Source organism: uncultured Pedobacter sp. (genome assembly GCF_913776295.1).
Lineage (GTDB): Bacteria > Bacteroidota > Bacteroidia > Sphingobacteriales > Sphingobacteriaceae > Pedobacter.
Window position 1 is genome coordinate 115,343 of sequence record NZ_CAJYOJ010000039.1, and the last position, 57,671, is coordinate 173,013.

Below are 57,671 nucleotides of genomic sequence, written 5' to 3' on the forward strand. Positions count from 1 at the left end.
AACTTCATGACGGATAATTCGGTTATTGCCTGTAAAAGCAACACTTTCATCTACAGGATCTAAAACATTGACATTTGACTCTGTACTTAAGTTATTGTGGTTACCAAAGGCAAAGGCCTTAGTTTTATTAATGAAGGAGATAAGGTTCGTAGACAGTAGCCTCCTATCGTTTGTACCTAAACCGCCGTCGATACTCCCTATTATCTTTTTAGCCTGCTTATTCTTTACTTTGAGGTTTAAAACAATATCATCGCTATTAATAATACCCTTAAGCAGATTATCTTCAACATAATGTTCCAGGGCCTGAACTTCTTCAACAAACTCGGGTTTTAAGTTCTTGGTAATAGCCTTATAACCCTCACCCGTTAAATCTTCTCCCTCTAATAACACCTTACTTATTTTTTTACCTTTAAAAAAGATGGTACCCTCTTTATTTACCTCCATTCCGGGCATTTTTCTTAAAACGCTTTCCAGGTTTCGATCCTCTGGGCTGGTAAAACGCTGGACATTATAGGTTGTAGTATCGCTATTTACCTGAATGGCATTAGGCGCTTTGATATAAATTTCATCAAGCTGTTTTTTATCTTCCTTTAAATTGAAATTATGCAGAAAAGTACCTCGTTTTAAAAGAACTTCTCGCCCTACAACTACTGTATCTCTTTTATAACCGATATAGGCCGCAATTAAAAGGAATTTATCGGATTCATCTATTTGGCCGCTAAGCTTATAATTCCCTTCTTCGTCAGAAAAACCATAAATTAAAACATCTTCGTTTCCAAAAGTTTTGAGTTGAATCGAAGCAGAGGGAAGTTTATCAGTTCCAGAGATTACTGAACCGGTTAATCGTACAGATTGTGCTAAAGAGAGATGGTATGTAAAAACAACAAACAAAAAGATGAAATATTTGCACATTAAAATTTCTCTTGTTTTTCGGGCATATGTAAGTCTATCGTCCCAGTAATGCCTTCGGGTGTTGTTTGTTCAACTCTAGAGAGTTTAATGTAATCTTCAATTTTTTTCTTATATAATGTACTAAATTCCTTATAAGTAATAGCTTTATCTCTTTCATAGGATACAGGAACGCCAATTGTATTATTGTCAAATCTCGCCTTCAAATCAACGCCTGCTAATTCGTACACAAAATCAGACGCTGTGTCTTTAATCATAACGATCAGCCCGGGCAAACCACAAAATTTCCATGGTCCATTTTGAATAGGAACATCTTCTGTATACCAGGCTTCATATAATCTTCCTCTAAATGCGGTCTCTGCTTTTCTACAATTAAAATTTCCTATTTTCTTCTTTTCCTTTAAAATCCTCCATCTAAAATTATTCAAAGTATCCATTAGTATTACTTTTTTTGTGCCGATATAATCAGATAATAATAATTTTTTTCTAGAGAAATCTTTGAACACAAAGGTTGGTTTTCCTGATTTAAATACCCTAACTTGATTTAAATCATCGCCTTGATTGTTACCACTTTGATTTTTTTGTTTAATCCTTAGTTCTACGGAATTTAACTTATCAAAATAGATAATTAAATTCTGTTGCATCTCTCTGCCAAGATTTTTCTCATTAACGGTCAGTTTATAACTAATGGTACCTCTTTGCGCTTTTGCACAAAATGAATGAAAAACAAAAATTAAAAGCAAAAAATTTAATAAATATTTTTTAATCACAATATATCATTTAAGATTTGACAAACAATTTAGTTCGTTTACATCACAATTAATAACATCCTAGTTAACGATAAACCGTCTTATTGAATCGAAATGTAAACGAACTACTTACTTTTGACTAAGTTTCACCAGTAAAAATGAGCTACCGTTAAGTAACTTTGAAGTAAAATACCTCGCAGTACTGATGCATATTCAGATGTATTGGCTAACACCCAAATAACACTTACTATTTTCAGTTACGTCGGAAAAACTGAACTATCACCGGTAGCCATATGGTAAAATGACCTGGCAAGCCCTAATGCATGTTCACATGTATCCGCTGATACGTTAGCTGGCCCCCAGATAACTGCCCCATCTTCGTCTACAACGGTATAATGTACAGTACATTGCCTTAGGTTTGAAAAATTCATTTTAGCAAATGTTGCCAAACTCGTCAAACAAATCATTCCAATAAATAATAGTTTTTTCATTTTTTTAAGATTAAAGGTTAATTTATTTTAATTATCCCTCAAACCTCAATTATAAAAATCTAAAATAAAATTTTCTGCATCAATTGCTATTTAACCAACATGAACAGCCAACTAAGCAACATGAATGACCTTTTTGATCTTTTAGTAATATTATAGATTTGGATAACTGTAACATAACTATTACTTTAGTCTCAATCATTTTTAAATTAAAAATAATTAACCTCTCAATTACTCATGAAATATGTATACCTGCCTCGCTATTGATGATGAATTTTCTGCCCTGGAGGTTATAACTGAATACATTGCTTTACAACCAGAGCTTAAATTACTTAAGTCTTATGGTAGTGCTTCAACTGCACTAAAAGAAATTGAAAATCTTAAAAAGCCTGTTGACGTGATCTTTCTCGATATTGAAATGCCAACCATGAACGGTCTCGAACTTGCAAGATTAATTAAACACAAAACCAATAAGTTGGTATTTACTACTGCCCATGCTAATTATGCCATTCACTCCTATGAAATGGAGGCAGATGCTTTTCTCTTGAAACCAATTTCACAGGCAAAATTTGATCAAGTTATTCGGAAATTGCTTCAAAATCCGCCAAACGTTCAAACGGAAAAAGCTACCGATTATGTTATTTTTAAAAGTGATGAACAAAGAAACAGATTTATTAAAATCAAATTAGATAAAATTTATGCGATAGAGGCCCAAGAAAGATTAACTAAAATATACCTTGAGAATGAGATAATTTTTTCGAAGTCAAGCTTTTCTGAGGCATTAGCACTTCTGACCACAAATAAAGGTTTTTCCCAGATACATCGATCATTTATTATTGCAGAAAGTCAAATTAAAACATTAGAAAGGTCACATGTCATTTTAAATAATAACATCAGGATTTCTATCGGCAGAAAACATTTGGCGTTTTATCATAAGATGATGAATAACATCGATTAGCGTACTTAATTCCGTACTTTTGTACCATGCTTACTCAACGTCAGTTGTTTTTACAACACAATGCACAAACCTCTCCGGAGCCATTGATGCTCGAATTTGTAAGAGCAAAAGGAATCTACATTTACGATGCACAGGATAAAAAACACATTGATCTTATTGCCGGTATAGGTGTGAGCAATGTTGGTCACTGCCATCCTGCAGTAGTTAAGGCCATTCAAGATCAGGCAGCAACCTATATGCACCTGATGGTTTATGGCGAATATATTCAAACACCGCAGGTTAATTTCGCGAAGGCTCTTGCTGAAATATTACCGACTAACTTAAGCTGCACCTACTTTTTAAACTCCGGAACCGAGGCCGTAGAAGGCGCTATGAAACTCGCCAAACGTTATACCGGCCGAAAAGGATTTATAGCCTGTAAAAACGCTTATCATGGCAGTACGCAAGGTGCAGAAAGTTTAATGGAAAGTGATTTTTATTCCGCCGGCTACGGTCCTTTCCTACCTCATGTCAGTTTTATTGAGCATAACAACCTCGCTGATCTGGAAAAAATCACTTCAGATATCGCAGCCGTTTTTATCGAGCCCATACAAGGCGAAGCAGGGATCCGTGTAGCAGATTTGCATTATATGCGCGCTTTACGTGCCAAATGCACAGAAACAGGCACCTTATTAATTTTCGACGAAATACAATCAGGTTTTGGTCGCAGTGGCAAAATGTTTGCCTTTGAGCATTACAATGTGGTGCCAGATGTGCTGCTATTGGCAAAGGGGATTGGCGGTGGAATGCCAATCGGTGCTTTTATCAGTTCCTTAGAAATCATGTCGGTTTTATCCCATAAGCCCATTTTAGGGCATATGACTACCTTTGGAGGTCATCCGGTTTGCTGTGCTGCCGGATTAGCTACCTTGCGTACCTTGATAGATGATCATATTGTTGAGGAAGTTGAAGAAAAAGGCCGGTTATTTAAACAGCTTCTAAAACATCCTGCCATTAAAGAAATAAGAGGCGAAGGTTTAATGCTTGCCGTTGAGTTTGAAAATTTTGAAATCAACAAAAAGATTATCGATGCCTGTATTTTAGATGGCGTACTGTCAGACTGGTTTTTACATTGCAGCAATTCTATGCGGATAGCTCCCCCCCTAATTATCACCAAGGAAGAAATTAAAGAAGCTTGCAAGACCATCCTAAAAAATATTAACTTAGTTGCAGGGTAAACGCATGGTCGCTGAGCGCAAAGCGCATGGCGGTAAAAAAACAAAATAAAGTTAGCTGAAATGAATGTATTAATCGTTGAAGACGAAAAAAGCCTGGCGCTTGAAATGGATGAATTCTTGAGCAAAGAAGGATTTATTGTTGAGCATGCCTGGAAAAAATCGTCTGCTGAAGAAAAGATTTTTGTAAATAATTACGATTTCATTTTATTAGACCTGGGCTTGCCCGATGGTGATGGTTTTGATATTCTAAAACAGCTGAAAGCCACAAAAGACCGCGATGATGCGGTAATCATTTTAACTGCCCGCAGTGCTGTTGACGACCGGATCAAAGGTTTGGATGAGGGTGCAGATGATTACCTGCCAAAGCCCTTTTCGCTAAACGAACTTTTAGCACGGATGCATGCCATTACGCGCAGAAAACATAAATTAGAAAAAAACGAGGTTAACATTCACAATTTCCTGCTAAATATTCAAAACAGAACAGTTTCTTATGGAGATGAAAGATTAAACCTAACCAAAAAAGAATTCGAAATATTTAACTATTTAGTGTTGAATAAAAACCGTGTGGTATCTAGAATGAGTTTAACAGAACATGTTTGGGGTGATATTTTAGAGGTTAACTCTGACTCAAATTTTGTAGATGTACATGTTAAAAATCTCCGGAAAAAACTCGCCGGGGTGACCCCAATAGATTGGTTTGAAACGGTAAGAAGTATAGGTTATAGAATTAATTGTTGAGCGTCGGGAAGTTAGAGGTCATTCATCTAAATGAAGTTACAGGTTAAGTTTTCTTTATACAATGCAGTAACCAAAGTTGCCATTATACTGCTATTGGGTGCGATTATTCTATTTTCATTAGATCGACTGGCCTACAACCAGCTTGATAACCGCCTGATCAAAAAGAAGAACAAAATCATCAAACATTTAAATGATAATGAGATTGACAGCCTTTTAAATAAAGAACAATCTTTTACCGACTATAACATTCTGAAGGAAGAATTTATTGTATTAACGGTACTTCCTGACAATCAGAAGGATTCAACTGCGAAGGTATTTACCGAAAAAAGAGAGATTGAGGGCGATATTGAAGTATACCGCATTTTAAACTATAAATTCTCATACCATAAAAACTGGTACAACCTGGAGATCGGCGAAACCATGACAGCGCTTCAGTCAATTAAAAATTCGATCCGTTTTTATATGTTGATTGTACTCGTTGCGGCATTGTTGATTACGTTGATAGCCGATTATACCTTTTCTAACTTTTTACTTAAACCGTTTTATCGCATTATTGATAAAAAGATCAACCTGGTTAATGATCCCAGTCATTATAATTACCAGAACATTCCCACCAGCACCAGCGATTTTAAAATCCTTGATAATAGCATAAACTCGTTAATGCGCAAAATAAATACCCTTTTCGCTTTAGAAAAGCAGTTTATTGCTAACGTTTCACATGAGTTGCTCACGCCAATTTCGATTTTGAGTACACGGTTTGAAAATATGCTCAGCACGCCGGATATTCCGGAAGAGCATGAAAATAAAATTTACGCTTCGTTAAAAACCCTGAACCGCTTAAAGCTCATCATCAATAGCTTGTTACTCATTTCTAAAGTTGAAAACAATCAGTACCTAAAAACCGAAGAAATTAGCCTCAAACAAGAAATTGATGATATATATGAGGATCTGGAAGATCGGATAGCGGACAAAAACATCAGTTATAGCGCCCACCTCTCTAAAGACTTTCATTTTACAGGGAATAAAGCCCTGATACACACACTTTTAATCAATATCATTAATAATGCGATTAAATACAACGTTGATCACGGAACGATTACCATAACCGATAAAACTGAAAGCGAAAAATACATCCTCACCATTAGCGATACCGGAACAGGTATGAGCAAAGAACTGGTAGAAAATGCTTTTGACCGTTTTAAAAGGGGAAATTCAGAAGAAAATGGATTTGGTTTGGGGCTCGCCATTGTACAAAGTATTGCCAGGTTCCATAAAATAGATGTTAATATCAAATCTGAAGAACAAAAAGGAACCAGCATTTCCTTATCTTTTTTAATATAAGGTTTGCTTATAATAACCAGCTGTACAAGTCCTGAATTTTATTTGAAGATCGAATCAGCGTAATAATTTTGGCAGGGGCTTTGCTTAGTATTAAACCAATCTGATCAGTAGAAAACATATTTTCATGAAAAACATTATCCCCATACTAGGAGCCGCCGCTTTATTGATGTCATCTTGCCAGGGCGGAACGGCCAAAAAAACGCAGGCCAAAATAGATTCCACTATTGTAGCCAATGCAGCTGTCACAACCGATTCGGTTCAGTGTTACCAATACATTAAAAACCGCGATACCGCTACCCTATCGTTAAAAACAGCGGATCAAAAATTTACAGGTACACTAGGCTACAATTTATACGAAAAAGATAAAAATGCAGGTACGATAGCCGGTGTTATTAAAGGCGATACCATTATTGCGAATTACACCTTTCAATCTGAAGGCAAAACCTCGGTACGGGAAGTGGCCTTTTTGAAAAAGGGTGATCAGCTTGCAGAAGGATTTGGTGATGTACAGGAAGTAAACGGACAAACTAAGTTTAAAGACTTAAGCAAACTGAAGTTTGATGGATCAATGACTTTCGAAAAAATTGATTGTAAATAATATCTCATCATCTCAAGATATCATTCGTCGTTTGAACCGTAGTGCCCGCCTGTGCGGACAGGCCTGCCCCTACCGGCGGGGAGAAATCTATTGTCTATTGATATAGATTTCTCGACTTCGTTACACTTCGCCCAAAATGAAGGTAACTCCAAAAAAAAATGATCACATGAATATCTCAGGAGGTGATGAATTTTACTTATCCCAAGTATTCGTCTATAAATCCTCAAATCTTTCCCAAAAACCATCAACCGGTAATTTGGCGAATATATTTACTGGTTCTTTTTTTACAGGGTGTATAAACTGTAACCTACGGGCATGCAGGCAAATGCTTCCTTTTCTGCTTCCGCGTGGATAACCATATTTATTATCGCCCATAATTGGACAGCCCATTGAGGAGAGCTGAACCCTGATCTGGTGCGACCGACCCGTTAATGGATCAACTTCCAAAAGATAGTAATCGCCTACTTTGGCTTTTACTTTATAAGAAAGTTCTGCCCGCTGACTACCGGTAACTTCCGTATGATAATAAGAAACTACATTTTTCTGTGGATTTTTAACCAGCCAATGTACCAAAGTAGCGGACTCCTTCTCCGGTTTGTTTTTTACCACTGCCCAATAAGTTTTCTTAACCTCTCTGTTTTTAAAAACGGCATTCATACGCTCTAAAGCCTTACTGGTTTTAGCAAATAAAATAACACCACTTACGGGTCTGTCCAAACGATGTACCACACCTAAAAAAGCACCATTGGGTTTGTTGTACTTTTTGGCGATATACTTTTTTACCTGTTCGTCTAATGGCTCATCGCCGGTTTCATCAACCTGCACAATATCACCCGCTCTCTTATTAATAGCAATTAAATGGTTGTCTTCAAAAAGGATGTCGTTATCGGTAATGGGCATCGGTTAGTTCATTGGTTCATCCGTCATTAGTTTATTTGTTAAAGCAAATCGTCTAATGCAAAAGTTTATTGTTAATCGGTTAGCTGTTTAATGGTTTAAAGTTGGATGATTATTTGGGCTTGAAACAACTTCAAACGCAAAATGCCAACTCCAAACTTAATACTGTTCTTTATCGTTCGGAAAATCATTTCCTTTTACGTCGCGGATGTAAGATTGTGCTGCGCCTAAAATTTCGTCATAAAGATTGATATACTGGCGTAGAAAACGAGGTTTAAATCCTTTGGTTAAGCCAATCATATCATTCACCACCAAAACCTGTCCATCACAGTGTGGGCCGGCACCGATGCCGATCGTGGGGATATGCAAACTTTCTGTAACTTCCTTGCCTAGTGCGGCAGGTATTTTTTCTAATACGATGCCAAAACAACCGGCAGCCTGTAAAGCCAAAACATCAGTTTTTAATTTATTTGCTTCTTCCTCTTCCTTCGCCCGAACGGTATATGTTCCAAATTTATAAATAGATTGAGGGGTTAAACCCAAATGTCCCATTACAGGAATTCCTGCTGTAATAATTCGCTGAACAGATTCGATAATTTCTTCTCCGCCTTCCAGTTTAACACCGTGAGCACCTGATTCTTTCATAATCCTGATCGCTGAATTCAAAGCTTCTTTCGAATTTCCCTGATAGGAGCCAAAAGGTAAATCAACCACAACAAATGCACGTTTAACGGCTCTGATTACAGATGCAGCATGATAGATCATTTGATCTAATGTGATGGGCAAAGTTGTTTCATGACCAGCCATTACATTAGAAGCAGAATCGCCAACCAATAAAACATCTAAACCTGCATCATCCAAAATGGTTGCCATCGAATAATCGTAAGCCGTTAGCATCGATATTTTCTCACCACGTTCTTTCATTTCCTGTAAAATATGCGTGGTAACGCGTTTGATTTCTTTATGTACCGACATAGGATTTGTTTTGTGTTGCCAAAAGTATTGTTTTTTCTTCAATTAAGCTGAAAGACCGAAGGTAAAAGACCACGGCAACCTCAAACTAAAATCATTTTTATACAAATGGATTTCACTGCTTTCTGATTTGGTCTTTCAACTTTCCGCTTAACCTTATTTCATTTTTCTCTTTACATTCCCAATCTAAAAATCTATCTTTGTACCCCGAAATGGAAGGGATATATTCATCTTTTTTTGTACCCTGCAAATACGGCTTTACGGCCGAAAGCCATTCTTTTTTCAACTCTTTTTTAAATCAAAATCCATATTGTAATTACCATGACTAACTACACCAAGTTACCTGCGATTTTATTACTGGCCGACGGCACGGTTTTTTACGGCAAAGCGGCCGGAAAAATTGGGACTACCACTGGCGAAATTTGTTTTAATACCGGGATGACAGGTTACCAGGAAATTTTCACAGATCCAAGTTATTTTGGGCAGATAATGGTTACCACCAATGCACATATCGGTAACTATGGTATCCACAAAGATGAAATCGAGTCAGGCTCGATCAAAATTGCTGGTTTAGTGTGCAAAAATTACAATATCGTTTATAGCCGTAAAGAAGCTACAGAATCTATTCAGGATTATTTCCAAAATGATAACCTGGTTGCCATTGCAGATATTGATACACGTGCATTGGTACGCCACATCAGAGACAAAGGTGCTATGAATGCAATTATCTCTTCTGAAATTACCGATCTGGAGGAATTAAAGCAAAAACTGGCCGAGGTTCCATCCATGGAAGGATTAGAGCTGTCTTCTAAAGTAAGTACCACCGAACCATATTTTTACGGCAACCCTGAAGCAAGTTTAAAAGTGGCAGCCCTTGATCTGGGTATCAAGAAAAATATTTTGCGCAGCTTTGAAAACCGCGATATCTACGTTCAGGTTTTCCCAGCTAAAACTACTTTTGCCGAAATGGAAAAATTTAGTCCTGACGGCTACTTTATTTCGAACGGCCCTGGAGATCCTTCAGTGATGCCTTACGCAGTAGAAACGATCAAAGAGATATTAGCTGAAGATAAGCCATTATTTGGTATTTGCCTGGGTCACCAGCTATTAGCAGAAGCTAATGGTATCGGCACCATGAAAATGTTTAATGGTCACCGTGGATTAAACCACCCGGTAAAAAATATCATCAAAGATCATTGCGAGGTTACCTCACAGAACCATGGTTTTGGTGTAATTCCCGATGAGGTTAGAAACTCCGATAAAGTAGAAGTTACACATGTTAACTTAAATGATAAATCTATAGAAGGTATCCGTGTTAAAGGTAAAAAGGCATTCTCGGTTCAATATCACCCAGAATCTTCACCAGGTCCACACGATTCGCGTTACTTATTTGATGATTTTGTTGAAGTAATGAAAGGTGAATTAGCCTGGTAAAGTTTAGTTTTTCTATTAAAGCATTAAAACACTGCTCATTTTTATTGGCAGTGTTTTTTTATTTAAATTAGAATATGTTTAAAAAGCGCTTCCTAATATTATTTGCTGTTTCGATAACTCTGTTTAGCTCCTGCATCTCCAGGTTATCAAGACCGGCCATATCAGGCACAATATTAGATTATGATAGCAAACCTATTGCAGGCTGCAAAGTTGGCGAAACCATTACCGATGCTAATGGAAAATTTTTCCTCAAAGAAATCAGGTATAATAAATTTTTACTAACCGAACTTTTTACGATGGAGGCTCCTCCGCTTCATTTTTCTGAGAATATAAAAAAAGAAGGGTATCTAAGCTATAATATAGAGGGCTTTAACCGTTTTGGTGGCGGACAAAGCAAAGGCGCATCTATCACGATAGACACCGTATACCTCAAAAGGATAAATGAGGTAATAAAACCGGAGGATTACATCTATACAAAATGGAAATTTTCAGCAAATAAAAACCTGGATACTTTATACGGCATCAATGAAAACTTCAGGCTTCAAAACCAAATAACAAACAATATGGATTTTGTAGAAAAGATCCAATATGGATTAATCTATAAATTTAATTCAGCCAAGAAACCAGATAGCGCCTGGAGTACCGAATCATACAATCTGAAAACCACCTATTTCGTATCGCTTAAGCCTGATGGTACCTATTCTGGAAAAAAGGTACTGGAGTATCAAAATCCCTGGAAACACAGAATGGAATATGAACGTATCTACAGGGAATCTTATGTTATTCCGAGCGACAGTATCCGCACCAGCGGAGCATTCATTCTTTCGAAAGACAAAATCGTTTTTGATCAGACATTTAATCAAGCAAAAAACAGTTATATAATAGATTCGATAGACCGGGACATCATCATTTTAATCAGAAAAAAAATTAAATGATGGCTTTACCTACCCCAAACATCATTTTACCGACATTTTCGCCTATGTATTCAAAAATTCATTTCCTATTCATTTAAAGCTCCTTACATTCGCAACATGGAAACAAAAAAAGCCATTATCAGTATTAAAGATCTGGTTAAAAAATATGATGATTTCGTGGCCGTTCATGGGCTAAGCTTTGAGGTGTTTGAAAATGAAATTTTTGGTCTGCTTGGCCCTAATGGTGCTGGCAAAACCACTACGCTCGAGATTATCGAAACGTTACGCGCTAAAACATCAGGCGAAATTATCGTTGACGGTTTTTCTGTTGATCAGCACCCCCAAAACATTAAACAGATTATTGGCGTGCAGCTACAGGCTGCCGGTTATTATCCAAATCTAAACCTGATCGAACTGATTGAACTTTTCGCAGGTTTATATGGCGCCAATATCAAACCGATGGAGATGTTGGAGAAAGTAAACCTTCAGGATAAGGCCAAAGCTAAATATAAAGCCCTTTCAGGCGGACAAAAACAGCGCTTCTCTATCGCTACAACGCTCATCAATCAACCAAAGATTATTTTTTTGGACGAGCCTACAACAGGCCTCGATCCCCAGGCCCGCAGGAATCTTTGGGACCTGATTACCGAAATCCGCGATGCAGGAACAACAGTGGTAATTACTACACATTACATGGACGAGGCCGAACAGCTTTGCGACCGTGTTGCATTTGTGGAACGCGGACAAATTATCGCTTTGGATACGCCTGACAACTTAATAGACAAATTAGTAAACAGCGGTTTTGAGCGTAAAAAAGAGGTTAAAAAGGCCAATCTGGAAGATGTATTCATAAATCTTACCGGGCAAGAATGGCGTGAATAAGCCCCCTAGCCCTCATAAGGGGGAAACTTGAAACCTAGTATGCTTCATACATTTTTTTAAATAAAATCCAGCAGAATCAATATGCAAAAAGATATACACGAAAAAAATTCAAACTCCTTTTCAGGGGCTGGGGGTTATAATAACCTTACAGCAACCCTAGCCCTTGCAAAAGCAAGTTTCCGTTCTATCATGCGGAGTCCTTCGGCGGTGGTTTTTACCCTAGCTTTCCCCTTGATATTTATTCTTGTATTTGGCTTTTTAGGTGGTGGCGGAACCCATATCGATGTTGGGGTAACACCAGGTTCGGATGTAAATAACCCGGTAATGGGCATGCTGGAAAAAACAGGGATGATCCGTTTAGTAAAAGATAAATCCAAAACCGAATTTGCTAAATTACTGGAAAAGGGCAACGTTGATGCCATGATTGATGTGCACAGAAAAGTCAATTCTGCAGCCTATTCGGTTAATGTGGTTTACACTTCGGCATCAAGAGATAAAGGAGGAATTTTAAAATCGGTTCTAAATAACATCTTTTACGATAAAACCTTAAAGCCCAACGTTGCAGAAATTAAAGAAAGCACCATTACAGGTCGCGAGTATAAAACGATTGATTTTATCCTTCCCGGACAGTTGGGCTTTTCGCTATTGAGCACCGGTGTTTTCGGAACAGCATTCGTTTTCTTAAGTTTGCGCCAAACTTTAGTGATCAAACGCTTTTTTGCTACTCCGGTAAGGCGCTCGAGCATTGTAATTGGCGAAGGGATTGCCCGTATCGGTTTTGCTTTAATCGGTGCTTTATTTATCATTTTGATTGGCCATTTCTTTTTTGGATTCACACTTGTAAATGGCGCACTCACGGTCGTCAACATGCTTGTACTGGCCACACTCGGCATTATTGTATTTATGGGCTTTGGCTTTATTATTTCTGGCATTGCCAAAAGCGAGAGCATGGTACCCCCAATATCGAATATCGTAACTTTACCACAGTTTTTATTATCGGGCACATTCTTTTCTATCGAGGCCTTCCCTGGCTGGCTACAGCCGATTAGCAGGGCCTTACCGCTTACCTATTTAAATGATGCCATGCGTAAGGTAGCTTTCGAAGGTTTAGGACTGTGGGATGTTAAATTCCAGATCATGATTCTATTGCTCTGGGGAATTGGTATTTACGCAGTTGCGGTAAAAGTATTTAAATGGGAATAAGATAGTTCAAAAGTAATTTAAAATGATAACAACCCGTTATCATTTTTTTTTGGAAAAATTTTAATATCGGATAGCTTTATTTTCATAATCATCCGATAATTAATACCTTTGGGTATGTGGGATTTTGATTTAAGCGATTTAAAAGAGCTACTGCCTCAAATAGAAAGGTTATATGAAAAAAAGGCCAGGTTAGAAACTTCAAGGCCATTGCCCAATAGCGCGCTAAACCGGATCAGAGAAGATCTCACACTTGAGTGGACATATAACTCAAACAGTATAGAGGGAAATACATTAAGCCTGAAAGAAACTCAAATGGTTTTACAGGAAGGCATAACGGTTAAAGGCAAATCGCTACGTGAACATTTCGAAGCTTATAACCATGAGAAAGCCATTGATTACCTCCATACCTTAGTCAATAAAGATTATATCCTGAGGAGCATTGACATTTTATCGCTTCATGGCCTGGTGCTCAGAAGCATTGAAGATGATTATGCAGGCCGTTTAAGAAATGGCGGGGTACGCATTGTAGGCGCAAACTTTACACCACCTAATGCTAATAAAGTTTCTGATTTATTAGATCAATTGATCACCTTTGTCAATGATAATCCATTGGGCTTAAACGATATTTTATTATCGAGTATTTTCCATCATAAACTCGTTTGGATCCATCCTTTTTTTGACGGGAATGGGCGTACCGTGAGGCTTGCCATGAATTTACTCCTCATGCGCAAGGGCTTCCCCCCTGCAATCATTCTCAAAAACGACAGAAAGAAATATTACGAAGCACTTAATCAGGCTAACAAGGGTAAGTATCATAAACTTTGTTTATTGATGCTGCAGGCTTTAGAACGTTCGCTAAATATTTACATCAATGCACTGCCTGGAAACGATTATGGCGATTATGAGCCCATATCCAATATCGTTTCAGAACCTGATGTTCCTTATGGCCAGGAGTACGTAAGCTTGTTGGCCAGGCAAGGCAAAATAGATGCTTATAAAGAGGGAAGAGATTGGCTTACCACCAAAGCTGCGGTACAAAGCTATATCAAAACACGCAAAAGAAAACGTTAACCTTTTTTAACTTTTTGAGAGATGATATTGGCGTAATTTTACCCAAAAATATTTAATGAAAAGTTTGTTCATCTTTTGCGGTATTTTGCTTCTTTTCAGTAATGCGCAAGCACAATTTAAGTTCCTGGCAAACAATAGCTCTGAACAATACAAGGCTAAAATCTTTGTCGATAAATGTGAGGGAAATGCCTGTAGCGGAAAAGCCACCATTATTGTTTATGATAAGGTTAATGATAGAGAAATAGACATTTTTCATTCCGAAGACCTGGATTTCGGCTTAACCGAAAGTCAAAATGCTAAACTTGGATGGCTGGAACTTGGAAAATATCAGACACCTTTAATTTTCGGCGATTTCAATTTCGACGGACTGGAAGATATTGCGATTAGAAACGGCAATAACGGTGCCTATGCCAGTCCTTCATATGACATTTATTTATCATCAAAAGAAAATAAATTTTTAAAGAGCGGGGAACTGACCAAACTGGCCAGCGAAAACCTGGGCATGTTCGATATTGACAAACAAACAAAGCAAATCGCTATTCATCAAAAAGATGGTTGTTGTTTTGATAAGACTGTAAACTACAGATTCAACGCTAAAAATTTACCTTACGAAGACTCATCGATCATTGAAGATTCGAGCATTGCAGATGTAGTTACGGTTATTACGCAAAAGATCGTTGATGGAAAAGTAAAAAAAACGGTGCAGAAATTTAAACTGAAAGATTATTATAATCAGTAAACCGAATTTTCAACCATAGACACACAGATAAACTAGGATTTCAAGTATTGTCAACCTGACCTGTAGCGCAGCGGAAAGCTACGTAGTAAATTCATTTCAGGGTCTATCCTTTATCAAAGATGCTGAGCACGAAGTAACTACAAGGCAATTGACAATAATATCTCTTCCTTGTAAAATAAATTCAGCATGAAAATTTTTACCATCACTAATTCCAGTCGCACCGTTACGTTACGACATCCAATTTTCATTCGATAGATCTCTCCCCGCCTGTACGGGCAGGGCACTCCGCTATGCTGCGGTCTAGATCACGACCAATCATGAAATCTTTTTTATAGTGCAGCCTTAACCAAAAACGGCAGTATTTCTTTCTGAAAACTCACAAAGTTCTTCCGTACGTCAGAATCACTAACTGAAGTAAACGCGAATGAAAACACAATACTTTTACTTGCTTTGAGCAAAAATGCCAAACCTTCCCTTCTTGCCGGATTATTTTTAAAGTTATCCAGCTGCAGGTAAGCGGCCAATAGTAAAGCTTCAAGCTGATCTGATAAATGTTTCAAAAACTCTTGTGAGTTTGCATTTTCACGCACAAAATCCCAGCCGATAAATTCATTACATGCAGTAAACGACAGGCGACTGGTTTTCATTACCAGTGCTTTTAAGTGTTCTTCTTCTGAAGCGTAACTTACTTTGTTGTTTAATATTTCGTAAAGGTTCTGATCCAGATAATCCATTAAAATACTATCCAGAACCTGCTCTTTACTCTCAAAATATTTGTAAATAGTTGCTTTGGCAATACGGGCCTTTTTGGCAATTTCGTTTACACTGGTTTTATGGTAACCGTATTTTCTAAATAGTTCTTTGGCAGCCTTTTTTACTGTTTCTTTTATTTTTTCAGCTTCCATTCTAATTGCTTACGTGTAATAGTGTATTGCCTTGCAAACTAATATTGTATGCTTTTAAGCTTCTTACGGCAGGTGCTTTTTGCGGACTTCCATCAAGCAGTGAAAATTTTGCGCCCGAACAAGGGTCGGTAGCCGTTACACCGCTATCATCTGGTGCTACCTTGCAAATCTTTTCCGGGTTTACCGTACTACATCGATCGAAGGCAACGTATCCCCCGAGTGGTGTTTTTACAATCAATAATCCACCTACTCCGTTGTTTGAAACGACTAAGACATTGTTTACGGCCTTTAGGCTAAACTCCGTTATCGTCACATTATAATTTACAGGCACATCAGGAATAAAACCCTCGTCTTTACCACAACCCGTAACCATCAGGAGTACAAACAATATGCTATATAAATATTTCATCATTAAATTAAAGCAGATTTAAATTGCTTTAAGAAACGTACATCATTCTCAGAAAATAAACGGAGATCTTTAATTTCATATTTTAGATTGGCGATACGCTCTATCCCCATTCCGAAGGCGAAACCACTGTATTTTTTTGAATCGATGCCGCAGTTTTCCAAAACATTCGGATCTACCATACCGCAGCCCAAAATTTCTACCCAACCACTATATTTACAAAGCTGGCAACCGGTACCTTTACAAATGGTACAGGAAATATCCATTTCTGCAGATGGTTCGGTAAACGGGAAATATGACGGACGGAAACGAACTTTTGTACCCTCACCGTACAATTCCTGTACGAAATAAAACAAAGTTTGCTTTAAATCTGCAAATGAAACATTTTCATCCACATACAAACCTTCTATCTGGTGAAAAAAGCAATGTGCACGGGCAGAAATGGCTTCGTTACGGTAAACACGGCCTGGCATAATTGCCCTGAAGGGTGGCTGACCTTGCTCCATCATGCGTACTTGTACAGAAGAGGTATGGGTACGTAAAGCAATATCACCTTTCTCACCTCCTTTTTTAATAAAGAAAGTATCTTGCATATCTCTTGCCGGATGCTCTTCAGGGAAATTTAACGCCGAGAAATTATGCCAGTCATCTTCAATTTCAGGTCCTTCTGCTACCGTAAAACCCAGTTTCGCAAAAATCTCCACAATTTCCCTACGTACAAGGGCTAATGGATGACGTGAACCAATCTCGATACCTTCGCCTGGCAAAGTTAAATCCAATTCCGAACTTTCACTTTTGGTACCGGTGTTTTCTGTAGCTTCTTTAAGTGTAAGGTATTTTGACTCGGCCAATTGTTTAAACTCGTTTAAAACCTTGCCCAACGATCTTTTTTCTTCCACAGAAACCGATTTGAATTCGTCGAAAATCTCTTTTATGATGCCTTTGCTTCCTAGATATTTAATGCGGAACTGCTCTAACTCGTCTGCCTTCTCCGTTACGAAAGCATTAATCTTCTCAGTATACTGTGTTATTTTGTCCTGTAACATGGCTTCAAATATACGGCAAATTATCCAATAATTTCATGGCATATGGGTTCAAATAATCTGTTTACAATACCATTATAAAAGAAAATGAACCCATAAACAACAAAAGCCGCTTAGGGCGGCTTTTGTTGTTTAAATAGATCTACAGGTTTTAAATTAGCCCTAACTCTTTACCCACTTTGGTAAAGGCAGCAATGGCCTGATCTAAGTGGTGTTGCTCATGCGCGGCCGATAACTGCACACGGATTCTGGCTTTGCCCTGAGGTACAACCGGATAAAAGAACCCGATTACATAAATCCCTTCTTCCAACATTTTCGCCGCAAACTGCTGTGCAACTTTAGCATCGTACAACATTACCGGAACAATGGGATGGAAACCTGGTTTAATATCGAAACCGGCTTCTGTCATTTTTTCACGGAAATATTTGGTGTTCCTTTCTAATTTATCCCTTAATGATGTGGTTTCGCTCAACATATCCAATACGGCAATAGATGCACCTGCTATTGCCGGTGCTAGTGTATTAGAAAAGAGATAAGGACGGGAACGCTGGCGTAACATATCAATAATTTCTTTTTTACCCGAGGTAAAACCGCCAGACGCACCACCTAAAGCTTTACCCAAAGTACCCGTAATGATATCGATACGGTCCATGACATTAAAATGCTCATGTGTTCCGCGACCGTTCTGACCAATAAAACCAGTACAGTGCGATTCATCAATCATGATCAATGCCTCATACTTATCGGCTAAATCTGCAATTTTATCTAAAGGAGCTACAGATCCGTCCATCGAAAAAGCGCCATCGGTAACGATAATCCGATGTCTGCAATCTTTGGCCGCAATTAATTGTTTCTCCAAATCTTCCATATCGGCATTTTTATAACGGAAACGTTGTGCTTTACACAATCTTACTCCATCTATAATTGATGCATGATTTAACTCGTCAGAAATAATAGCGTCTTCAGCGTTGAACAATGGCTCAAAAACTCCACCGTTTGCATCAAAAGCAGCAGCGTACAAAATAGTATCCTCTGTGCCTAAAAATTTAGAAATCTTAGCTTCAAGTTCCTTATGTACATCTTGTGTACCACAGATAAAACGTACTGAAGACATTCCATAGCCATGATCATCGATTGCTTTTTTAGCTGCTTCTATCACTTTTGGATGAGAAGAAAGCCCTAAATAATTATTTGCGCAGAAATTGATCACCTCAGCACCGCTACTTACCTTAATGTCGGCACCCTGAGGCGTAACAATAATCCTTTCACGTTTAAATAATCCAGCGTTTTCGATTTCTTCAAGTTCTTTTTGAAGAACTGGTTGTAATGTTTTGTACATGGCCTTTTATATGGTTGAATTTTGGTCCAAAGTTATAAAAAAAAGTCTTTTCCGACCTAAACAGGCAATTTTATACCTACATTTTACAGATGACCGCAAGCCCGATCAAAACCACATCCGATTGCCGTATTTTCAAAAAGCATTTATCCGGATTATTTTTTTTCGATCTTAACAAACTTTAACATATACCTATGTGTATAGTGTTAAAGTTATTCGATATTTATAGCCTACTACTAACCTAACATATGATAAGAATTTTTACGCTCCTGTTTTTTTGTGGCTTTACCAACACGATGTTAGCTCAGCAACATACTGTTTCTGGAATTGTTAAAGATAGCGGCGGACAGCCCATACCTTTTGCGTCAATTTATTTAAAAAATACCACTAAAGGAACATCGGCGAATATTGACGGGATATATACGTTGAAGTTGAATAACGGTCGACATACATTAAGTTTTAGGGCTGTAGGTTATAAACAGCAGGATCATGTGATCAATCTATCGGCAGATCAATCGCTCAACGTTACCTTAACATCAGAAAGTTATACTTTAGAAAATGTGAATATAACGGCCAATGCAGAAGATCCGGCCTATGCTATTATCCGCAAAGCCATTCAGGAGCGAAAAGTGCATCTGAATGAAGTGAAAGCCTTTAGCTGTGATGTTTATATTAAAGGGGTGCAACGGTTAAAAGGGGCACCAAAAAAGTTCTTTGGGCAGGATATACAGAAAATTTTAGAACTGGACACCAATCGCAGAGGTATTATTTACCTTTCAGAATCGCAAAGTAAATTTAATTTCAGGCGGCCCAATGAGGTGCATGAGGAAATGATTTCATCAAAGGTTGCCGGACGGAACAATACATTCAGTTTTAACAAGGCATCCGATCTGATCATCAATTTTTACGACAATTACCTGCTCGAAAACAAATTAAGTGCCAGGGGATATATTTCACCAATTGCAGATAATGCCCTCTTTTATTATAAATATAAATTATTGGGCGAAAGCAAAGAAAATGGGGAGACCATACATAAAATAGAGGTGATTCCCCGTCGCGAAAACGATCCTGTTTTTAGGGGGATTATCTATATTATTGATGATAGCTGGAGGATTTACAACACAGATGTTTACCTCACCAAAAACGCAGGCATCAACTTTATTGATACACTGCACATCAGCCAGCAGTTTACCAAGGTTAATGAAGCTTACATGCCTACTGCCATTAATTTTAAATTTGGCGGCAATGTGCTGGGGTTTAAAATAGCCGGTTATTATGTCGGCATTTATAGCAATTACAACCTTGATCCTAAATTCCCAAAAAACTTCTTCAATGGAGAAATCTTAAAAGTTACCGAAATGGTGAATAAAAAAGATTCGATTTATTGGAAAAATAACAGACCTATTCCGCTAACCGAAGATGAAAGAATCAACTATATCAAAAAAGACAGTATAGCGAAGTTAAAAGAGTCTAAAAAATACCTCGATTCGCTGGAAAGAGAGAACAATAAATTCGGGATAGGTAAACTTTTGCTTAGGGGGGTAAGTATCAATGATCGGTACGACAAAGAATACTGGAGTTTCGACCCTGTATTAAAAGCTATATTTTATAATACGGTAGAAGGATTTGCGATAAAATATGGCGTTACCTATCGCAAGGATTTTGAAAATAGAAGGTCTTATTCCATCCGGCCTGAATTAAGGTATGGTTTTGCCAACCAGAAGCTTACCGGAAGTTTAAGCGGTAGTTATTATTACGACCCGCTTAAGCGAGCGAGTATAGGTGCCTCATTCGGGAACGGGATATTTGACCTGAACAATTTGGGTTCTATGACGCAATTAGGCAATACCATCAACTCGTTATTCTACGAGAAAAACTTTGCCAAGTTTTACGAAAAGAGCTTTATCAATATTAACACTACCCGTGAACTGACTTCGGGCCTCCAGGGAAGTTTAGCTTTAGATTACAGCAGGAATAAAAGTCTCACCAATAACACTACATTTAAATTTATAGATGCCAAAGACCGCGAATTCACTTCGAACAACCCTTTCAACCCAACAGCAGATACGCCGCTTTTCCCAACCTATAATTCTTTCAGTGCAACGGCGAGTTTAACCTATACTTTCGGACAGCAATACATTACCCGTCCGGATGGTAAGTTTTATACTGAATCAAAATTTCCAAAAATTACACTATTATACAAAAAAGGCTTTAACGGTGTGTTAAATAGCGATATTGATTACGATTTTGTAAAACTGGAGGTAGCGGAGGATAGAATTGGAATGGGATTATGGGGCTATACCTCATTTTTGGCCGGGGTAGGCAAGTTCCTGAACAACAAAAATATGTATTATCCTGATTTTAAACATTTCGCAGGTAACATTTCTACCATTTTCCCTCCTAATTTAAGAAAATTTCAATATCTGGACTTTTATCAGTTCAGCACGAATCAACAATACTTCGAAGCCCATTTAGAACATAATTTTGCAGGCTTCTTCATGAATAAAATTCCATTGTTGCGTAAGGCAAAACTCGAAGAATTTATTGGAGGCGGTTATTTATCATCGCCCGAAAAAAGGAACTACAAAGAATTCTATTTCGGGATCCAGCGCCTGGTATTACGTGCCAGTTATGGTTTTGCCTATGATGGCGACCGTAAGTTAACGCAAGGATTTAGGATCTCGTATGGCTTCTAGAATGGAAGATGTTTGATGTAAAATGGATGATAGTGATTGAGACATTTTCCATTTTTACATTTTACATAATTCCCTTATCTTTGCACCGCTTTAAACGCCGTTTGCAACGGTATCAACAGCGTTATGAAAAAATATCAGACATTACTTTACTATTGCTATAGTTACATAGCAGAGGCAGAACAATTTGCTGCCGATCATCTTAAATTTTGTAAATCATTAGGTCTTGTTGGCCGTATTATCGTGGCCGATGAAGGTTTAAACGGCACGGTATCGGGTACTCCTGAAGCTTGTGCAACCTATATGACTGCTATACATGCTGATGAAAGGTTTGCCAAAACAGAGTTTAAGATTGATGATGTAGAGGAACTTTCATTCCTGAAAATGCATTGCCGTTACAAATCGGAAATTGTGCACTCTGGTTTAAGGGATACCACGATTATTGATCCTAATAAACAAACAGGTAAACATTTAGAACCTGTCGATTTCATGAAAATGAAGGATGATGAGGACGTAGTAATTCTGGATGTACGCTCTAATTACGAACATAATCTGGGTAAATTTAAAAATGCCATAACGCTCGACATTGAGAATTTCCGTGATTTTCCTGAGCAGATTAACCAGCTAGCCCAATATAAAGACAAAAAAATACTCACTTATTGCACGGGCGGTATTAAATGCGAGAAAGCCTCTGCCCTATTATTGCACCATGGCTTTAATGATGTTTATCAATTGCACGGTGGTATTATAAAATATGGCAAGGAAGCCGGCGGAAAAGATTTTGAAGGCAAATGTTACGTATTTGACAACCGCATAGCAGTAGATGTAAACCAGGTTAACCCAACAGTAGTTTCAGTTTGTTACAATTGTGGAGTTACGACGCCAAAAATGATTAACTGCGCCAATCCTGAATGTAATGAGCATATTACCCAATGCGATGCCTGCGGAGAACAGCTTCAGGGCTGCTGCTCAGTAGCATGTACAACCAATCCGCGCAAACGCCCTTACGATGGTACAGGTTACTATGTGAAGGTACCGCAGCCGGTAGCAGTGAAGGTTGGTTAATGGCTCATAGTTTTAGAGTTTATAGCCTAGGGGCATAATTAATAGTCTATTAGTTAATGGTTGATAGCTTATGGTAATTTAACATAGCTAAAATCAAATTATCATAATTTATAATATTGAAGCAGATGATTATATTTAATCTAAATTCAATGTTATGGCTTTCAAATTTGAAGAACTAAAAGTATGGCAGATCTCATTAAAGCTCAGTAATGAAATAGATATTATTGCTAAAAACTTTCCGAAGATAGAGTTGTTCAGTCTCACCAATCAAATTAAAAAAGCAGCAGATTCAGTAAACCTTAACATTGCTGAAGGCTGTATGGGTCAATCGAAAGCGGAGTTCAAAAGATTTCTGACCTACTCTGTCCGATCTGGATTAGAAGTTGTAAGCTGTCTTTTTATGGCTTCATCAAGAAATTACATTACTGAACTGGAATTTAAAAGACTATACATGGAATACGAACAACTCTGCAAAATGATATCAAAATTGAAGACATCGATTTAATAAGATTATTTGATGGTACATGCTGATAGCCACATCGTATGAATCCAGCTTAATCAAAGGATCCGTCACAAACTTATGAACCGCTTGCCCCCGGCAATTTGCAACCACCGACTAAAAAACCATCAACCACAGAGGTTAATCAAACCTCAAGTTAACTTAGCCTGGCCTAAACAATTTGGCCATTAACCATCAACTAAAAAACAATCAACCCTACGCACTCTCCCATGTTCTAACAATTTTTCTTTACTTTGTGGGCATAATGGGTGTACCCAATATCACTTTATGCTAAACTACTTCAGGCTATTACTGTTTTTATCCTGCGTCACTATAACCAGCGCCGCATCAGAAATTAAAAGTATTGGCGTTCCTTACATTGAGAATTATCCTAAAGCTGTTTATTCATCAGGAAACCAGAACTGGAGCATAGCCAAAGATAAAAATGGCGTAATGTACTTTGGCAATGCGGAAGGATTATTAACTTTCGATGGACGTTACTGGCAAAAATACCAGATGCCGAACAGGCAAATTGTTAGAGCTGTAGCCACCGACAAAAACGGAAGAATTTATACAGGTAGCTTTGGCGAATTTGGTTATTGGGCCATTAAAAACAATAAATTAAGCTATAATTCACTTACCAATCTGCTGCCAAAAGGGATAAAAACAGATGATGAGGTATGGAAAATTTATGTAGATCCAAACAGGGTAATTTTCCAGTCATTCTCCAAAATATTCATTTATAAAAACAACAAAATAGAGGTGATAAAATCACCGGCATCATTCCTCTTTCTCCATAAGGTAAATAACAGATACTTTATCGAAGTACTGGAAAAAGGCTTATTTGAATTGGTGGGCAACAAATTAGTCTACATCCCTAATAGTGAAAAGTTGGGCAAAGAGGGTATATTATCTATTCTTCCTTATAAAACCACAGGCCTGATCATTGGAACCAGCAAACAGGGATTATTTATTTACGACGGCAAAGATTTTACACCTTTAAATACTCCCGCAAATAATTATTTAAAAACCTACCAGCTCAACAATGGAGTAAGTTTACTAGGCAAGTATTTTGCTTATGGCACCATTCTAAACGGTTTGATTATTATAGATGAAGATGGAAAAATTGTGCAGCGGATCAATAAATCGAGCGGTTTGCAGAATAATACGGTTTTAAGCTTATACGCGGATAATGAGCAAAATCTATGGACGGGGCTCGACAATGGAATCGACCGGATAGAACTGAATTCACCCTTATATTTTTATTTCGATAAAACAGGTCAGTTTGGAACGGTTTACTCGAGCATTATTTTCAATCATAAAATCTATCTCGGTACCAACCAGGGGTTATTTTACAGCGAGTGGTCGCCGGATAACCTGCTGCCGTTCAATTTCCGGTTAATTCCCAATTCGCAGGGCCAGGTTTGGGAGCTGTCCATTATTGATAATGAATTAATTTGCGGTCATAACAGTGGTACTTTTAAAGTTTTGGGCGACAAAATTGAATGGATATCAAAACTGGCAGGTGGTTGGACCATCAAAAAACTCAATTCCAACCCAAATTATCTTATCCAGGGGACTTATACAGGCTTGTCTTTGTTTACCGAGTCGCCTGGTTCAGGATTAAAATTTTCCACCAAAATAGCTGGTTTTACAGCGCCTTCAAGATACGTTGAACAAGATAACAGAGGTGACATCTGGGTTGGCCATGCCTATAAAGGCTTATTCAAACTAAGCCTTAGCCCTGATTATACCAAGGTAATAAGTACCAAATATTTCGATGAGCAGAATGGGCTACCTGGTAATTACAACATTAACATTTTCAACCTCGAGAATAAGATTGTATTTTCATCTGATGCAGGTTTTTATACCTACGATGATCTGAGCAATAAATTCACTAAATATGAAGCGCTCAATAAAAGCCTGGGTTCTTTCGAAACTTCCAACAAAATTATTCCTGCAGGCAGTAAAAAATACTGGTTTATCAATCATGGTAAAACTGCATTGGTCAACTTCAGTGAGCCGGGCAAGGTAGAAATCGATTCGAATCAGTTTAGCATTTTAGATGGCCGGATGGTTCAATACTATGAAAACATCAGTCGCATCAGTAACTCAATTTACCTCATCAGTGTTGACGATGGCTTTGTAATTTATAATCCCACCGCCCAACTCAGCCAGGAAAAGAAAAAACTGCCCGCTGTTTTAATCAGACGTGTAGAAAATATCACCGACAAATTCTCACTTATTAGCGAAGCCGGAAATGGCGGAGAAGCAACAGAAATTCAAAACAACAGAAATAATATCCGTATTTCTTATGCACTGCCTTATTATAGGCAAGCCAAAGTGAGGTATCAGTTTTACCTGGAAGGCTACTCCCGTAACTGGTCTGACTGGACTTATGCTACCCAGAAAGATTTCACCAATTTAAGCGCCGGAACCTACACTTTTAAAGTGAGGGCAAAAGTTGATGATAATACGGTTAGTAACGAAACGATTTATACATTTACCATCTTACGCCCCTGGTACCTGAACAATTGGGCCATTTTATTATATACCATCCTTTTTGTCGTAATTTTGATCTTTGGCAAAAAGATCTACGAAAGGAAACTGAAGCGTGATAGTCAAATAATTACCGATCGTTTAAAAGCCGAACAACAGGAAAAATTAAGACAGGAAGCGGAAATTAGCGAAAAGCAAATTATCAAATTACAAACTGAAAAGCTTCAGGCCGAGCTGGCTTCTAAAAACAGGGAGCTGGCCAACTCTGCCATGACACTGGTATACAAGAACGAGTTGCTTCAAAAACTGGCTGATGATATTAGTAAACTAAAAGATGAAAATGGCAAGAAACTTTCGGAAGAGCAGACCCGAAAAATACAAAAGGTAATTAACGACGGAATGAATGATGAACGCGACTGGCACCTGTTTGAAAACAGTTTTAACGAAGCACACGAAAGTTTCTTTAAAAAGTTAAAAGCACAGCATCCTGATTTGGTTCCAAATGATCTAAAACTATGTGCTTATTTAAGGATGAATATGAGCAGTAAGGAGATGTCATCGTTACTGAACATCAGTTTAAGAGGGGTAGAAATCCGCCGGTATCGTTTACGCAAAAAACTTGAAGTACCACATGATAAAAATCTGACCGAATTTTTAATGGAACTTTAGCTCCCTTATTTCTCCTTCCTTAACGATAATCTAATATAAAAATAACACGTCATCCTTAAAAAATATGGATGTATAAAACAATCCTAGTTGATTTTTTTATTTCTTTTACTTGTCAGGCACTACATCATTACCTCTCATAAGGTTTTTTGAAACCCCACAAAATACTTGGTGTACTTTTTACACATAGCTACGTGTTAACATTTCGTTAAAATTCAAAAAAACTGCGTTTTTGACCTAAAATCGCATTCAGTTTAGCTCCCTACTGAGCATCATCGATCTTGTTGATGTATTAATGTAGAGGTAAAATCACTTGCACATCTACAAAAACAACCCCACATTTAACTAACAATTAAACTAAATTTATAATAAAGCATGAAAAGAATTTTTACAAGAATTTCTGTTCTCGCTGCATTTTGTTTGCTAACAATTAACGTAGCATTAGCGCAAAACATTACTGTAAAAGGTAAGGTAATCGATGGCGGTGATAAGACTCCATTACCTGGCGTATCTATTTTAATCAAGGGCACACAAAGTGGCACCCAAACAGATGTAAACGGCAACTACTCCATTAGTGTGCCGGCTAATGCCACCTTGGTATTCAACTTTGTAGGCTACACAGCATTTGAGCAAGCTGTAAATAATCAAACGACTATTAATGTATCATTGGCATCATCTACACAACAATTAGAGCAGGTTGTAGTAGTAGGTTATGGTACACAACGTAAAATTGACGTAACAGGGTCTGTGGCAAACGTAAAAGGTGAAGATATTTCTAAACAACCTTCTGTAAATCCGGTAAGTGCGTTACAGGGAAAAGTTGCCGGTGTTTCGATCACAAACGTTGGAACTCCAGGAGCATCACCAACCATTACCATCAGGGGAACCGGAACCATTTATGGTAAAACGGGTCCGCTATACGTGGTAGATGGTGTTTGGTATGATGACATCAACTTCCTAAATCCTGCAGATATCGCAAGTATTAGTATTTTAAAAGATGCTTCTTCGCAATCTATTTATGGTATCAGAGCTGCAAATGGTGTGGTTTTAGTTACGACCAACAAAGGAAAAAGAGGTGATGCTGTTATTAACTATAACGGAACGGTAGGTTTTCAAAAAGTGACCAATCAGGTCGAAATGGCAAATGCATCAGAATATGCCACCGCTGTAAACGAGGCCTATAGCTTACAAAATCCGCCAGTTGCTCCTTTATTTGCAAACACCAATTTAGGCGAAGGCACAAACTGGTACGATGTTATCTTAAGAGATGCTTTGGTAACCAACCACCAGCTATCCGTAAGCGGTGGAACGGAAAAATCTACCTATAACCTATCGCTTGGTTATTTAGATCAGGATGGTATCGTAAAAAATAATAACTATAAAAGATATACGGCACGGTTATCAAACGATTTCCAAATTTTTGAGCCCTTAAAAGTGGGGTATAATGTAACTGCTACCTCGAGCAAATCTAAGGATGCTCCTAACAGTATTTTCAGAGCCTTATATGCAGCATCACCAGTGGTTCCGGTGTTTAATGCTGATGGCAGCTACGGCGATCCAAATGCATTTAATCTGGGTAATGGAAGTAACATGAACCCTCAGGCTACGCTTGATTTCTTTAATCAAAACACAACGAAGTATAAAGTTACCGGTAACATTTATGCCGAATTAAAATTCCTGAAGAATTTTACCTTTAAAACAAGCTTTGGTGGTGATTTCGGCCAGGAAGAAGTCCGGGGATACGTACCGGTTTACAAAGCCAGTAATACCCAGCAAAATACAAACAGTAAACTGGATATAGATCGCGTTGAAAACAGAAACTGGATTATTGAAAACACTTTAACGTATGATAAAAAATGGGCAGATCATAGCTTAACCGTTTTGTTGGGACAAACCGCTCAGCGTAATAAACTTTATGCCATTAATGCCGAAGCATTAAACGTACCCTACACTTCAGAAGGAGATTTGTATCTGGCATTGGGTGATGCAGCTAGCAGAGGTATTGTAGACAGGGGCGAATTATCAACCTTTGCATCTTATTTCGCAAGGGTAAATTACGGTTACAAAAACAGATATTTGATCAACGCATCTGTTAGAAGAGATGGTGCTTCACAGTTTTTTGGTTCTGATAATGTTTGGGGTAACTTCCCTTCAATCGGTGCAGGCTGGGTAATCAGTAATGAAGATTTTATGAAAGATCAAAAAATCTTCAGCAATCTAAAATTAAGAGGAAGCTGGGGTAAAGTGGGTAATGCCGGCGTTCCTTTCAACCCTTCTACTCAAACGGTAGATCAATCGGCAGCCTTGATTGCCATTTTTGGTGGCATACCCTATACTGGCGCAAGCATCAGATCTTTAGTACCTCCTACACTATTTTGGGAAAGAAGTGCTGGTACAGATGTAGGTTTAGAAATGGGCTTTTTAAACAACAGATTAACCATTGAAGCTGATTATTACAACAGAAAAACAGAACAGGCTATTTTTGATATTCCTGTATTAGGAAGTTTAGGTACTGTAAATAGCTCATTAATTGCTAACCAGGCAGATATCCGCAATCGTGGTTTCGAGTTTTTAGCCACATGGGCAGATAAAACAGCTGGTGGTTTTACTTACTCGATCAGTGGAAACGTTGGTATCAATAATAACAAGGTAATCAATGTAACATCCGGAGCGAATCCAATTTACAAGGGTGGAGAAGGGATTACCAGTGGGTATCTTTCTACAAGAACCGTTAACAACCGCCCTATTGGAGAGTTTTTCGGCTATCAGGTTGTAGGCGTTTTCCAAACAGATGCTGAGGCAGCAGCGTGGCCAGGCTTTAAAAAAGGAGATTTTAAATATGCAGATATTAATGGTGATGGAAAAATTGACCTTTCCGACAGAATTGTTCTTGGTAACCCAAATCCTAAGTTCACTTATGGTTTAAATACAAACTTTGCCTATAAGAACTTCGATTTAACACTCGATATTCAAGGTGTAGCCGGTGTAGATGTATTTAATGCTAATCTTAGCAACCGTTTTGGTAATGAAAATTACACCAAAGATTTCTTTGATCACCGCTGGACTGGCCAAGGTTCATCTAATACTTACCCTTCTGCCGATCTGGCGGGAGGCCTGAATAATGCACCAAACTCTTTTTACGTAGAAAAAGGCGATTACATCAGATTGAGAAATATTCAGTTAGGATATACACTTCCTGCAGCTATCAGCACCAAAATGAAAATGCAAAGACTCAGGGTGTTTTTAAATGCTCAAAATGCTGTTAACATATTCGGGTATAAAGGCTTCAGTCCCGAGGTGGGCGGAACGCCAACCAATGCAGGTATAGATACAAACGTTTATCCTTTGTTCGCAACTTATAATTTCGGAGTTAACGTAACTTTCTAATCGACATCAAAATGAAAAAAAATATAAATATACAGTCTTGTCTTTTGGCTACAGCCTTAGGTACAATGCTTTTTACCGCATCTTGTAAAAAAGACTTCCTTAATGTTCCGCCACAAGGCCAGCAACCATCTGTTACCTTTTGGAAAACAGGTGACGATGCTTTAAAAGGTGTAAATGCCATTTATGCTAATTTACGTAGCTGGGATAACGTGGCATTTAATGCAATTGCTATTGAAAGTACCGGATCAGATGAAGCAGACAAAGGCAGTACTCCTACCGATGCAACTTTCTTTAATCTTTTTGATCAGTTTACGGTAACTTCTACTCAGGGATCTTTATTGGGCTTCTGGACGGGTCAGTATCAAAATATCAATCTTTGTAACCAGGTGTTGGATAATGTGCCAAACATTGATATGGACGCCACGTTAAAAGCCAGATATCTTGCCGAAGCAAAATTCGTAAGGGCATATTCCTACTTCAGATTAGTGAGGGCCTATGGAAATGTTCCATTAAGATTAAATGTTCCTAAAGATAATTCAGAATATAACATCCCTCAATCTGATAAAACAGCCGTATATGCACAGATTGAAAAAGACCTGACAGAGGCTGCTGCTGTTTTACCCCAATCTTATCCGGCAATAGATTTAGGTAGGGCAACAAAAGGCGCTGCCCTGGGCATGAAGGCAAAAGTTGCTATGTATCAGAAAAAATGGGCTGATGTTCTGTCCCTAACCAATCAGGTAATGACGATGGGATACGATTTGTTCCCTGATTATGAAAAAGGGTTTAGAGAAGCAAATGAAAACAGCGTTGAATCTTTATTTGAAGTACAAGCTTCATTGATTCAAGGAAATCCTGACGCATCTAACTCACAATACAGTCAGGTTCAAGGCGTTGCAGGCGTGATGGGATGGGGTTTTAATACACCATCTGCAGAATTGGAGGCCGCTTATGAAACCGGAGACCCAAGAAAAGATGCTACCATTCTTTTCAGAGGAGAAACTACGCCACAGGGCGACCTCGTTCCTACTTCTGTACCTAATCCACGTTATAATCAAAAATCTTACGTACCGTTTAATACCAGAGTATCAGGCTATAATGAAGGTGCGCAACAAAATATCAGGGTATTAAGATTTGCTGATATCTTGCTTATGAATGCGGAAGCTGCGAACGAACTAGGAAATCCTGCGCAGGCACTTACTTCTTTAAACAGGGTGCGTAAACGTGCGAGAGGGTCAAATCCGGCAATTTTACCTGATGTGACAACGACAGACCAATCTGCACTACGAGCAGCTATCTGGAAAGAAAGACAGGTAGAGCTTGCAATGGAAAACGATCGTTATTTCGATGTGATCAGGCAAGGCCGAGGATTGACTGTATTTGGTCCTAAAGGATGGAAAGCCAATAAAAATGAAGTTTGGCCAATTCCACAAACCGAAATTGATTTAAGCGGAGGTTTGCTTAAGCAAAATCCTGGTTACTAAAATAAACTTCAAAGGGTTGCCAGATAAACTGGCAGCCCTTTTTTCACCCTTACGCGATGCTAAAAACCTATTCTACAAAAATTTCATTATCTGTTATCCTGGTTTCATTGTTGATTTTAGGTGCATGCTCTAAAGCCAAAACCCAGACCTACGATGCAGATCTCAGCATTAAAAAAAACCTAAGCGATGAGCAATTGCTTGATCTCGTTCAAAAACAAACCTTCCAGTATTTTTGGGATGGTGCAGAACCAACATCTGGTGCCGGTCGCGAACGTTATCATGTAGATAATGTATATCCGGAGAATGATAAAAGCACGGTTGCAACAGGCGCTACCGGATTTGGCTTAATGGCCATTTTAAGCGGGATTGACAGGAATTATGTCACTAAAAAAGAGGGTTTGGAAAGGTTAAATAAAATATTGGATTTTCTATCCAAAGCCGACCGCTTTCATGGTGCTTGGCCGCACTGGATTTATGGCGAAACCGGTAAAGTACGTCCATTCGGACAAAAAGATAACGGCGGAGATCTGGTAGAAACATCATTTGTTGCACAGGCGTTAATCTGCATTAAAGAATATTATAAAAACGGAACAGATGCAGAAAAAGCTTTAGCTAACAAAGCTGACGAACTTTGGAAAGGCATTGATTTTAACTGGTACCGCAATGGTGGCCAAAATGTATTATACTGGCATTGGTCGCCGGAATACCAGTGGGAAATGAATTTTCCGGTAAAAGGCTATAACGAATGTTTAATTATGTACGTGATGGCAGCCTCATCTCCTATCCATGGTGTGCCTGCCGAAGTTTATCATGAAGGCTGGGCAAGAAATGGATCAATCAAGGCTAATTTTGATCTGTATGGACATCACATTCCCTTAGATTATCAGGGTGCAAAAAATTCTGTGGGTCCATTATTCTGGGCACACTATTCATATCTGGGTTTAAATCCAAAGGGACTAAAAGACCGCTATGCCGATTATTGGCAAAATAATGTTAATCAAACTTTGGCCATACATGACTACTGTGTGGCTAATCCAAAAAAATTTAAAGGGTATGGCGAAAATAGCTGGGGTTTAACGGCCAGTTACTCTGTAAAAGGTTATGCCGCTCACAGTATTCAGGAAGATTTTGGTGTAATTTCTCCAACTGCCGCTATATCTTCCATCCCCTACACCCCGAAAGAATCGATGAAAGTAATCAGGCATCTTTATGAAGATCTGGGCGATAAAGTTTGGGGTAAATACGGTTTTTATGATGCTTTTTCTGAAACCGACAACTGGTACCCAAAAAGGTATCTGGGTATTGATCAGGGGCCAATGGTCGTCATGATCGAAAATTACCGATCAGGCTTACTCTGGAAGTTATTTATGGGAAATAAGGACGTACAGAATGGCTTAAATAAGCTGGATTTCCAGTTTCAACCTTAATATTAAATTGTATATAAATGTTTAGCCACCATATATTTTAAATTAAATCTACAGAACCATGAAAAAAGTAATTTTAATATTAACAGCAGTGATAGGATGTGTAATCCTTAATTCGGGCTTCACTAATGTAACCGGAGCTAAACATAAAACCATAAAATCAAAATTCGCCACGGTAAATGTAACCGCAACAAACTCCACTACAGATGGTGTATATGTAAGGTTAGAAAATAATACCAGCGGAGGGTTTTACTCATTCTTTATTCAACCAAATTCTCCAAGTGGAACGGTTATCGGCCAGATACCAGAAAACGGAGATGTTTATACCGTTACGCTAACGTCGACAGGAGGCGCGCATGATATGTGGGTGTACTGGGAGCATAAATCGCATGTTACCGGTTTAACAGTTAGCGGTATGTCGATAGGCTGCTCAAGTTGCGCCAAAATAAATATTTTTAACTAGTTACCTAATGAATAATGGCTAAACATTTATTCAAAATATTTGTAATATCAACCCTGCTCTGCAATACTTATATCCTGCATGCACAGCAAAAAACCTATTGTAACCCCATCAATGTAGATTATGGTTATACCCCTTTCGAGTCTTTTACAGAATGGGGCAAACACCGTGCTACGGCCGATCCGGTTATTGTAAACTATAAAGGCGATTTTTACCTGTTCAGCACCAACCAATGGGGATACTGGCATAGTGCAGATATGCTGAACTGGAAATTTCACGAAAGAAAATTTTTGCGCCCATGGAACAAAACCAAAGATGAACTCTGTGCACCCGGTGTGGGCATTGTTGGCGATACCATGGTGGTTTTTGGCAGTACTTATACCAAAAACTTTACCCTTTGGGGCAGTACAGATCCTAAAGGGAATAAATGGTTTCCTTTAGTTGATTCCTTGGAAATTGGTGGTTGGGATCCAGCCTTTTTTACCGACGATGATGGTAAATTTTATATGTACAACGGCAGCAGCAATAATTACCCGATGTATGGTGTAGAGCTCGACCGCAAAACTTTTCAACCCAAAGGCACCCGTACACCAATGTATTTACTGGAAAGCTGGCGCTATGGCTGGCAGCGTTTCGGCGAGTATATGGACAATACTTTTCTTGATCCCTTTGCCGAAGGTGCCTGGATGACCAAACATAATGGCAAATATTACTTCCAATATGGTGCTCCCGGAACAGAATTTAGTGGTTATTCGGATGGTGTAGTGGTTGGTACAAAACCGCTGTTTTATGATACGCCAACAATTCCGCAATCCGATCCTTTAAGTTATAAGGGCGGCGGATTTTCACGCGGGGCAGGTCATGGGGCAACTTTTCAGGATAACAATAAAAATTACTGGCACATTTCTACCAGCATTATCTGTGTAAAAAACACCTGGGAACGCCGCATGGGCATTTGGCCAACCGGTTTTGATCAGGACGATGTGATGTGGACCAATACCGCATTTGGCGATTATCCGCTCTATTTACCAGCCGAAAGAAAAGAAGGCGAACCTGCCGGTCCGGGCTGGATGCTCATCAACTATAAAAAACCGGTAACTGTATCCTCCACACTGGGCGGCTTTAATGCCAATAATGCGGTTGACGAAAATATCAAAACCTATTGGAGTGCAAAAACAGCAAATAACGGCGAATGGATCCAGACTGATTTGGGCAGTCTTGCAACCGTTAACGCCATACAGATCAACTATGCAGATCAGGATGCCGAATTTTTAGGCAAACAAACCGGAATTTATCATCAATATAAAATCCTCTCATCAGTTGACGGCAAAAAATGGACGACTTTGATTGATAAAAGCCAGAACAAAACAGATGTACCGCATGATTATATCGAATTGCCAAAACCGGTTAAAACCAAGTTTATCAAAATGGTCAACATCCACATGCCTACCGGAAAATTTGCCATCAGTGGCTTACGCGTTTTCGGAAATGGAAACGGTGAAAAACCCGCTCAGGTAAAAAATCTGATCGTTTTAAGGACAGAAAAAGATAAACGTAGTGCTTATATCAAATGGGAACCTGTTGATAATGCCTTTGCCTATAATCTCTATTATGGCACAGCACCAGATAAACTGTACAACTGCATCATGATCCACGATTTTAATGAATACTGGTTTAAGGCAATGGACAGTCAAAAAGCATATTATTTTGCGATGGAGGCGATTAATGAGAACGGCGTATCAGTAAAAACTGAAATAAAGAAAGTTGATTAATACTCATTCATGTCTTTTCTACAGATTAAGAAATGACAGATCGCTGTTAACAGCTGATTCCAAATACGACAAAGTCGTAAAGCTATTTAAGCACTCGTTGGAAACGAGCGCAAGCGAGTAAAGATATGAAGCTCACGCTCGTTTATAACGAGTGTGGAAATAACAAATCGTTTTTAACGATTAAAAGTAAAACGATAAAATCGTTAAACTATTCAGACACTCCTTGGAAACGAGTGTCTGCAGGAACTTGATAAATAAAGAATAAAACACATATATAATGAAGAAAGCGAATATCCTGGTTGTTTTTTTAACACTCTTTGTACTGAACGGATCAGCACAAAACAAAAAACCTGTTTCGGCAGAAGAAGCAAAGATGAACACTTTCATCAGCAGCCTGATGGCGAAAATGACAGTCGATGAAAAAATTGGACAGCTGAATCTGCCAAGTTCAGGTGATATCACCACCGGACAGGCCAACAGCAGCGACATTTCAAAAAAAATTAAAGCGGGACAAGTTGGTGGTTTATTCAACATTAAAGGTGTAGATAAGATTAAAGCGGTACAAAAAATAGCGGTCGAAAACAGTCGTATGAAAATTCCGTTGCTTTTCGGAATGGACGTCATCCACGGGTACAATACCGTTTTCCCTATTCCATTAGGCGTAAGCTGTATCTGGGATATGGCAACGGTACAAAAATCGGCCCGTATAGCTGCTATAGAGGCCAGTGCAAGCGGAATTAACTGGACCTTTTCCCCCATGGTTGATATTTCCAGGGATCCACGCTGGGGCCGTATCTCAGAAGGCAGCGGAGAGGATCCTTATTTAGGCTCGCAAATTGCTGCGGCGATGGTAAAAGGCTATCAGGGTAAACTACAGGCTAATAACGAGATTTTAGCCTGTGTAAAACATTATGCGCTTTATGGTGCAGCTGAAGCAGGCCGAGACTATAACACCACGGATATGAGCAAAGTGCGGATGTATAACGAGTATTTCCCACCTTATAAAGCGGCCGTTGATGCAGGTGCAGCCAGCATTATGGCTTCCTTTAACGAAGTGGATGGCATTCCTGCTACAGGAAGTAAATGGCTCATGACAGATGTTTTAAGGAAACAATGGGGATTTAAGGGTTTTGTGGTTACCGATTACACCGGAATTCCTGAAATGATTGCACATGGCATGGGTGATTTACAAACTGTTTCTGCGCTGGCTTTAAATGCCGGCATTGATATGGACATGGTAGGCGAAGGCTTTTTAGGTACTTTAAAAAAATCATTGGCAGAGAAAAAAGTTAGTATCGCACAGATAGACAGGGCTTGCCGCTTAGTGCTTCAGGCCAAATACAAGTTGGGATTATTTACAGATCCCTATAAATTTTGCAATACAGAAAGAGCAGAAAAAGAGGTATTTAGCCCGGCTAACCGTCAGGTGGCACGCGAAGTTGCAACAGAAAGTTTTGTCCTGTTGAAAAACAACAATAACCTGCTTCCCTTAAAAAAATCAGGAACCATTGGTTTAATTGGTCCTTTGGCAGATAATACCGCTAATATGTATGGTACCTGGAGTGTTGCTGCACTTTTTGACAAGTCGGTAACGGTACTTCAGGGTTTAAAAAATGCGCTGGGCGATCAAGCAAAGATATTAACCGCACGCGGAGCAAACTTCTTGGCCGATTCTGCTATGGAACATCGTTATGTCAATGTGCATAATCCAACATATAAACGTGATCCGAGAACGGAAGCGGAAATGATTAAAGAAGCTTTGGAAGTGGCCAAAAAATCTGATGTTATTGTGGCTACCGTTGGCGAAGGTTCTGAATTTACAGGCGAAAGCAGTAGTGTAACTGATATCCAGATCCCTGAAACACAGAAAAACCTCTTAAAAGCTTTGGCTAAAACGGGTAAACCTTTGGTATTGGTGCTGTTTACGGGGCGTCCGTTGGCATTGAACTGGGAACAGCAAAATATCCCGGCCATTTTAAATGTTTGGTTCCCAGGAAGTGAGGCCGGAAATGCAATTGCCGATGTACTTTTTGGCGATGTTAATCCATCCGGTAAACTGAGCGTAACTTTCCCTCAAAATGTGGGTCAGGTGCCACTATATTATGCACATAAAAACACCGGACGCCCCCTCGCTGAAGGTAAATGGTTCGAAAAATTCCGTTCCAACTATCTGGATGTAAGCAACGATCCATTGTATCCCTTTGGCTTTGGTTTAAGCTATACCTCATTTAATTATAGTGATGTTAAACTGAGTGCAAATACGTTGAGCAAAGGAAAATCAATCACAGCATCGGTTACCTTAAGCAATACAGGTAACTATGAAGGCAAGGAAGTGGTGCAACTATACATCCAGGATTTAGTTGGGAGCATTACCCGCCCGGTTAAAGAGCTGAAAGGTTTTCAAAAAATTAATTTAAAGGCAGGAGAAAGCAAAACGGTTACTTTCACGATTGAGGAAAACGATCTTAAATTTTACAATTCGGACTTGAAATTCGTTGCAGAACCCGGCGATTTCAAGGTGTTTATCGGTACAAATTCACACGATGTAAAGGAAGCATCTTTTACATTGAAATAAAGACCTTTAGGTTTGGTTATCAACCCTGTGCTATTGTAAAGTAGCCAGGGTTTTCTATTTTTGTTCAATAAACCGTTGTAATTGACCAAAATATAGCGCACAATTAAAAATGACGGTTGCACTATTTTTAAAACCTATTAAACAGATGAAAAAGATTATTCTTACTATCTGCATTCTTTTTCCCGTACTCATTTTAAACGCTCAAGACTTAAAAAAATACGATAGGGGAAGCTTTATTAAAGGAAAGGATTCTATTTACTACAGGATTTTATTTCCGGAGAATTTTAATCCCGAGCAGAAATATCCGATCGTTTTCTTTTTGCATGGAAGTGGAGAAAGAGGTAATGATAACAACAGTCAGCTGGTACATGGTGGAAAATTGTTTTTAAAAAATGACTTCAGGAAAAATTTCCCAGCTATTGTAGTTTTTCCGCAATGTCCGCAAAATGATTATTGGGCCAATGTGAATATTGAGAAAGATAACAAAGGTGAAAGAAGGTTCAGCTTTGTAGAAGGAGGTAAATCTACCAAGATCATGCATGCTTTACAGGGAATGATCAAAGATTTCCTTAGAAAGCCATATGTAAACAGAGATCAGGTTTACGTAGGGGGCCTATCAATGGGCGCTATGGGTACTTACGAACTGTTGAGAAGAGAACGGCGTAAGTTTGCAGCAGCCATCGCTATCTGTGGTGGAGACAATACCAACAACATTAAAAAATATCAAAAAGTACCCCTTTGGATTTTTCATGGTGCTAAAGATGATATTATAGATCCGGTATTATCGATGGCCATTGCCGAACGGCTGAAAAGTGTTGGTGCCGAGGTAAAATTTACACTTTATCCCAACGCAAACCACAATAGCTGGGATAGTGCATTTGCCGAACCAGAGTTATTGCCCTGGTTATTTTCGCATAAGAAATAGCAGGTTAATCAATCCTCGCAGGTTTCTCGCTATCGTCACCCTGGTCCGATAGCTAGCTATCGGATTTATTTCAGGGTTTTTCTTCAATAGATGCTAGAACACCTGTCCTACCGGCCGGAAGTTCAGCAGAACCCACTAAATTTAAAAGAGATAATGCAAAATGATTTTCAGGTAATAGAATTGGAAAGCAGGGTTCAGTAGATGATCGGTTCCGATAGCCCTGCCATCCGCTTTACTCGCCCCAATTGAAAAAATTGGGGCTCCTGCCCGCTCCTGTCAGGTTTAACTAACCCGGGTTAACCTAAGTAACCTAGACCCGACAAAATGTAAAGCCCGGAGGCTGAGGAACGAGGCCGAGGACTTGAAATGATGGCGGGACTGCTGCAACCGAAATGCACAGGTTTTGCTCTTCAAAAAATAGAAATTATAAAAAAGCCTGAAGAAAAAATCTTCAGGCTCTTGTAAAATATCAATTCCTATTACTCTGCCATATTGTGATAAACGGCCTGTACATCATCATCCTCCTCCAGCTTGTCAATCAATTTTAATACATCAGCAGCCTGCTCTTCTGTAACCTCATGGTGAGATAAAGCGATACGCTCTAGTTTTGAACTTTTTAACTCAATACCTTTCTCTTCCAATGCTTTCTGCAAAGAACCAAAATTTTCGAATGCACCTTGCGCTACCACGATATCGTTTCCATCCTCATCGGCCTCTACATAAAGTTCTTCCAAACCGGCATCAATTAATTCGAATTCTAATTCTTCCAGGTCCAAACCTTCTACAGGTGCAAAACGGAAAATAGATTTGCGGTTAAAAACAAAATCCAGTGATCCGGTTTTTCCTAAGGTACCGTTCGTTTTGTTAAAATAACTACGCACGTTTGCAACCGTACGGTTAGTATTATCAGTAGCGGTTTCAATTAAAACGGCAACGCCGTGCGGGGCATAACCTTCGTATACAATTTCCTCGTAATTGGCCATCGACTTGTCAGAAGCACGTTTAATTGCAGCCTCTACCCGATCTTTTGGCATGTTTACCGCCTTCGCATTTTGAATTGCTGTACGTAAGCGGGAATTGGTTTCCGGGTGAGGCCCTGACTCCTTAACCGCCATTACAATATCTTTACCAATACGTGTAAACTGAACCGCCATTTTGGCCCAGCGCTTAAATTTTCTCTCTTTTCTAAATTCGAATGCTCTTCCCATTTTTTTAGTATTAAGATATGAGATGTGAGATGTGAGACCTTAAGCCTTCAACCTTCAAACCCTCTACCTTTATATTATTTTTTTAAATTATTTAACATATCAGTTGTCAGTTTCGATAAATCGAACGCTGGTTTCCATCCCCAGTCTTTTGTAGCATAGCTATCATCAATAGAGCGTGGCCAGCTGTTTGCAATCTGCTGACGGGGATCGTGATCGCTGTAAGTCAGGGTAAAATCCGGGATATGTTTTCTGATCTCTGCCGCCAAAACTTCAGGTGTAAAACTTACCCCTGCAAAATTATAGCTGCTGCGCACCGAAATCTGGTTTGCCGGGGCATCCATCAGCTCGATTGTTCCACGGATCGCATCATCCATGTACATCATAGGCAGTTCTGTTTCTGCATTTAAGAAACTCTGGTAGCTACCTTTTTTCAAGGCATCATGAAAAATGTGGATTGCGTAATCTGTTGTTCCGCCTCCTGGGGCAGCCTTCCAGCTGATTAAGCCCGGATAACGGATACTACGCACATCCAGTCCGTATTTCTGATTGTAATATTCGCACCAACGCTCACCGGCCAGTTTACTGATGCCATAAACGGTATTTGGATCCATGATACAATATTGCGAAGTCCGATCTTTTGGTGAATTTGGGCCAAATACAGCGATAGAACTTGGCCAGTACACTTTTGCAGTTTTATATTCCAAAGCTAAGTCCAGCACGTTCAATAAACCGTTCATATTTAAATCCCAGGCCAGCTTGGGGTTCTGCTCACCCGTAGCCGATAATAGTGCTGCCAGAAGGTAAACTTGTGTAGGCCTGTATTTATGAAAAATGCCATTGATCATTTCTTTATCAAGTACATTCACAAATTCAAACGGTGCAGAATTTTTGATATCATAATCCGGCCTGCGTATATCGCATGCAACAACATGATCATCACCATATATCTTACGTAACGTGGTTACCAATTCCGTCCCGATTTGCCCGTTAGAGCCTAAAACAACAATTTTTTCCTGCATATTTTTTTTGAGATTGAGCAAAGGTAAAAAAATGACCTAAAAGGCAATAAAATATTTTAAGAAGGCGTTAAATTCCTGATGGCAGGAGTGATTAATTATTAACCAGATGGCTAAACCGATAACTGTAAATTGCTAAACAAAACAACCAAACTGAAAGCTGATAAAATTTGATCAATTGTGAACTATAAATAGCCTGGTTCAAATCTATTTGGCCTGATATTTAACTGGAAAACCTTCATCTTTGAATTTATTGTTAAGAAACGCATCCACCTCTACTAAATGTATTTTTTACACCAAGTAAAATGAATATCAAAACAGGGTTTCTAATGCCGTTAAGCCAGAAAATAAATTCTATTTAGAACAATTCCACTCAGTAACAATCATATTGCATGCTGATAATTTAATTTAAAAAATTCATTCTTTATGCTATATTTTTTCTAATATTACTAATTCAACACATCAATAACCAAAATATAAAATCATAAATACGATGCACAGAAGAGAAGCACTCAAAAACGTTGCATTTTTGCTGGGTGGAGCAATCTCGGCAAGTACAATGGGCGTGTTATTTGAAAGTTTTACGCTCCCCGAAAATGAAAAAAACTTTGTGAGCTATTCATTGGAAGATGAAAAGATTTTTGCCGAATTTGCTGATATCATTGTCCCGACAACCAAGTCATCTGCAGGTGCCAAAGCAGCAGGTTTAGGTAAATTTATCCCGATGATGATGAAAGATTGTTATCCTGCCACCATGCAAACTTCTTTTGCACAGGGCTTTAAAGATCTCCAGGCAAAATCGATGAAAGATTTCGGAAAAAGTTATATCACGTTAACACCAGCCGACCGCAAAAAACTAATGATCGATTTGAGGGCTATTGCATTGGCTCAAAAAGATGGCAAATCAGAAGAAAATAAAGATTTGGCTTACTTTTTTGTCACAGCAAGAGATTTGACCTTACTCGGTTACTATTCTTCAGAAATTGGTTGCACCAAAGCAAGGGAATATGTTCTTATTCCAGGCCGCTATGATGGCAATGCGCCATTGAAACCTGGCCAAAGATCTTGGGCTACCTAATTTCCAACAACAACTACAAAACATCATGAATTTAAATACAAATTTAAAAGCAGAAAATACTTACGATGCTATCGTGATAGGATCGGGTATTAGTGGCGGCTGGGCTGCAAAAGAACTTACCGAAAAGGGCTTACGTGTACTCATGCTCGAAAGAGGTATGAACATTGAGCACATTACCGGGTATGAAAATGCCATGAAAAATCCTTGGGATTTTAAACATGCAGGAAGACTCACCGAAGAGCAAAAGCGTACTCACCCGGTACAAAAAAGAGATTATCCGTATCAGGAAGCAAACGAAAAATGGTGGGTAAACGATTTGGAATGCCCCTATACCGAAGATAAACGTTTCGATTGGTACCGTGGTTTCCACGTGGGTGGTAAATCATTGATGTGGGGCCGTCAGAGTTACCGTTTAAGCGATCATAACTTTGAGGATAATGCGAAAGATGGTCATGGAAGCGACTGGCCGATCCGTTATGCTGAACTTTCGCCCTGGTATGATTATGCCGAGCGTTTTGCCGGCATCAGCGGCTCTAAAGAGAATTGGCCAACTTGCCCGGACGGCGACTTTTTACCTCCAATGGATTTAAACATTGTCGAAAAATCGGTAAAAGCCCGTGTTGAGGAACATTATAAAAGAGAACGCATCATCATGATCGGCCGCGTGGCCAATCTTACCGTTCCCCATAAAGGCCGTGGCAACTGTCAATACAGAAACCTATGTAGCCGTGGTTGTCCGTTTGGTGCTTATTTTAGTACACAGTCTTCTACCCTTCCAGCGGCAATGGCAACCAAACGTTTAACGTTAAGACCATATTCTATCGTAAATCATATTATTTATGATAAAGACACCAAGAAAGCGAAAGGTGTAATGGTAATTGATGCACAGACCAACAAAACGATGGAGTTCTATGCGAAAATTATTTTTGTAAACGGTTCTACATTAGGCTCTACATTCATTTTATTGAATTCTACATCAGAAGCACATCCAAACGGACTGGGCAATGGCAGCGGTCAGTTAGGGCATAATTTAATGGATCATCATTTCCGTTGCGGTGCATCCGGAGAGGCTGAAGGCTTTGATGATAAATATACCTATGGCCGCCGTGCAAATGGAATTTATGTACCAAGGTATCAAAATATCGGTAACGATAAACGTGATTATTTACGTGGTTTCGGTTATCAGGGTGGCGCAAGCAGAAGCAACTGGCAAAATGATGTAGCTGAGTTATCATTCGGTGCAGATCTGAAACAGAAAATGACCACTCCGGGAAAATGGACCATGGGGTTGGGCGGTTTCGGAGAAATGTTACCTTATTATGAGAACAAGGTATACATTGATAAAACCAAAAAGGACAAGTGGGGACAGCCTGTATTGGCCATTGATTGCGAATACAAAGAAAACGAGAAAAAAATGCGTGTGGATATGATGAACGATGCTGCCGAAATGTTAGAAAAAGCAGGCATGAAAAATATCAAAACATACGATAATGGCTGTTATCCTGGTATGGCGATCCACGAAATGGGTACCGCCAGAATGGGTAACGATCCTAAAACCTCGGTGCTGAACAAATGGAACCAGATGCATGAAGTAAATAATGTTTTCGTAACCGATGGATCATGCATGCCGTCAATTGCTTGTCAAAACCCTTCATTAACATTTATGGCGCTTACTGCACGCGCCGCTGATTATGCAGTAAAAGAATTAAAGAAAAAGAATATCTAGAAAGGGTTTAAGGTAGAAGGTTTAAGGTGTAAGGTTAAAAACCCTATGCCCTAAACCTTTAGCCCTATATCCCATACTCAAACATGAAAAGAAAATTAAGAATGGGCATGATAGGCGGTGGAAAAGACGCCTTTATCGGTGCCGTACATCGTTTGGCCGCTAACATGGATGGCCTGATCGAATTATCTGCCGGAGCGTTAAGTGTAAATCCTGAAGTTGGATACGAATCCGGAAAAATGCTTTTTCTTCCTGATAACAGAATCTACAACAATTATGAAGAAATGCTGACCAAAGAAAGTGAGTTGCCAGCAGAAGAGAAGATTGATTTTGTAACCATCGTTACCCCAAACTTCGCCCACTTTGCCCCTGCAATGATGGCGTTGGATAAAGGGTTTAACGTTGTGATTGAAAAACCGATGACCTTAACTTTGGAAGAAGCAAAACAGCTTCACGCTAAAGTAGAAGAAACCGGATTAACGCTTTGTTTAACGCATACTTACTCGGGATATCCGATGGTAAAACAAGCTAAACAGATGGTAAACGAAGGCAAATTGGGTAATATCCGTAAAATTGTAGTAGAATATCCGCAAGGCTGGTTAAGCACACTTTCTGAACGCGAAGGAAATGCACAAGCGGCCTGGCGTACCGACCCCTCTAAAACCGGTAAAAGCGGTTGCATGGGCGATATCGGTACACATGCAGCACACCTTGCTGAATATATTTCGGGGCTAAAAATCACTAAAATTTGTGCCGATTTAAATATTGTGGTACCAGGCAGAGCCATTGATGATGATGGTAACGTGCTCTTAAAATTCGATAATGGCGCCAATGGCGTATTGGTGGCCTCTCAAATTGCTGCCGGAGAAGAAAATGCGCTGAAAATCAGGGTTTACGGCGAAAAAGGCGGCCTAGAATGGCACCAGATGGAACCAAACACCATGATTGTAAGGTGGTTGGATGCACCAGCGCAGATTTACAGAACCGGTAACGGCTACATGGATAGTTTTGCAAAACACAATACCCGCACACCAGGCGGTCATCCTGAAGGTTATTTAGAGGCCTTTGCCAATATCTATAAAAACTTTGCACTTACCGTGAACGCTAAATTAAACAATGAAGAACCTACTGCAGAGATGCTCGATTTCCCTGGAACCTCAGATGGAATCCGAGGAATGGCATTTATTGAAAATGTAGTGGCTTCCGGCCAATCAAATCAAAAATGGTTCGACTATAAAATTTAATACCCAGGCATGACAACAATAAAAGGACCAGCTGTATTTTTAGCACAGTTTATCAGCGACGAAGCTCCATTTAATTCACTTGATAGCATTTGCAAATGGGCGGCAGATTTAGGGTTTAAAGGCATTCAGATGCCAACTCTTGACTCCCGCTTTATTGATCTTAAACAAGCGGCAGAAAGCAAAACTTACGCAGATGAGCTAAAAGGCAAAATTGCCACTTACGGTTTGGAAATTACCGAACTATCTACACACCTGCAAGGACAGTTGGTTGCCGTTCACCCTGCTTACGATGACCTTTTTGATGCTTTTGCACCAAAAGATGTACACAAAAACCCTAAAGCCAGAACGGAATGGGCGGTACAACAGATGAAATATGCAGCACAGGCATCGCAAAATCTGGGTTTAAATGCACATGCAACTTTTAGCGGCTCATTATTATGGCAATATTTCCATCCCTGGCCTCAACGTCCGGCTGGATTGGTTGAAGAAGGTTTTGCGGAACTGGCGAAACGCTGGACGCCCATCTTAAACGAATTTGACCGATGTGGAGTAGACGTTTGCTATGAAATACACCCTGGAGAAGATTTATTTGATGGCGAAACTTACGAGATGTTCCTTGAGGCAGTGAATAATCATCCTCGGGCATGCTTATTGTATGATCCATCTCACTTTGTGTTGCAACAATTGGATTACATTCAATACATCGATTTTTACCACGAACGCATCAAAGCTTTCCATGTAAAGGATGCAGAATTTAACCCTACGGGCAAACAAGGCACTTTTGGCGGATACCAGAGTTGGGCAAACCGCGCAGGGCGTTACCGCTCGCCTGGTGATGGGCAAGTTGATTTTAAAACGATTTTTAGTAAATTAGCCCAATATGATTTTAAAGGATGGGCCGTTATGGAATGGGAATGCTGTATTAAAAACCAGCAGGATGGTGCCCGAGAAGGTGCGGAATTTATCGAAAAACACATTATTAACGTAACGGATAAAGCATTTGATGATTTTGCGGCATCAGGTAGTGACAGCGCTTTCAATAAAAGAATACTAGGATTATCAGAATAACAACACAAACACAACATGAAAACCTGCATAAGCAACAATAATAGAACGTTAACGCTTATGCAAGCTCGAATGCAATTAAAAACAACACACACAACATGAAAAAAACATTTTTAGCTCTAGGCGCTGTAGTCATTTTTATGGCGTCTTTTTCAAAGGCTGATTTAGCGAAAGAGAAAGCTGTGCTTGCAACGGCGACAACAGCAAACCATGCCGCTTTTCAATCAAATCCAGGAGAAAAACTGATCAACAAGTCAGATTGTTTAGGCTGCCATAACAAAACCAACAAAATTATTGGCCCTGCATACGTAGACATCGCAAAAAAATATCCGGCAACCGAAAAAAATATCAATATGCTCGCCGATAAGATTATTAAAGGTGGAACAGGTGTTTGGGGTAATATGCCAATGACTGCACATGCTACACTTAAAAAAGACGATGCAAAATTAATGGTAAAGTATATTTTATCATTAAAGAAAAAATAATCGAATCCAGTTAGCAAATCGATTTACTACATATGAAAACAGAGCAAGAAAATAAAAACACGAGTAACCGCCGTGATTTTATTAAAACTTCAGCAATCGCTGCCGCTGCCTTTATGATTGTTCCGCGCCATGTTTTGGGCGGAACAGGCTATTTAGCACCGAGCGATCGCCTATTGGTTGCCGGCGTTGGGGTTGGCGGAAAAGGCCAAAGCGATTTGGATATGTTTTACAAAAGCGGAAAAGCAGATATCGCTTTTCTGTGTGATGTAGACGATCGTCGTGCAGCCAATAGCGTAAAAGCTTTTCCTAAGGCAAAATATTATAAAGATTGGCGCGAAATGTTAGATAAAGAACATAAAAACTTCGATGCTGTCTCTGTTTCTACTCCTGATCATAACCACGCTATCCAGGCTTTGGCCGCCATGCAGTTGGGCAAACATGTTTACGTTCAAAAGCCTCTAACACACGATATTTATGAAGCGCGGATACTAACCGCAGCGGCAAAAAAATATAAAGTGGTTACGCAAATGGGTAATCAAGGTGCATCAAACGATGGTCCGCGCCAAATGAAGGAATGGTACGAAGCCGGTTTAATCGGCGATGTGCATACGGTATATGCCTGGACCAACCGTCCGGTATGGCCTCAGGGCATTCCCTGGCCAAGCAAAAAAGCAGAAATCCCTAAAGAATTAGATTGGAATTTATGGTTGGGAACGGCTCCTGAAAAGGATTATGTGGATAAATTGGTTCCATTTAACTGGCGTGGCTGGTGGGATTACGGGACCGGTGCTTTAGGCGATATGGGTTGCCACTTAATTGAAGCCCCTTTTAGTGTATTAAATTTAAAATATGCCAAAGAAGTTCAGGCCAGTGTAGGTTCTGTTTACGTAGATGAATTTAAACGGGGTTATTTTCCTGAAAGTTGTCCGCCATCAAGCCATGTTACCTTAAAGTTCCCTAAAACAAATAAAACAAAAGGTGATGTGACTTTACACTGGATGGATGGCGGGATCCAGCCCGAACGTCCGGAAGAATTGGAAGCAAATGAAACTTTTGGTGATGGTGGTAACGGTACGTTATTCATCGGAACAAAAGGTAAAATGATGGCTGAAACTTATAGTGCAAATCCTAAATTATTGCCTTTGAATAAAAACAAGGACATTAAAGTTGCACCAAAATATGCACGCGTACCAGATGGAGCAAACGGACATTATAAACAGTGGGTTGAAGCTGCAATTGCCGGCTATGGCAAACAGGAAGTGAGTTCGCCTTTTGAAATTGCAGGTCCGTTAACAGAAGCTTTATTGATGGCCAATCTAGCCATCAGAAGTTTCGATGTACAAAAAACGGTAAATGGTAAAACTACTTACCCAGGACGGTATATGAAAATGCTTTGGGACAACGATAATATGAAAGTTACCAACTTTGATGAAGCCAACCAGTTTGTAAAACGCGAATATCGTAAAGGCTGGAACAATTTAACGCTTTAAATAAAAACACTTACAAACCTGACCTAAAACTTATCAGGTTTAAATTCAAAAAAATGAAAAAAATCTTTCTTTCTGCTTGCATCCTGCTAGCAGTTACGCAAATATCAAAAGCACAAAAAGGCTTTAAGCCACTTTTTGATGGTAAAACCACAACCGGTTGGCATACTTACAATAAAACTACTGTTGGTAGTGCCTGGCAGGTTCAGGATGGCACATTACACCTGGATTTGGCAAAAAAAGGTAAAGATGGTGGTGGCGATTTAGTTACCGATAAAGAGTATGGTGATTTCCACTTAAAATACGACTGGAAAGTGGCGCCAAAAGCCAATAGCGGCCTTATTTTTTATGTTCATGAAGAACCTAAATACCATGCTACTTATTCTACCGGTTTAGAAATGCAGGTGATCGATAATGATGGCCATCCTGATGGAAAAATCACTAAACACCGTGCCGGCGATCTTTACGATCTGGTAAAAAGTTCGTCAGAACCAGTTAAACCAGTTGGCGAATGGAACAAAGCAGAGATCATTAGCAAGAAAGGTAAATTAACCTTAATCTTAAATGGTGTTGAAGTAGTAAAAACAACGCTCTGGGATGACAACTGGAAAAAAATTGTTGCAGGCAGCAAATTTGCCACATGGGAAAACTGGGGAACCTTTAAAACCGGTAAAATTGCCTTACAGGATCATGGAGATGAAGTTTGGTACAAAAACATCTCTATTAAAGAACTATAAAAAGAGGTAAAAGGTGTAAGGTAGAAGGCTAAAGGCTATCTTTCGTCTGCTCTAACCATACATTCAAAACTTAAAATATAATGTGGCTGAAGGCGTCGGGTAAATGTTGAGGGTAATATCCTTCACTCTTAACCCTACGCCTTAAACCTTAAACCCAATAACCTTATTTAAACCAAATGAATAGCACTACTCGCTTTAAACTTTCTGCCATGATGTTCCTCGAATTTTTTATCTGGGGCGCATGGTTTGTTTCTTTAGGAACATACCTAGGAACAACTCTTAAAGCTTCCGGAGCAGAAACCGGAGCTGTATTTTCAACCCAATGTTGGGGAGCAATTATTGCCCCTTTTATTGTTGGCTTAATTGCTGACAGGTATTTTAATGCTGAAAAAATTCTCGCAATTATACATTTAATCGGAGCAGTTTTGTTATATCAAGCATACAAGGCCCCAGATGTTAGTGTTTTATATCCTTATATTTTAGGATATATGATCTTATACATGCCAACATTAGCGTTAGTCAATTCAGTATCATTTAATCAAATGCAAGATCCTGAAAAAGAATTTGGCAAAATCAGAGTTTGGGGAACTATAGGATGGATTATAGCTGGAGTTTCGATCAGCTACATTTTTTCATGGGATTCCGAAATAAGCATTCGAGCAGGTTTGTTAAGAAATACATTTTTAATGGCAAGCATAGCTTCTCTGATACTCGGGATCTTAAGCTTTACATTACCAAAAACACCCCCTAAAGTTGACAAAAGTGAGAAAATAAGAATCGGAGAACTTTTGGGATTTGACGCCTTAAAACTTTTAAAAGATAAAAATTTTGCTGTATTTTTCATTTCAGCAATGTTAATTTGTATACCACTAGCATTTTATTACCAAGTTGCCCACCCTTATCTTGAAAATTCGGGTATTTCAAACCCAACAGTAAAGATGACGATTGGTCAGATTTCAGAAGCCCTGTTTCTGCTCCTAATACCTGTATTCTTTTCTAAATACGGATTTAAAAAAACAATTTTGGTTGGAATGATAGCATGGTCAGTAAGATATCTATTATTTGCATTTGGAAATGGCAATGAGCTTAGCTTTATGCTTTATATTGGCATTGCGCTCCATGGTATCTGTTACGATTTCTTTTTCGTTTCCGGCCAGATTTATACCAACTCAAAAGCGGGAGAAAAATTTAAAAGTTCAGCTCAAGGCTTAATTACATTAGCAACATATGGAGTTGGTATGTTAATAGGGTTTCAAATTGCAGGATTGATTTCAGATTCTTATTTATTAGCTGATGGAACAAAAGATTATAAAATGATCTGGATTATACCAGCAGGTATTGCAGCTGCTGTTTTCTTATTATTCGCCATGCTGTTCAATGATAAAACTAAATCTGAAATAGAAGCTAAAGCAATTTAACATGGCCTCAAACGTAAATAGAAGAAATGCTTTAAAGAGCATCATAGCAGGAACTGCGGCTGTCGGTGTTTCTTCTGGCCTATCAGCACTAGCAATGGATAAACCAGAATCAGATCAGCCGTTAAGGCTAAAAGGAAATATCAACCATGCGGTATGCCGCTGGTGTTTTAGCAGCTTTGATGTAGAAGCACTCTGCCTCGAAGCAAAAAAAATCGGGATCAAAGGCATTGATCTGGTAGGTCCTGGAGATTGGCCGACCTTAAAAAAACATGGCTTAGAATCCACCATGTGCAACGGAGCAGAGATTAATCTGGTAGACGGTTTTAACGATGAAAAATTCCACGAAAAGTTAATTCAAAATTATACCAAAATGATTCCGCTTGTGGCCGAAGCCGGTTATAAAAATCTAATCTGCTTTAGTGGGAACCGTCGTGGTAAGGATGATGAAACCGGTTGGAATAATTGCGTTAAAGGGTTAAAACAGTTGATGCCATTGGCCGAAAAGCACAACGTGGTATTGGTAATGGAATTGCTTAACAGCAAAGTAAACCATAAAGATTACCAGTGCGACAGAACATCATGGGGTGCTGAACTTTGCAAACGTCTGGGATCAGAAAATTTCAAATTGTTATATGATATTTACCATATGCAGATTGATGAGGGCGATGTGATCAGTAACATCAGGCAATACCACCAATACATTGCGCATTACCACACCGCTGGTGTACCGGGCCGTAATGAAATAGACGATACACAGGAATTATATTACCCTGCCATTATGAAAGCCATTGCCGAAACCGGCTTTAAAGGTTACGTTGCACAAGAATTTATACCTAAACAAGCAGATAAAATAGCCTCATTGAAGAAGGCAGTAGCTATCTGCGATATTTAATCTACGTTATGATATCAAGAAGAAATTTTCTAATCAACAGTAGCGTGGCTGCAGCAGCGGCGCTGCTCGTTCCGTCATCTGTTTTCGCAGCCGATACTAAAAGAGTTGTTGGACTGCAATTGTACTCTTTAAGGGATGAATTGCCTAAAGATGTAAAAGGAACAATTGCAAAAATTGCTAAAGCAGGTTTTAAGGAAGTAGAAACCTATGGATTTTCTATAAAAGATCAGTTCTGGGGTTTAACACCCAGAGAATTTAAAGCGCTGTTGGATGCTAATGGTTTAAAAGCACCAAGTGGCCATTATGGCTTAGGCACTTATTTAAGCGATGGTAATACCACCGAACTGAAAGCGGCAATTGCAGCAGCAAAAGTATTGAAAAGCGAATATGTAACCATTCCCTGGTTAGATACTGGCCTTAGAAAAAACGCTGAAGATTATAAAAAAATTGCAACCAGAATAAATGAAGCAGGAAAAATGTGCAAGGCAGCCGGTATCCGTTTAGCTTACCATAACCATAATTTCGAATTTGATAAAGTTGGCAATACCACCGGTTACGAAATTTTGTTAAAAGGTACAGATAGAAAACTGGTTGATTTCGAACTTGATCTGTATTGGGTGGTACGTTCAGGAAACGATCCATTGAAGCTGTTTAAAGAAAATCCAGGCCGCTTTACCATGTGGCATGTTAAAGATATGGATAAAGCCAACCCGGCCTTAAATGCAGAAGTAGGCACTGGGTCTATAAATTTCAAACCTATTTTCGCCCAGGCGAAACTTTCGGGCATGAAACACTTCTTCGTGGAGCACGAAACCAACTACAAACCAAACCCGATGGAATCTGTTGCGGCAAGCTGTGCTTATATTAAGAAAGAAATTATTTAATTGAAGAGATGAATTCAAGAAGGACATTCCTAAAGCAGGCAGGACTAGCGGCCGGAGCAGCACTACTAATCCCCTCTTTTGCTTTTGATAGGGCAAGTAAAAATGTTGGATTACAACTCTATACCTTGCGCAATGAAATACCAAAAGACGTAAAAGGCGTTATCGAAAAAGTGGCGCAAGCCGGATACAAAGAAGTGGAAACCTATGGCTTTTCTAACGGAAAGTTCTGGGGCTTAACACCTAAAGAGTTCAAGGCTTTATTAAATGCCAACGGTTTAAAAGCGCCAAGTGGCCATTACGGAATGGATGAATTCTCTAAAACCGGAAAAACTGATAAGTTAAAAGCCGATATCGAATCTTCAGCAGCTATCGGCGGTAAATATTTTACCATTGCTGGCGCCCATGTTGATATGAGCAAAGGTATAGATGGCTTTAAGAAAACTGCCGATGATTTTAATAAAGTGGCCGAAATTGCCAGAGCATCGGGCTTAAAGTTTGCTTACCACAACCATGATTTCGAATTTAAGAAATTGGGCGACACCACCGGTTATGATGTTTATTTAAGCGAAACCGATAAAAACCTGGTCAACTTTGAGATGGATTTATACTGGGTGGTACGTTCAGGTAACGATCCATTGGCTTTATTTAAAAAATATCCTGGCCGTTTCCCAATGTGGCATGTAAAAGATATGGATAAAGCCAAACCCGAATGGAACACTGAGGTGGGTAAAGGATCAATTGATTTTAAAACCATTTTTGCCGAGGCAAAACTTTCGGGTATGCAGCATTTCTTTGTAGAGCACGAAACCAATTATCAGCCAGATCCGATGGGTTCGATCAAAACCAGCTGCGATTACATCAAAGCTAATTTAATTTAAGCTTATCCAAACCCCGCAGATTTTAAAAAATCTGTGGGTTTATAAAAAACGATTCTGGCTATAAACGGCATATTGCAAACTGATATGGGCGTTTCCCAATTCCGATGAAAAATCGGGAAAGGGTCGGGCTTTGCAGGGCTCCGCTTCGCTACGGTATCGATGAAAATATCGGTACTGAACCTTTCCAATCCCTAACGCAGAATCTTTCACTAAAAATCTCCTCAATTTTAGAAGGGAGATGACTTAGGTTAATTACCCCCCCGCCTGCAACGGGCACGTGATAGAATGGCAATACTTTTTAAATTGCGGGCTCCATAAATTTGCTACCTGTACCCGATGAAACAGACGCTTCGTACTTCAGCATAACAGTTGTTGTTTAAAACGATTATAGTGATAGCAGGACTGCCGTGACCGATACGCACTAAAACCTGCTTTCCAAAATAAAAACATCCAAGTTGACTTGCAAAGTTATGCCGTTTCCCATCCTCAAGAAACTTCTCAAGTCTCCGCCTATACCTTAATCTTAACGATATTTTCTATCGAAAACCAAAAATTTTAAATATAAAAAGCAAATTTAATTGGCAACAATAGGGATATCAGCTTATTTTTTAGCATATTTGAGCTCATATCAAATAATTAATAATATAAAGAAATTTAAAATGAAAGTAGCAGTAGTGGGTGCCACCGGGTTGGTTGGCACTGTCATGTTAAAAGTATTGGAGGAAAGAAATTTCCCTTTAACAGAGTTAATTCCCGTAGCATCAGAAAAGAGTGTTGGTAAGGAAATTACTTTTAAGGGTAAGAAGTTCCCAATTGTTAGCATGGATACTGCAATCAGCATGAAACCGGATATCGCCTTGTTTTCAGCAGGTGGAAATACTTCATTAGAGCATGCACCCCGTTTTAAAGAAGCCGGAACAACTGTTATTGATAATTCTTCTGCCTGGAGAATGGACCCTGCAATTAAATTAATTGTACCAGAAGTTAATGCACACGAACTTTCTATTGATAACAAGATCATTGCTAACCCGAACTGTTCTACCATTCAAATGGTGGTGGTTTTAAAACCTTTACACGATAAATACAAAATTAAACGTGTAATCGTTTCTACTTACCAATCGGTTACCGGCACTGGGGTTAAAGCAGTTGAGCAGTTGATGAACGAGCGCAAAGGCATTGATGGTCCTAAAGCTTATCCTTATGAAATCGACCTGAATGTACTTCCACACATTGATGTTTTCACCGATAACGGATATACCAAAGAAGAAATGAAAATGGTGAAGGAAACGAACAAAATCATGAGCGATAACAACATTAAAGTTACCGCTACAACGGTTCGTATTCCGGTTATGGGCGGTCACTCAGAATCGGTTAATATTGAGTTCGAGAACGATTTCGATCTAGCCGAAGTGCGTAGTATTTTAGAAAAAGCGCCGGGCGTAATTGTGGTGGATGATGTTGCTAACCTGAAATATCCGATGCCAAAAGATGCGCATGAGAAAGACGAAGTGTTTGTAGGCCGTATCCGTAGAGATGAATCGGCACCAAAAGCATTAAACCTTTGGATTGTTGCCGATAATTTGCGTAAAGGTGCGGCAACCAATGCCGTTCAAATTGCCGAATATCTGGTTCAGAAAGAACTGGTTTAACTCATAAATTAAATAAAAGCCTCGATTTATCGGGGCTTTTTTATGCGCTCTATTATGAAAAATTTTCCAATCGCTTTAATTTATTCCAGGTTGCTTATCGGTTTTGGGATTATTTTATTAAGCATTTTCCACGTTCATCATTATTCTTTTTTAGCCATTACTTTATTATCTGTTGGATTATTAACCGACATATTTGACGGGATCATCGCCCGCAAGCTGCATATCTCTTCAGAGAAGTTAAGGCGCTTGGATTCAGGCATTGATCAGGTATTTTTTATTTCGGTTGCAGTCGCCACTTATGTCCAATGTCCTGATTTCTTTAAAATCAACCTCATCAAATTGCTTGTTCTTGGTGCTTTTGAAGCTTCAACCTATGCATTAAGTTATATTAAATTCAAAAAGGAAATTGCCACACACTCAATAGGTGCTAAAATCTGGACGCTAACCATTTTCGCAACCTTGGTCGAAATTATGGTGCATTGCGAATCTGTAGTGCTATTTGAAATTTGTTTTTGGCTCGGCCTGGCTACCAGATTAGAAATAATTGCCATTGTACTGACCCTTAAAAAATGGACCAATGATGTACCATCGATTTATCATGCCGTAAAGCTCAGACAGGGAAAAGAGATTAAACGAAATAAATTATTTAATGGTTAACTCATTCAAATCAAAATATAAAATTCTGTGATTATAATCCCTTTTTTATATATAATTTAGTGATTATAATCTCTTTTTTATATGTAATTTAGTGATTAGCGCAAATTTCATTATATTTGAGACAAGAGAAAATATAATGAAATGATTGTCAGAAATCTACAAAAACATATTGAATCGAAGTTTTTTAAACGAAAAGCCATTATTGTTACAGGCGCGAGGCAAGTGGGTAAAACCACTATGTTGAAGCAATTGGTACAAAAAACCGGATTACCATTTGTTTTTCTAAATTGTGATGAGTCGAGCATACGTACTACCTTAACTGATATCAGCATTGAAAGACTGAAATCAATCATTGGATCCAATAAAATAATTTTTATCGACGAGGCGCAGCGTGTTACCAATATTGGTTTAACACTTAAACTGATTGTTGACCACTTTACCGATGTACAGCTTTTGGTTACAGGCTCTTCATCATTGGATCTGGCTACGGGTATTAAAGAGCCGTTGACCGGCAGGAAATTTGAATACCACCTCTACCCTTTTTCGCTTGCCGAACTCGTTGATGATACCAATGTGCTGATTGAAGAACAGGCATTGGAGAAAAGACTGATATACGGAACTTATCCTGATGCAATCAATTATCCTGGAGAAGAAAAGGAACTATTATTAAATCTGGCGAATAGCTATCTTTTTAAAGATATTTTATCGCTTACAGGCATCAGAAAACCCTTACAACTCGAAAAACTGGTACAGGCACTGGCGCTACAGATTGGCAATGAAGTTTCTTATACCGAACTCGGACAGATGATAGAAGCTGATAAATTAACCGTTGAGCGTTACATTGATTTACTGGAGCAATGTTTTGTGGTATTTAGGTTAAGTGCCTACAGCAGTAGCCTAAGGAACGAAATTAAAAAGAGCAAAAAAATTTACTTTTACGATACAGGGATACGTAATGCCCTGATTGAAAACTTTAATAACCTGGGTTTAAGACAGGATGCCGGTCAGCTTTTCGAGAATTACATTATATCCGAACATATTAAGGCCAATCACAACAAAAGAAAGCTTGCCAAATATTATTTTTGGCGCAGTTTTCAACAGCAGGAAATTGATTTAATAGAAGAAATTCATGGAAAAATAAATGCGATAGAGATTAAATGGAACGAAAATAAAAAAGTCAGGTTTCCATCAACCTTTTTAGATGCATACCCCACCAACGAAACACGCGTTATAAACAAAGCCAATTACACCAGTTTTCTGTTGTAAATAACCTTCCTTACAGAATGAAATTTTTAAAGATATTATCTCTATTGTTCTGCATAGCAACTTTAGCAAATGCTCAAAACAGGATTCAAAACATCGAAAAAGCTTTTAACCATTTATTAAGCGACGAACAGGCAAAACATGCCCTGGTATCGCTTTGCATTCTGGATGCCAATACAGGCAAAACATTATATGCCAAAAATGAGCAGATTGGTTTGGCTACTGCATCGACCTTAAAAACCATCACCGCAGCTACTGCATTTAGCATCTTAGGAAAAGATTTCCAATACCAGACCACTTTGGGCTACACCGGCTCCGTTACCACCGATGGAACCCTGAAGGGCAACCTCATGATCATTGGCAGTGGGGATCCCACCTTGGGTTCTTGGCGTTATCAGAACAAAGAAAATACTGTTTTAACCACCTGGGTCGCAGCCATAAAAGCGGCAGGTATCAAAAAAATTGAGGGTGCTGTAATTGGTGATGACCGTATTTTTGGCACGCAAACCACACCTGAAGGTTGGGTTTGGCAGGATATTGGCAATTATTACGGCGCGGGAACATCAGGTTTAGCCTGGCGGGAAAATCAGTTTGATATCCACATGAAACCGGGAAGTAGTACATCAGATGAAGTAAAAATTGTAAAAACAGTTCCGGCTACTCCATACATTCAAATCGTAAATGAACTGAAAACCGGCGCGTCAGGTACCGGCGACAGAAGTTATGCCTTTCTCCCACCCTATGGCAATGTGGCTTACCTACGCGGGAGCTGGGGAATGGGTATTGCTAAAAAAGGTATTTCGGTTGCCTTGCCAGATCCTGCATTTGATTGTGCTTACCGTTTGGCGGATACATTGAAAAGACTGGGGATTTCTACCAGCCAGCAAGCCACCACCACCAGGTTAATGAACCTGAATAATCAGGTTATACCTCCTGTTACACAAAAAATAAGCACCATCAGTTCACCAGGTTTAAGCGAGATTATCTATTGGTTTTTAAAGAAAAGCATCAATTTATATGGCGAATCGCTTTTAAAAACCATCGCCTTAAAATCAGGCAAAGATGCGACAACAAGCAAAGGTGCAGAAGCGGAGATTAATTTCTGGGGAGATAAGGGCATTGACAGAACTGCATTGAATATTATTGACGGAAGCGGCCTTTCTCCGGGCGATAGGGTTACGACTTAGGCAATGGCCAATATCCTTTTCCAGATTCAAAAAGAAAACTGGTTTTCTGATTATTACAAAGCGCTGCCAGAATACAATGGCATGAAAATTAAAAGTGGCACCATCAACGATGTTTCGGCATTTGCCGGCTATCATACTGATGCTGTTGGAAACAAATATGTCGTAGTGATCAACATTAATAATTATAGCGGAAACAGTATCAACAAAAAGTTGTTTAAGGTATTGGATGAACTAAAATAACCCTTATTAATATGACTTTTTTTGTGAAAAACCTGCAAGCGGTTGATGGATTGATTTCGAATCTTTATAAAGATATTTCTGTGGAGGAAATGACTAAAAAGATTACCGAGTTATTTAAATTACAGGGCTATAAAGTTATTGATCAACAATTTGGGAATTTAATTTTAGAAAAAGGTAGCCGCACCAAAAGACTCATACTGGTCGCATTTACAACCTATTATAAATTTAGCGTAACCATGATGCAGGGAAACGAAAATGAACTTACGGTGAATGTTTTTCAGCAATCCAGCGGCATGTCTGGCGGTTTAATT

50 protein-coding genes (2 of these 50 running past the window's edge) are annotated in these 57,671 nt (G+C 39.0%); 39 read left to right on the forward strand and 11 right to left on the reverse strand.

Annotation, left to right across the window (positions count from 1 at the left end; all coding sequences use genetic code 11):
- The 3 genes from QZ738_RS07250 to QZ738_RS07260 all read right to left on the reverse strand — a co-directional run.
- Positions 1–912, reverse strand: the 5' portion of a protein-coding gene (locus QZ738_RS07250) for a hypothetical protein (RefSeq protein ID WP_293786076.1). Its footprint begins 1,731 nt before the window's first position; 912 of the gene's 2,643 nt are visible here — the first part of the coding sequence; its start codon is at positions 910–912; its stop codon lies off the left edge, out of view.
- Positions 912–1,679 (reverse strand): GLPGLI family protein, encoded by a 768-nt coding sequence (locus QZ738_RS07255; protein WP_293786079.1) that lies wholly within the window; start codon positions 1,677–1,679, stop codon positions 912–914. Before QZ738_RS07255 ends, QZ738_RS07250 begins: the two co-directional genes overlap by 1 nt.
- A 236-nt stretch (positions 1,680–1,915) precedes the next feature.
- Entirely contained in the window at positions 1,916–2,149 is a 234-nt protein-coding gene (locus QZ738_RS07260; RefSeq protein WP_293786080.1) for a hypothetical protein, read from the reverse strand.
- Between the two features lie 241 nt (positions 2,150–2,390).
- On the opposite strand from QZ738_RS07260, the gene QZ738_RS07265 reads away from it, so the two are divergent.
- The 5 genes from QZ738_RS07265 to QZ738_RS07285 all read left to right on the forward strand — a co-directional run bounded on the left by QZ738_RS07265 (position 2,391) and on the right by QZ738_RS07285 (position 6,998).
- Entirely contained in the window at positions 2,391–3,104 is a 714-nt protein-coding gene (locus QZ738_RS07265) for a LytTR family DNA-binding domain-containing protein (RefSeq protein WP_293786081.1), read from the forward strand.
- A gap of 26 nt (positions 3,105–3,130) precedes the next feature.
- The gene (locus QZ738_RS07270) at positions 3,131–4,321 is read left to right on the forward strand and encodes an aspartate aminotransferase family protein (protein ID WP_293786083.1); all 1,191 of its coding nucleotides are present in this window, start codon (positions 3,131–3,133) and stop codon (positions 4,319–4,321) included.
- Between the two features lie 60 nt (positions 4,322–4,381).
- Positions 4,382–5,059 carry a response regulator transcription factor gene (locus QZ738_RS07275; protein WP_293786085.1) on the forward strand — a complete coding sequence of 226 codons (678 nt, stop codon included), beginning with the start codon at positions 4,382–4,384 and terminating at the stop codon, positions 5,057–5,059.
- Between the two features lie 30 nt (positions 5,060–5,089).
- Positions 5,090–6,400, forward strand: coding sequence for a HAMP domain-containing sensor histidine kinase (locus tag QZ738_RS07280; protein WP_293786087.1), 1,311 nt, complete (start codon positions 5,090–5,092; stop codon positions 6,398–6,400).
- A gap of 124 nt (positions 6,401–6,524) precedes the next feature.
- Positions 6,525–6,998 (forward strand): hypothetical protein, encoded by a 474-nt coding sequence (locus QZ738_RS07285; RefSeq protein ID WP_293786089.1) that lies wholly within the window; start codon positions 6,525–6,527, stop codon positions 6,996–6,998.
- A 213-nt stretch (positions 6,999–7,211) separates the two neighbouring features.
- On the opposite strand, the gene QZ738_RS07290 is transcribed toward QZ738_RS07285, so the two are convergent.
- Positions 7,212–7,898 carry an RluA family pseudouridine synthase gene (locus QZ738_RS07290; RefSeq protein ID WP_293786091.1) on the reverse strand — a complete coding sequence of 229 codons (687 nt, stop codon included), beginning with the start codon at positions 7,896–7,898 and terminating at the stop codon, positions 7,212–7,214.
- A gap of 156 nt (positions 7,899–8,054) precedes the next feature.
- Positions 8,055–8,870: a 3-methyl-2-oxobutanoate hydroxymethyltransferase gene (gene panB / locus QZ738_RS07295; RefSeq protein WP_293786093.1), complete on the reverse strand. Its 816-nt coding sequence runs from the start codon at positions 8,868–8,870 to the stop codon at positions 8,055–8,057.
- Between the two features lie 318 nt (positions 8,871–9,188).
- Here panB and carA point away from each other — a divergent pair, with 318 nt between their 5' ends.
- From carA to QZ738_RS07325, 6 genes are all read left to right on the forward strand, one after another.
- On the forward strand, positions 9,189–10,301 hold the full coding sequence (carA, locus tag QZ738_RS07300) for a glutamine-hydrolyzing carbamoyl-phosphate synthase small subunit (protein ID WP_293786095.1): 1,113 nt from the start codon (positions 9,189–9,191) through the stop codon (positions 10,299–10,301).
- A gap of 74 nt (positions 10,302–10,375) precedes the next feature.
- The gene (locus QZ738_RS07305; RefSeq protein ID WP_293786097.1) at positions 10,376–11,236 is read left to right on the forward strand and encodes a hypothetical protein; all 861 of its coding nucleotides are present in this window, start codon (positions 10,376–10,378) and stop codon (positions 11,234–11,236) included.
- Positions 11,237–11,332: 96 nt separating this feature from the next.
- Positions 11,333–12,097, forward strand: a complete 765-nt coding sequence (locus QZ738_RS07310; protein WP_293786099.1) for an ABC transporter ATP-binding protein — start codon at positions 11,333–11,335, stop codon at positions 12,095–12,097.
- An 81-nt stretch (positions 12,098–12,178) separates the two neighbouring features.
- Entirely contained in the window at positions 12,179–13,300 is a 1,122-nt protein-coding gene (locus QZ738_RS07315; protein WP_293786101.1) for an ABC transporter permease, read from the forward strand.
- A gap of 114 nt (positions 13,301–13,414) precedes the next feature.
- The gene (locus tag QZ738_RS07320) at positions 13,415–14,371 is read left to right on the forward strand and encodes a Fic family protein (RefSeq protein WP_293786103.1); all 957 of its coding nucleotides are present in this window, start codon (positions 13,415–13,417) and stop codon (positions 14,369–14,371) included.
- Between the two features lie 55 nt (positions 14,372–14,426).
- Positions 14,427–15,110 (forward strand): hypothetical protein, encoded by a 684-nt coding sequence (locus QZ738_RS07325; protein WP_293786105.1) that lies wholly within the window; start codon positions 14,427–14,429, stop codon positions 15,108–15,110.
- 329 nt (positions 15,111–15,439) lie between these two features.
- Here the strand turns inward: QZ738_RS07325 and QZ738_RS07330 are convergent, their stop codons facing one another.
- From QZ738_RS07330 to kbl, 4 genes are all read right to left on the reverse strand, one after another.
- Positions 15,440–16,015 (reverse strand): TetR/AcrR family transcriptional regulator, encoded by a 576-nt coding sequence (locus QZ738_RS07330; protein WP_090501759.1) that lies wholly within the window; start codon positions 16,013–16,015, stop codon positions 15,440–15,442.
- A gap of 1 nt (position 16,016) precedes the next feature.
- Complete coding sequence (locus QZ738_RS07335; RefSeq protein WP_293786107.1) at positions 16,017–16,427, reverse strand: hypothetical protein; 411 nt, start codon at positions 16,425–16,427, stop codon at positions 16,017–16,019.
- Positions 16,427–17,467, reverse strand: a complete 1,041-nt coding sequence (pheS, locus tag QZ738_RS07340; RefSeq protein WP_293786109.1) for a phenylalanine--tRNA ligase subunit alpha — start codon at positions 17,465–17,467, stop codon at positions 16,427–16,429. The genes QZ738_RS07335 and pheS overlap by 1 nt, the downstream gene beginning before the upstream one ends.
- A 148-nt stretch (positions 17,468–17,615) precedes the next feature.
- Positions 17,616–18,803, reverse strand: coding sequence for a glycine C-acetyltransferase (gene kbl / locus QZ738_RS07345; RefSeq protein ID WP_293786111.1), 1,188 nt, complete (start codon positions 18,801–18,803; stop codon positions 17,616–17,618).
- A gap of 245 nt (positions 18,804–19,048) precedes the next feature.
- Here kbl and QZ738_RS07350 point away from each other — a divergent pair, with 245 nt between their 5' ends.
- The 11 genes from QZ738_RS07350 (at position 19,049) to QZ738_RS07400 (ending at position 38,249) form a co-directional block, all read left to right on the forward strand.
- Positions 19,049–21,496 carry a DUF5686 and carboxypeptidase regulatory-like domain-containing protein gene (locus QZ738_RS07350; protein ID WP_293786113.1) on the forward strand — a complete coding sequence of 816 codons (2,448 nt, stop codon included), beginning with the start codon at positions 19,049–19,051 and terminating at the stop codon, positions 21,494–21,496.
- A gap of 123 nt (positions 21,497–21,619) precedes the next feature.
- Positions 21,620–22,558, forward strand: a complete 939-nt coding sequence (locus QZ738_RS07355) for a rhodanese-related sulfurtransferase (protein ID WP_293786115.1) — start codon at positions 21,620–21,622, stop codon at positions 22,556–22,558.
- Between the two features lie 154 nt (positions 22,559–22,712).
- Positions 22,713–23,063, forward strand: a complete 351-nt coding sequence (locus tag QZ738_RS07360; RefSeq protein WP_293786117.1) for a four helix bundle protein — start codon at positions 22,713–22,715, stop codon at positions 23,061–23,063.
- 282 nt (positions 23,064–23,345) lie between these two features.
- Positions 23,346–26,225 carry a triple tyrosine motif-containing protein gene (locus QZ738_RS07365; RefSeq protein ID WP_293786119.1) on the forward strand — a complete coding sequence of 960 codons (2,880 nt, stop codon included), beginning with the start codon at positions 23,346–23,348 and terminating at the stop codon, positions 26,223–26,225.
- A 372-nt stretch (positions 26,226–26,597) separates the two neighbouring features.
- Positions 26,598–29,609, forward strand: a complete 3,012-nt coding sequence (locus QZ738_RS07370; RefSeq protein WP_293786121.1) for a TonB-dependent receptor — start codon at positions 26,598–26,600, stop codon at positions 29,607–29,609.
- 11 nt (positions 29,610–29,620) lie between these two features.
- Complete coding sequence (locus QZ738_RS07375; protein ID WP_293786123.1) at positions 29,621–31,093, forward strand: RagB/SusD family nutrient uptake outer membrane protein; 1,473 nt, start codon at positions 29,621–29,623, stop codon at positions 31,091–31,093.
- Positions 31,094–31,149: 56 nt separating this feature from the next.
- Positions 31,150–32,520 (forward strand): glucoamylase family protein, encoded by a 1,371-nt coding sequence (locus QZ738_RS07380; RefSeq protein WP_293786125.1) that lies wholly within the window; start codon positions 31,150–31,152, stop codon positions 32,518–32,520.
- A 58-nt stretch (positions 32,521–32,578) separates the two neighbouring features.
- A complete protein-coding gene (locus QZ738_RS07385) occupies positions 32,579–32,980 on the forward strand; it encodes a hypothetical protein (RefSeq protein ID WP_293786127.1) in 402 nt (133 codons plus the stop codon).
- 14 nt (positions 32,981–32,994) lie between these two features.
- Positions 32,995–34,749 carry a discoidin domain-containing protein gene (locus tag QZ738_RS07390; RefSeq protein ID WP_293786129.1) on the forward strand — a complete coding sequence of 585 codons (1,755 nt, stop codon included), beginning with the start codon at positions 32,995–32,997 and terminating at the stop codon, positions 34,747–34,749.
- Between the two features lie 277 nt (positions 34,750–35,026).
- Positions 35,027–37,324: a beta-glucosidase BglX gene (bglX, locus tag QZ738_RS07395; RefSeq protein WP_293786131.1), complete on the forward strand. Its 2,298-nt coding sequence runs from the start codon at positions 35,027–35,029 to the stop codon at positions 37,322–37,324.
- A 145-nt stretch (positions 37,325–37,469) separates the two neighbouring features.
- A complete protein-coding gene (locus tag QZ738_RS07400) occupies positions 37,470–38,249 on the forward strand; it encodes a prolyl oligopeptidase family serine peptidase (protein WP_293786133.1) in 780 nt (259 codons plus the stop codon).
- 479 nt (positions 38,250–38,728) lie between these two features.
- On the opposite strand, the gene QZ738_RS07405 is transcribed toward QZ738_RS07400, so the two are convergent.
- Together QZ738_RS07405 and QZ738_RS07410 are read right to left on the reverse strand one after the other, a co-directional pair.
- A complete protein-coding gene (locus QZ738_RS07405; protein WP_293786135.1) occupies positions 38,729–39,457 on the reverse strand; it encodes a YebC/PmpR family DNA-binding transcriptional regulator in 729 nt (242 codons plus the stop codon).
- Between the two features lie 74 nt (positions 39,458–39,531).
- The gene (locus QZ738_RS07410; protein WP_293786137.1) at positions 39,532–40,476 is read right to left on the reverse strand and encodes an NAD-dependent epimerase/dehydratase family protein; all 945 of its coding nucleotides are present in this window, start codon (positions 40,474–40,476) and stop codon (positions 39,532–39,534) included.
- Positions 40,477–40,966: 490 nt separating this feature from the next.
- Here QZ738_RS07410 and QZ738_RS07415 point away from each other — a divergent pair, with 490 nt between their 5' ends.
- The 17 genes from QZ738_RS07415 to QZ738_RS07495 all read left to right on the forward strand — a co-directional run.
- Positions 40,967–41,551 (forward strand): gluconate 2-dehydrogenase subunit 3 family protein, encoded by a 585-nt coding sequence (locus QZ738_RS07415; protein WP_293786139.1) that lies wholly within the window; start codon positions 40,967–40,969, stop codon positions 41,549–41,551.
- A 25-nt stretch (positions 41,552–41,576) separates the two neighbouring features.
- On the forward strand, positions 41,577–43,277 hold the full coding sequence (locus QZ738_RS07420; RefSeq protein WP_293786141.1) for a GMC oxidoreductase: 1,701 nt from the start codon (positions 41,577–41,579) through the stop codon (positions 43,275–43,277).
- A gap of 83 nt (positions 43,278–43,360) precedes the next feature.
- A complete protein-coding gene (locus QZ738_RS07425) occupies positions 43,361–44,518 on the forward strand; it encodes a Gfo/Idh/MocA family oxidoreductase (RefSeq protein ID WP_293786143.1) in 1,158 nt (385 codons plus the stop codon).
- 9 nt (positions 44,519–44,527) lie between these two features.
- The gene (locus QZ738_RS07430) at positions 44,528–45,586 is read left to right on the forward strand and encodes a sugar phosphate isomerase/epimerase (RefSeq protein ID WP_293786145.1); all 1,059 of its coding nucleotides are present in this window, start codon (positions 44,528–44,530) and stop codon (positions 45,584–45,586) included.
- 95 nt (positions 45,587–45,681) lie between these two features.
- Positions 45,682–46,068, forward strand: a complete 387-nt coding sequence (locus tag QZ738_RS07435) for a c-type cytochrome (RefSeq protein ID WP_293786147.1) — start codon at positions 45,682–45,684, stop codon at positions 46,066–46,068.
- A gap of 32 nt (positions 46,069–46,100) precedes the next feature.
- Entirely contained in the window at positions 46,101–47,558 is a 1,458-nt protein-coding gene (locus tag QZ738_RS07440) for a Gfo/Idh/MocA family oxidoreductase (protein WP_293786149.1), read from the forward strand.
- Positions 47,559–47,611: 53 nt separating this feature from the next.
- A complete protein-coding gene (locus QZ738_RS07445) occupies positions 47,612–48,292 on the forward strand; it encodes a DUF1080 domain-containing protein (RefSeq protein WP_293786151.1) in 681 nt (226 codons plus the stop codon).
- Between the two features lie 176 nt (positions 48,293–48,468).
- Positions 48,469–49,710 carry a nucleoside permease gene (locus QZ738_RS07450; protein ID WP_293786153.1) on the forward strand — a complete coding sequence of 414 codons (1,242 nt, stop codon included), beginning with the start codon at positions 48,469–48,471 and terminating at the stop codon, positions 49,708–49,710.
- Position 49,711: 1 nt separating this feature from the next.
- Positions 49,712–50,602 (forward strand): TIM barrel protein, encoded by an 891-nt coding sequence (locus QZ738_RS07455; protein ID WP_293786155.1) that lies wholly within the window; start codon positions 49,712–49,714, stop codon positions 50,600–50,602.
- Between the two features lie 8 nt (positions 50,603–50,610).
- The gene (locus tag QZ738_RS07460; protein WP_293786157.1) at positions 50,611–51,486 is read left to right on the forward strand and encodes a sugar phosphate isomerase/epimerase; all 876 of its coding nucleotides are present in this window, start codon (positions 50,611–50,613) and stop codon (positions 51,484–51,486) included.
- A gap of 8 nt (positions 51,487–51,494) precedes the next feature.
- On the forward strand, positions 51,495–52,364 hold the full coding sequence (locus QZ738_RS07465) for a sugar phosphate isomerase/epimerase (protein WP_293786159.1): 870 nt from the start codon (positions 51,495–51,497) through the stop codon (positions 52,362–52,364).
- A gap of 659 nt (positions 52,365–53,023) precedes the next feature.
- Positions 53,024–54,013: an aspartate-semialdehyde dehydrogenase gene (locus tag QZ738_RS07470; RefSeq protein ID WP_090501707.1), complete on the forward strand. Its 990-nt coding sequence runs from the start codon at positions 53,024–53,026 to the stop codon at positions 54,011–54,013.
- A 54-nt stretch (positions 54,014–54,067) separates the two neighbouring features.
- On the forward strand, positions 54,068–54,670 hold the full coding sequence (locus QZ738_RS07475; protein ID WP_293786163.1) for a CDP-alcohol phosphatidyltransferase family protein: 603 nt from the start codon (positions 54,068–54,070) through the stop codon (positions 54,668–54,670).
- 141 nt (positions 54,671–54,811) lie between these two features.
- Positions 54,812–55,936, forward strand: a complete 1,125-nt coding sequence (locus tag QZ738_RS07480; RefSeq protein ID WP_293786165.1) for an ATP-binding protein — start codon at positions 54,812–54,814, stop codon at positions 55,934–55,936.
- Between the two features lie 17 nt (positions 55,937–55,953).
- The gene (gene dacB / locus QZ738_RS07485; RefSeq protein ID WP_293786167.1) at positions 55,954–57,120 is read left to right on the forward strand and encodes a D-alanyl-D-alanine carboxypeptidase/D-alanyl-D-alanine-endopeptidase; all 1,167 of its coding nucleotides are present in this window, start codon (positions 55,954–55,956) and stop codon (positions 57,118–57,120) included.
- Positions 57,121–57,123: 3 nt separating this feature from the next.
- On the forward strand, positions 57,124–57,360 hold the full coding sequence (locus QZ738_RS07490) for a hypothetical protein (protein WP_293786169.1): 237 nt from the start codon (positions 57,124–57,126) through the stop codon (positions 57,358–57,360).
- Positions 57,361–57,371: 11 nt separating this feature from the next.
- A protein-coding gene (locus QZ738_RS07495) for a hypothetical protein (RefSeq protein ID WP_293786171.1) crosses the window boundary here: on the forward strand, positions 57,372–57,671 show its 5' portion. Its footprint extends 60 nt past the window's final position; the window shows 300 of its 360 coding nt (coding positions 1–300); the start codon lies at positions 57,372–57,374; the stop codon falls past the right edge of the window.

What these genes read in the sequence shown, in the direction of transcription:
- QZ738_RS07275 (WP_293786085.1), top strand. Translation starts at nt 4,382, where the DNA reads ATGAATGTATTAATCGTTGAAGACGAAAAAAGCCTGGCGCTTGAAATG.
- QZ738_RS07435 (WP_293786147.1), top strand. Translation starts at nt 45,682, where the DNA reads ATGAAAAAAACATTTTTAGCTCTAGGCGCTGTAGTCATTTTTATGGCG.
- QZ738_RS07355 (WP_293786115.1), top strand. Translation starts at nt 21,620, where the DNA reads ATGAAAAAATATCAGACATTACTTTACTATTGCTATAGTTACATAGCA.
- QZ738_RS07305 (WP_293786097.1), top strand. Translation starts at nt 10,376, where the DNA reads ATGTTTAAAAAGCGCTTCCTAATATTATTTGCTGTTTCGATAACTCTG.
- QZ738_RS07425 (WP_293786143.1), top strand. Translation starts at nt 43,361, where the DNA reads ATGAAAAGAAAATTAAGAATGGGCATGATAGGCGGTGGAAAAGACGCC.
- bglX (WP_293786131.1), top strand. Translation starts at nt 35,027, where the DNA reads ATGAAGAAAGCGAATATCCTGGTTGTTTTTTTAACACTCTTTGTACTG.
- QZ738_RS07405 (WP_293786135.1), bottom strand. Translation starts at nt 39,457, where the DNA reads ATGGGAAGAGCATTCGAATTTAGAAAAGAGAGAAAATTTAAGCGCTGG.
- QZ738_RS07370 (WP_293786121.1), top strand. Translation starts at nt 26,598, where the DNA reads ATGAAAAGAATTTTTACAAGAATTTCTGTTCTCGCTGCATTTTGTTTG.
- QZ738_RS07420 (WP_293786141.1), top strand. Translation starts at nt 41,577, where the DNA reads ATGAATTTAAATACAAATTTAAAAGCAGAAAATACTTACGATGCTATC.
- QZ738_RS07260 (WP_293786080.1), bottom strand. Translation starts at nt 2,149, where the DNA reads ATGAAAAAACTATTATTTATTGGAATGATTTGTTTGACGAGTTTGGCA.
- QZ738_RS07330 (WP_090501759.1), bottom strand. Translation starts at nt 16,015, where the DNA reads ATGGAAGCTGAAAAAATAAAAGAAACAGTAAAAAAGGCTGCCAAAGAA.
- QZ738_RS07470 (WP_090501707.1), top strand. Translation starts at nt 53,024, where the DNA reads ATGAAAGTAGCAGTAGTGGGTGCCACCGGGTTGGTTGGCACTGTCATG.
- QZ738_RS07445 (WP_293786151.1), top strand. Translation starts at nt 47,612, where the DNA reads ATGAAAAAAATCTTTCTTTCTGCTTGCATCCTGCTAGCAGTTACGCAA.
- pheS (WP_293786109.1), bottom strand. Translation starts at nt 17,467, where the DNA reads ATGTTACAGGACAAAATAACACAGTATACTGAGAAGATTAATGCTTTC.
- QZ738_RS07315 (WP_293786101.1), top strand. Translation starts at nt 12,179, where the DNA reads ATGCAAAAAGATATACACGAAAAAAATTCAAACTCCTTTTCAGGGGCT.
- QZ738_RS07455 (WP_293786155.1), top strand. Translation starts at nt 49,712, where the DNA reads ATGGCCTCAAACGTAAATAGAAGAAATGCTTTAAAGAGCATCATAGCA.
- QZ738_RS07460 (WP_293786157.1), top strand. Translation starts at nt 50,611, where the DNA reads ATGATATCAAGAAGAAATTTTCTAATCAACAGTAGCGTGGCTGCAGCA.
- QZ738_RS07310 (WP_293786099.1), top strand. Translation starts at nt 11,333, where the DNA reads ATGGAAACAAAAAAAGCCATTATCAGTATTAAAGATCTGGTTAAAAAA.
- QZ738_RS07390 (WP_293786129.1), top strand. Translation starts at nt 32,995, where the DNA reads ATGGCTAAACATTTATTCAAAATATTTGTAATATCAACCCTGCTCTGC.
- QZ738_RS07285 (WP_293786089.1), top strand. Translation starts at nt 6,525, where the DNA reads ATGAAAAACATTATCCCCATACTAGGAGCCGCCGCTTTATTGATGTCA.
- carA (WP_293786095.1), top strand. Translation starts at nt 9,189, where the DNA reads ATGACTAACTACACCAAGTTACCTGCGATTTTATTACTGGCCGACGGC.
- QZ738_RS07430 (WP_293786145.1), top strand. Translation starts at nt 44,528, where the DNA reads ATGACAACAATAAAAGGACCAGCTGTATTTTTAGCACAGTTTATCAGC.
- QZ738_RS07410 (WP_293786137.1), bottom strand. Translation starts at nt 40,476, where the DNA reads ATGCAGGAAAAAATTGTTGTTTTAGGCTCTAACGGGCAAATCGGGACG.
- QZ738_RS07280 (WP_293786087.1), top strand. Translation starts at nt 5,090, where the DNA reads ATGAAGTTACAGGTTAAGTTTTCTTTATACAATGCAGTAACCAAAGTT.
- QZ738_RS07270 (WP_293786083.1), top strand. Translation starts at nt 3,131, where the DNA reads ATGCTTACTCAACGTCAGTTGTTTTTACAACACAATGCACAAACCTCT.
- QZ738_RS07385 (WP_293786127.1), top strand. Translation starts at nt 32,579, where the DNA reads ATGAAAAAAGTAATTTTAATATTAACAGCAGTGATAGGATGTGTAATC.
- QZ738_RS07400 (WP_293786133.1), top strand. Translation starts at nt 37,470, where the DNA reads ATGAAAAAGATTATTCTTACTATCTGCATTCTTTTTCCCGTACTCATT.
- QZ738_RS07490 (WP_293786169.1), top strand. Translation starts at nt 57,124, where the DNA reads ATGGCCAATATCCTTTTCCAGATTCAAAAAGAAAACTGGTTTTCTGAT.
- QZ738_RS07360 (WP_293786117.1), top strand. Translation starts at nt 22,713, where the DNA reads ATGGCTTTCAAATTTGAAGAACTAAAAGTATGGCAGATCTCATTAAAG.
- QZ738_RS07320 (WP_293786103.1), top strand. Translation starts at nt 13,415, where the DNA reads ATGTGGGATTTTGATTTAAGCGATTTAAAAGAGCTACTGCCTCAAATA.
- QZ738_RS07440 (WP_293786149.1), top strand. Translation starts at nt 46,101, where the DNA reads ATGAAAACAGAGCAAGAAAATAAAAACACGAGTAACCGCCGTGATTTT.
- QZ738_RS07375 (WP_293786123.1), top strand. Translation starts at nt 29,621, where the DNA reads ATGAAAAAAAATATAAATATACAGTCTTGTCTTTTGGCTACAGCCTTA.
- QZ738_RS07380 (WP_293786125.1), top strand. Translation starts at nt 31,150, where the DNA reads ATGCTAAAAACCTATTCTACAAAAATTTCATTATCTGTTATCCTGGTT.
- QZ738_RS07480 (WP_293786165.1), top strand. Translation starts at nt 54,812, where the DNA reads ATGATTGTCAGAAATCTACAAAAACATATTGAATCGAAGTTTTTTAAA.
- QZ738_RS07350 (WP_293786113.1), top strand. Translation starts at nt 19,049, where the DNA reads ATGATAAGAATTTTTACGCTCCTGTTTTTTTGTGGCTTTACCAACACG.
- dacB (WP_293786167.1), top strand. Translation starts at nt 55,954, where the DNA reads ATGAAATTTTTAAAGATATTATCTCTATTGTTCTGCATAGCAACTTTA.
- QZ738_RS07325 (WP_293786105.1), top strand. Translation starts at nt 14,427, where the DNA reads ATGAAAAGTTTGTTCATCTTTTGCGGTATTTTGCTTCTTTTCAGTAAT.
- QZ738_RS07450 (WP_293786153.1), top strand. Translation starts at nt 48,469, where the DNA reads ATGAATAGCACTACTCGCTTTAAACTTTCTGCCATGATGTTCCTCGAA.
- QZ738_RS07265 (WP_293786081.1), top strand. Translation starts at nt 2,391, where the DNA reads ATGTATACCTGCCTCGCTATTGATGATGAATTTTCTGCCCTGGAGGTT.
- QZ738_RS07290 (WP_293786091.1), bottom strand. Translation starts at nt 7,898, where the DNA reads ATGCCCATTACCGATAACGACATCCTTTTTGAAGACAACCATTTAATT.
- QZ738_RS07475 (WP_293786163.1), top strand. Translation starts at nt 54,068, where the DNA reads ATGAAAAATTTTCCAATCGCTTTAATTTATTCCAGGTTGCTTATCGGT.
- QZ738_RS07365 (WP_293786119.1), top strand. Translation starts at nt 23,346, where the DNA reads ATGCTAAACTACTTCAGGCTATTACTGTTTTTATCCTGCGTCACTATA.
- QZ738_RS07335 (WP_293786107.1), bottom strand. Translation starts at nt 16,427, where the DNA reads ATGATGAAATATTTATATAGCATATTGTTTGTACTCCTGATGGTTACG.
- QZ738_RS07415 (WP_293786139.1), top strand. Translation starts at nt 40,967, where the DNA reads ATGCACAGAAGAGAAGCACTCAAAAACGTTGCATTTTTGCTGGGTGGA.
- kbl (WP_293786111.1), bottom strand. Translation starts at nt 18,803, where the DNA reads ATGTACAAAACATTACAACCAGTTCTTCAAAAAGAACTTGAAGAAATC.
- panB (WP_293786093.1), bottom strand. Translation starts at nt 8,870, where the DNA reads ATGTCGGTACATAAAGAAATCAAACGCGTTACCACGCATATTTTACAG.
- QZ738_RS07465 (WP_293786159.1), top strand. Translation starts at nt 51,495, where the DNA reads ATGAATTCAAGAAGGACATTCCTAAAGCAGGCAGGACTAGCGGCCGGA.